The sequence below is a fragment of the Polaromonas sp. genome, from assembly GCF_030689685.1.
Taxonomy (GTDB): Bacteria; Pseudomonadota; Gammaproteobacteria; order Burkholderiales; family Burkholderiaceae_C; genus Polaromonas.
Genome location: NZ_JAUYEY010000027.1, coordinates 55,971 through 112,008 on the forward strand (window position 1 = coordinate 55,971; position 56,038 = coordinate 112,008).

55 protein-coding genes, 1 other RNA gene and 1 riboswitch (2 of these 57 only partly in view) are annotated in these 56,038 nt (G+C 60.5%); of the genes, 41 read left to right on the top strand and 15 right to left on the bottom strand.

The window, feature by feature from the left end; all coding sequences use genetic code 11:
• The 4 genes from frc (Q8O29_RS06855) to oxc all read right to left on the bottom strand — a co-directional run.
• Positions 1-814, bottom strand: partial view of a formyl-CoA transferase gene (frc, locus tag Q8O29_RS06855; RefSeq protein ID WP_305561315.1) — the 5' portion only. It extends 434 nt beyond the left edge of the window; only the first 814 of its 1,248 coding nucleotides appear in the window; it begins with the start codon at positions 812-814; its stop codon lies beyond the left edge, outside the window.
• A gap of 105 nt (positions 815-919) precedes the next feature.
• Positions 920-1,366, bottom strand: a complete 447-nt coding sequence (locus Q8O29_RS06860) for a PAS domain S-box protein (RefSeq protein ID WP_305561316.1) — start codon at positions 1,364-1,366, stop codon at positions 920-922.
• Between the two features lie 102 nt (positions 1,367-1,468).
• Positions 1,469-2,740: a formyl-CoA transferase gene (frc, locus tag Q8O29_RS06865; RefSeq protein ID WP_305561317.1), complete on the bottom strand. Its 1,272-nt coding sequence runs from the start codon at positions 2,738-2,740 to the stop codon at positions 1,469-1,471.
• A gap of 28 nt (positions 2,741-2,768) precedes the next feature.
• Positions 2,769-4,484, bottom strand: a complete 1,716-nt coding sequence (oxc, locus tag Q8O29_RS06870) for an oxalyl-CoA decarboxylase (RefSeq protein WP_305561318.1) — start codon at positions 4,482-4,484, stop codon at positions 2,769-2,771.
• 259 nt (positions 4,485-4,743) lie between these two features.
• Between oxc and Q8O29_RS06875 the strand changes: the two genes are divergently transcribed.
• Complete coding sequence (locus tag Q8O29_RS06875; protein WP_305561319.1) at positions 4,744-5,352, top strand: Crp/Fnr family transcriptional regulator; 609 nt, start codon at positions 4,744-4,746, stop codon at positions 5,350-5,352.
• Between the two features lie 71 nt (positions 5,353-5,423).
• Here Q8O29_RS06875 and Q8O29_RS06880 read toward each other — a convergent pair whose 3' ends face one another.
• From Q8O29_RS06880 to Q8O29_RS06890, 3 genes are all read right to left on the bottom strand, one after another.
• Positions 5,424-6,953, bottom strand: a complete 1,530-nt coding sequence (locus tag Q8O29_RS06880) for a tripartite tricarboxylate transporter permease (protein WP_305561320.1) — start codon at positions 6,951-6,953, stop codon at positions 5,424-5,426.
• Between the two features lie 47 nt (positions 6,954-7,000).
• Positions 7,001-7,522: a tripartite tricarboxylate transporter TctB family protein gene (locus tag Q8O29_RS06885; RefSeq protein WP_305561321.1), complete on the bottom strand. Its 522-nt coding sequence runs from the start codon at positions 7,520-7,522 to the stop codon at positions 7,001-7,003.
• Positions 7,523-7,625: 103 nt separating this feature from the next.
• Complete coding sequence (locus Q8O29_RS06890; protein ID WP_305561322.1) at positions 7,626-8,636, bottom strand: tripartite tricarboxylate transporter substrate binding protein; 1,011 nt, start codon at positions 8,634-8,636, stop codon at positions 7,626-7,628.
• 325 nt (positions 8,637-8,961) lie between these two features.
• On the opposite strand from Q8O29_RS06890, the gene Q8O29_RS06895 reads away from it, so the two are divergent.
• Complete coding sequence (locus Q8O29_RS06895) at positions 8,962-9,855, top strand: hypothetical protein (protein ID WP_305561323.1); 894 nt, start codon at positions 8,962-8,964, stop codon at positions 9,853-9,855.
• A gap of 30 nt (positions 9,856-9,885) precedes the next feature.
• Here Q8O29_RS06895 and Q8O29_RS06900 read toward each other — a convergent pair whose 3' ends face one another.
• Genes Q8O29_RS06900 through Q8O29_RS06910 form a run of 3 tightly spaced genes read right to left on the bottom strand, consistent with a single transcriptional unit; the run spans position 9,886 to position 12,075 of the window.
• A complete protein-coding gene (locus Q8O29_RS06900) occupies positions 9,886-10,896 on the bottom strand; it encodes a 2-dehydropantoate 2-reductase (RefSeq protein ID WP_305561324.1) in 1,011 nt (336 codons plus the stop codon).
• Between the two features lie 21 nt (positions 10,897-10,917).
• Positions 10,918-11,685, bottom strand: coding sequence for a fumarylacetoacetate hydrolase family protein (locus Q8O29_RS06905; protein WP_305561325.1), 768 nt, complete (start codon positions 11,683-11,685; stop codon positions 10,918-10,920).
• A gap of 9 nt (positions 11,686-11,694) precedes the next feature.
• Complete coding sequence (locus tag Q8O29_RS06910) at positions 11,695-12,075, bottom strand: hypothetical protein (RefSeq protein ID WP_305561326.1); 381 nt, start codon at positions 12,073-12,075, stop codon at positions 11,695-11,697.
• 148 nt (positions 12,076-12,223) lie between these two features.
• Between Q8O29_RS06910 and Q8O29_RS06915 the strand changes: the two genes are divergently transcribed.
• Positions 12,224-13,174, top strand: coding sequence for a LysR family transcriptional regulator (locus tag Q8O29_RS06915; protein ID WP_305561327.1), 951 nt, complete (start codon positions 12,224-12,226; stop codon positions 13,172-13,174).
• Between the two features lie 6 nt (positions 13,175-13,180).
• Here Q8O29_RS06915 and Q8O29_RS06920 read toward each other — a convergent pair whose 3' ends face one another.
• The 5 genes from Q8O29_RS06920 to Q8O29_RS06940 form a co-directional block, all read right to left on the bottom strand.
• Positions 13,181-14,104, bottom strand: coding sequence for a methionyl-tRNA formyltransferase (locus tag Q8O29_RS06920; protein WP_305561328.1), 924 nt, complete (start codon positions 14,102-14,104; stop codon positions 13,181-13,183).
• A gap of 204 nt (positions 14,105-14,308) precedes the next feature.
• Positions 14,309-15,109, bottom strand: a complete 801-nt coding sequence (locus Q8O29_RS06925) for a sulfite exporter TauE/SafE family protein (protein ID WP_305561329.1) — start codon at positions 15,107-15,109, stop codon at positions 14,309-14,311.
• A gap of 34 nt (positions 15,110-15,143) precedes the next feature.
• A non-coding RNA gene (gene ssrS, locus Q8O29_RS06930) (6S RNA) lies at positions 15,144-15,323 on the bottom strand.
• Between the two features lie 81 nt (positions 15,324-15,404).
• Complete coding sequence (locus tag Q8O29_RS06935; RefSeq protein ID WP_305561330.1) at positions 15,405-15,767, bottom strand: cell division protein ZapA; 363 nt, start codon at positions 15,765-15,767, stop codon at positions 15,405-15,407.
• Entirely contained in the window at positions 15,764-16,021 is a 258-nt protein-coding gene (locus Q8O29_RS06940; RefSeq protein ID WP_305561331.1) for a cell division protein ZapB, read from the bottom strand. The genes Q8O29_RS06935 and Q8O29_RS06940 overlap by 4 nt, the downstream gene beginning before the upstream one ends.
• A gap of 35 nt (positions 16,022-16,056) precedes the next feature.
• Positions 16,057-16,347: riboswitch (cobalamin riboswitch) on the top strand.
• An 80-nt stretch (positions 16,348-16,427) separates the two neighbouring features.
• Between Q8O29_RS06940 and Q8O29_RS06945 the strand changes: the two genes are divergently transcribed.
• The 38 genes from Q8O29_RS06945 to Q8O29_RS07130 all read left to right on the top strand — a co-directional run.
• Positions 16,428-18,311 (top strand): TonB-dependent receptor domain-containing protein, encoded by a 1,884-nt coding sequence (locus Q8O29_RS06945; RefSeq protein WP_305561332.1) that lies wholly within the window; start codon positions 16,428-16,430, stop codon positions 18,309-18,311.
• Positions 18,312-18,321: 10 nt separating this feature from the next.
• A complete protein-coding gene (locus Q8O29_RS06950) occupies positions 18,322-19,668 on the top strand; it encodes a cobyrinate a,c-diamide synthase (protein WP_305561333.1) in 1,347 nt (448 codons plus the stop codon).
• The gene (locus Q8O29_RS06955; protein WP_305561334.1) at positions 19,665-20,492 is read left to right on the top strand and encodes a hypothetical protein; all 828 of its coding nucleotides are present in this window, start codon (positions 19,665-19,667) and stop codon (positions 20,490-20,492) included. The genes Q8O29_RS06950 and Q8O29_RS06955 overlap by 4 nt, the downstream gene beginning before the upstream one ends.
• Positions 20,493-20,496: 4 nt before the next feature.
• Positions 20,497-21,348, top strand: coding sequence for an ABC transporter substrate-binding protein (locus tag Q8O29_RS06960; RefSeq protein WP_305561335.1), 852 nt, complete (start codon positions 20,497-20,499; stop codon positions 21,346-21,348).
• On the top strand, positions 21,341-21,922 hold the full coding sequence (cobU, locus tag Q8O29_RS06965) for a bifunctional adenosylcobinamide kinase/adenosylcobinamide-phosphate guanylyltransferase (RefSeq protein ID WP_305561336.1): 582 nt from the start codon (positions 21,341-21,343) through the stop codon (positions 21,920-21,922). The genes Q8O29_RS06960 and cobU overlap by 8 nt, the downstream gene beginning before the upstream one ends.
• A 41-nt stretch (positions 21,923-21,963) precedes the next feature.
• Positions 21,964-22,833 (top strand): ABC transporter substrate-binding protein, encoded by an 870-nt coding sequence (locus tag Q8O29_RS06970; protein WP_305561337.1) that lies wholly within the window; start codon positions 21,964-21,966, stop codon positions 22,831-22,833.
• Entirely contained in the window at positions 22,830-23,849 is a 1,020-nt protein-coding gene (locus Q8O29_RS06975) for an iron ABC transporter permease (protein ID WP_305561338.1), read from the top strand. Before Q8O29_RS06970 ends, Q8O29_RS06975 begins: the two co-directional genes overlap by 4 nt.
• Positions 23,846-24,613: an ABC transporter ATP-binding protein gene (locus Q8O29_RS06980; RefSeq protein ID WP_305561339.1), complete on the top strand. Its 768-nt coding sequence runs from the start codon at positions 23,846-23,848 to the stop codon at positions 24,611-24,613. The genes Q8O29_RS06975 and Q8O29_RS06980 overlap by 4 nt, the downstream gene beginning before the upstream one ends.
• A gap of 33 nt (positions 24,614-24,646) precedes the next feature.
• Complete coding sequence (cobM, locus tag Q8O29_RS06985; RefSeq protein WP_305561340.1) at positions 24,647-25,519, top strand: precorrin-4 C(11)-methyltransferase; 873 nt, start codon at positions 24,647-24,649, stop codon at positions 25,517-25,519.
• Positions 25,516-26,529 carry a sirohydrochlorin chelatase gene (locus Q8O29_RS06990; RefSeq protein ID WP_305561341.1) on the top strand — a complete coding sequence of 338 codons (1,014 nt, stop codon included), beginning with the start codon at positions 25,516-25,518 and terminating at the stop codon, positions 26,527-26,529. The genes cobM and Q8O29_RS06990 overlap by 4 nt, the downstream gene beginning before the upstream one ends.
• Positions 26,526-27,212, top strand: a complete 687-nt coding sequence (locus Q8O29_RS06995; protein ID WP_305561342.1) for a precorrin-8X methylmutase — start codon at positions 26,526-26,528, stop codon at positions 27,210-27,212. The genes Q8O29_RS06990 and Q8O29_RS06995 overlap by 4 nt, the downstream gene beginning before the upstream one ends.
• Complete coding sequence (locus Q8O29_RS07000) at positions 27,209-28,306, top strand: cobalt-precorrin-5B (C(1))-methyltransferase (RefSeq protein WP_305561343.1); 1,098 nt, start codon at positions 27,209-27,211, stop codon at positions 28,304-28,306. The genes Q8O29_RS06995 and Q8O29_RS07000 overlap by 4 nt, the downstream gene beginning before the upstream one ends.
• Positions 28,303-29,640, top strand: a complete 1,338-nt coding sequence (gene cbiE, locus Q8O29_RS07005; RefSeq protein ID WP_305561344.1) for a precorrin-6y C5,15-methyltransferase (decarboxylating) subunit CbiE — start codon at positions 28,303-28,305, stop codon at positions 29,638-29,640. Before Q8O29_RS07000 ends, cbiE begins: the two co-directional genes overlap by 4 nt.
• Positions 29,633-30,454 carry a precorrin-2 C(20)-methyltransferase gene (gene cobI, locus Q8O29_RS07010; protein WP_305561345.1) on the top strand — a complete coding sequence of 274 codons (822 nt, stop codon included), beginning with the start codon at positions 29,633-29,635 and terminating at the stop codon, positions 30,452-30,454. The genes cbiE and cobI overlap by 8 nt, the downstream gene beginning before the upstream one ends.
• Positions 30,451-31,230: a cobalamin biosynthesis central domain-containing protein gene (locus Q8O29_RS07015; protein ID WP_305561346.1), complete on the top strand. Its 780-nt coding sequence runs from the start codon at positions 30,451-30,453 to the stop codon at positions 31,228-31,230. The genes cobI and Q8O29_RS07015 overlap by 4 nt, the downstream gene beginning before the upstream one ends.
• On the top strand, positions 31,227-31,655 hold the full coding sequence (locus Q8O29_RS07020; RefSeq protein WP_305561347.1) for a cobalamin biosynthesis protein: 429 nt from the start codon (positions 31,227-31,229) through the stop codon (positions 31,653-31,655). The genes Q8O29_RS07015 and Q8O29_RS07020 overlap by 4 nt, the downstream gene beginning before the upstream one ends.
• A gap of 55 nt (positions 31,656-31,710) precedes the next feature.
• Positions 31,711-31,914 (top strand): CbtB domain-containing protein, encoded by a 204-nt coding sequence (locus Q8O29_RS07025; RefSeq protein WP_305561348.1) that lies wholly within the window; start codon positions 31,711-31,713, stop codon positions 31,912-31,914.
• Between the two features lie 13 nt (positions 31,915-31,927).
• The gene (locus tag Q8O29_RS07030) at positions 31,928-32,752 is read left to right on the top strand and encodes a CbtA family protein (protein ID WP_305561349.1); all 825 of its coding nucleotides are present in this window, start codon (positions 31,928-31,930) and stop codon (positions 32,750-32,752) included.
• A complete protein-coding gene (cobJ, locus tag Q8O29_RS07035; RefSeq protein WP_305561350.1) occupies positions 32,749-33,732 on the top strand; it encodes a precorrin-3B C(17)-methyltransferase in 984 nt (327 codons plus the stop codon). Before Q8O29_RS07030 ends, cobJ begins: the two co-directional genes overlap by 4 nt.
• Positions 33,729-34,082, top strand: a complete 354-nt coding sequence (locus Q8O29_RS07040; RefSeq protein ID WP_305561351.1) for a ferredoxin — start codon at positions 33,729-33,731, stop codon at positions 34,080-34,082. Before cobJ ends, Q8O29_RS07040 begins: the two co-directional genes overlap by 4 nt.
• Positions 34,069-34,878, top strand: a complete 810-nt coding sequence (cobA, locus tag Q8O29_RS07045; RefSeq protein ID WP_305561352.1) for a uroporphyrinogen-III C-methyltransferase — start codon at positions 34,069-34,071, stop codon at positions 34,876-34,878. The genes Q8O29_RS07040 and cobA overlap by 14 nt, the downstream gene beginning before the upstream one ends.
• Positions 34,879-34,884: 6 nt before the next feature.
• Positions 34,885-35,478: a cob(I)yrinic acid a,c-diamide adenosyltransferase gene (gene cobO / locus Q8O29_RS07050; RefSeq protein ID WP_305561353.1), complete on the top strand. Its 594-nt coding sequence runs from the start codon at positions 34,885-34,887 to the stop codon at positions 35,476-35,478.
• 9 nt (positions 35,479-35,487) lie between these two features.
• Positions 35,488-36,162, top strand: a complete 675-nt coding sequence (bluB, locus tag Q8O29_RS07055; protein ID WP_305561354.1) for a 5,6-dimethylbenzimidazole synthase — start codon at positions 35,488-35,490, stop codon at positions 36,160-36,162.
• Between the two features lie 505 nt (positions 36,163-36,667).
• Positions 36,668-39,574, top strand: coding sequence for a site-specific DNA-methyltransferase (locus Q8O29_RS07060; RefSeq protein ID WP_305561355.1), 2,907 nt, complete (start codon positions 36,668-36,670; stop codon positions 39,572-39,574).
• Positions 39,571-41,274: an ATP-dependent endonuclease gene (locus tag Q8O29_RS07065; RefSeq protein ID WP_305561356.1), complete on the top strand. Its 1,704-nt coding sequence runs from the start codon at positions 39,571-39,573 to the stop codon at positions 41,272-41,274. The genes Q8O29_RS07060 and Q8O29_RS07065 overlap by 4 nt, the downstream gene beginning before the upstream one ends.
• Positions 41,267-44,440, top strand: a complete 3,174-nt coding sequence (locus Q8O29_RS07070; protein WP_305561357.1) for a BPTD_3080 family restriction endonuclease — start codon at positions 41,267-41,269, stop codon at positions 44,438-44,440. The genes Q8O29_RS07065 and Q8O29_RS07070 overlap by 8 nt, the downstream gene beginning before the upstream one ends.
• A gap of 72 nt (positions 44,441-44,512) precedes the next feature.
• Positions 44,513-44,785, top strand: a complete 273-nt coding sequence (locus tag Q8O29_RS07075; RefSeq protein WP_305561358.1) for a DUF1778 domain-containing protein — start codon at positions 44,513-44,515, stop codon at positions 44,783-44,785.
• Positions 44,782-45,288, top strand: coding sequence for a GNAT family N-acetyltransferase (locus Q8O29_RS07080; protein ID WP_305561359.1), 507 nt, complete (start codon positions 44,782-44,784; stop codon positions 45,286-45,288). The genes Q8O29_RS07075 and Q8O29_RS07080 overlap by 4 nt, the downstream gene beginning before the upstream one ends.
• 6 nt (positions 45,289-45,294) lie before the next feature.
• Complete coding sequence (locus tag Q8O29_RS07085) at positions 45,295-46,773, top strand: DUF3375 domain-containing protein (RefSeq protein ID WP_305561360.1); 1,479 nt, start codon at positions 45,295-45,297, stop codon at positions 46,771-46,773.
• A 2-nt stretch (positions 46,774-46,775) separates the two neighbouring features.
• Positions 46,776-47,444, top strand: coding sequence for a DUF4194 domain-containing protein (locus Q8O29_RS07090; protein ID WP_305561361.1), 669 nt, complete (start codon positions 46,776-46,778; stop codon positions 47,442-47,444).
• Between the two features lie 100 nt (positions 47,445-47,544).
• Positions 47,545-50,892 carry an ATP-binding protein gene (locus tag Q8O29_RS07095; protein ID WP_371134167.1) on the top strand — a complete coding sequence of 1,116 codons (3,348 nt, stop codon included), beginning with the start codon at positions 47,545-47,547 and terminating at the stop codon, positions 50,890-50,892.
• 154 nt (positions 50,893-51,046) lie between these two features.
• On the top strand, positions 51,047-52,213 hold the full coding sequence (locus Q8O29_RS07100) for a DUF3322 domain-containing protein (protein WP_305561362.1): 1,167 nt from the start codon (positions 51,047-51,049) through the stop codon (positions 52,211-52,213).
• Positions 52,210-53,166, top strand: a complete 957-nt coding sequence (cbiB, locus tag Q8O29_RS07105; RefSeq protein ID WP_305561363.1) for an adenosylcobinamide-phosphate synthase CbiB — start codon at positions 52,210-52,212, stop codon at positions 53,164-53,166. Before Q8O29_RS07100 ends, cbiB begins: the two co-directional genes overlap by 4 nt.
• Positions 53,163-54,170: an aminotransferase class I/II-fold pyridoxal phosphate-dependent enzyme gene (locus Q8O29_RS07110; RefSeq protein ID WP_305561364.1), complete on the top strand. Its 1,008-nt coding sequence runs from the start codon at positions 53,163-53,165 to the stop codon at positions 54,168-54,170. Before cbiB ends, Q8O29_RS07110 begins: the two co-directional genes overlap by 4 nt.
• A gap of 49 nt (positions 54,171-54,219) precedes the next feature.
• Positions 54,220-54,552 (top strand): type II toxin-antitoxin system RelE/ParE family toxin, encoded by a 333-nt coding sequence (locus tag Q8O29_RS07115; protein ID WP_305561365.1) that lies wholly within the window; start codon positions 54,220-54,222, stop codon positions 54,550-54,552.
• Between the two features lie 19 nt (positions 54,553-54,571).
• A complete protein-coding gene (locus Q8O29_RS07120; protein WP_371134171.1) occupies positions 54,572-54,826 on the top strand; it encodes a helix-turn-helix domain-containing protein in 255 nt (84 codons plus the stop codon).
• On the top strand, positions 54,823-55,005 hold the full coding sequence (locus Q8O29_RS07125; protein WP_305561367.1) for a hypothetical protein: 183 nt from the start codon (positions 54,823-54,825) through the stop codon (positions 55,003-55,005). The genes Q8O29_RS07120 and Q8O29_RS07125 overlap by 4 nt, the downstream gene beginning before the upstream one ends.
• A 30-nt stretch (positions 55,006-55,035) precedes the next feature.
• Positions 55,036-56,038: the 5' portion of a cobyric acid synthase gene (locus tag Q8O29_RS07130; protein ID WP_371134168.1), read on the top strand. Its footprint extends 467 nt past the window's final position; only the first 1,003 of its 1,470 coding nucleotides appear in the window; its start codon is at positions 55,036-55,038; its stop codon lies off the right edge, out of view.

Genomic DNA, 56,038 nt, shown 5'->3' on the forward strand with positions numbered 1-56,038 from the left:
GCGTGATGAAGTAAATGTAGGCATTGGGGTCGGTTTCCCAGCCCTTGCACTTGAGGATGGAGCCGGGCTGGCCACCACCGGACGCATTGCCGGCGCGCGGAACGGCCGCGCCGAACTTGCCGTCCGGGTACTGCGGGTACTCATGCATGGTGCCGGTGCGCTCCAGCCGCTGCTGATCGCGCAGCTTGACGCGGCACAGGTTCAGCACGGCGTCCTGCATCGGGGCCAGCACTTTTTGGCCGCGACCGGTGGTGTTGCGCTGATACAGCGCGGCCATGATGCCCAGCGCCAGGTGCAGGCCAGTGCCGCTGTCGCCGATCTGGGCGCCGGTCACCATCGGTGGGCCGTCGTCGAAACCGGTGGTGGATGCCGAGCCGCCGGCGCACTGCGCGACGTTTTCATACACCTTGCAGTCTTCATATGGCCCCGGACCGAAACCCTTGACCGAGGCCACGATCATGCGCGGATTGAGGGTCTGGATGTGTTCCCAGGTGATGCCCATTCGGTCCAGCGCGCCCGGTGCGAAGTTCTCGACCAGCACATCGCAGGTCTTGATGAGCTCGTCGAGCACCTGTTTGCCCTTGGCGTTCTTGGTGTTCAGCGTGATCGAGCGCTTGTTGTGATTCAGCATCGTGAAGTACAGGCTGTCCACGCCGGGGATGTCCGCGAGCTGGCCACGCGTGGCATCGCCCTCGCCGGCGCGCTCCACCTTGATGACGTCCGCGCCAAACCAGGCCAGTAGCTGGGTGCAGGTCGGGCCCGACTGGACATGGGTGAAATCGAGGATGCGAACACCGTCTAATGCTTTGCTCATGAAAATACCTGCATGGAAGTTGAAATAGGTTGCTCAAACATGGCTCCGGCAGCGCTTGCGGCCGGTTCAACCCCTATGTTAATCACTGGGCACATACGCTCAGGTTCAGGGAGCTTTGACCGGAGCAGCAAGCTGGATTTCAAGTTCGGTCAGGCGTTTTTTCAGGGCTCTTTCTTCGGCAAAACGACTGGTCTCGTCGCGGATCACCGCAACAATCGCCGAAACCTTGCCGTCAGGCGTATGAAGCAGCGCCACGGTGAAGGCGATGGACAGCCCGTGTCCGTCCTTGTGCACGGCCGGTACGCGCAGCACATCGTTGCCATAGCGGGTTTTTCCGGTCGCCATGGTCTGGTGGTAGCCGTCCCAATGGCGCTGCTGCTGGCGCTGCGGAATGATGATGTCCAGTGACTGGCCAAGTGCTTCGCTTTCGGTGAAGCCGAACATGCGCTGGGCCGCCGGGTTCCACAAAACGATGGCGCCGCCAGCGTCGGAAGCGACGATGGCATCACCCACGGCCTCTACCAGTTGTTTCAGGTCGGTTGTTGTTTGCATAGGTCCAATCGTGGTGCTGTCAAATGTTCCTCAAACAAAGACGGCGCTCATCTGAACGCCGTCTTTTCAGGCCTTGACGACCAAGGCCTCACGCTTCCCGGATCAGACTGCTTTGGCCGTATGCATGGCCGCGATCTGGTCCTTGTTGTAGCCGAGCTCGGCCAGAACTTCGTCGGTGTGCTCGCCCAGCAGGGGCGATGCCGTTACTTCGGGCTTGGTGTCAGAGAACTTGATCGGGCTGCCCACGGTGAAGTAGCTACCGCGCACTTTGTGCGGTACTTCAACGATGGAGCCACTGGCGCGCAAGGATTCGTCATGCAACAACTCCTTCATCGACAAAACGGGCGCGCAGGGAATATCAAACTTGCGGAAGATGTCCACGGCTTCGAACTTGGTCTTGTCAGCGATGAATGCTTCAATCGTGGCGAAGATGTCCATGATGTGCGGCTGGCGTGCTTTGGCCGTGGTGTAGGCGGGGTCGGTTTTCCACTCGGGTTTGCCCAGCGCGTCGCAGATCGGCTCCCAGGCGTGACCCTGGACCGTGAAATAGATGTAGGCGTTGGGGTCGGTCTCCCAGCCCTTGCATTTCAAAATCCAGCCGGGTTGTCCGCCACCGCCGGCATTGGCCCCACGCGGCACCACGCCGTCTTTGAAGGCTTCCATTTCATGCGGGTATTGCGGGTACTCTTCCAGGTAGCCAAGGTTGTCCAGACGCAACTGGTCGCGCATTTTGACGCGGCACAGGTTGAGCACACTGTCCTGCATGGACACGGCGACTTTTTGGCCCTTGCCAGTCTGCTGGCGGCCAATATAGGCCGTCAAAATACCGATGGCCAGGTGCATGCCGGTATTGCTGTCGCCCAAAGCGGCAGACGAAATGGTGGGACCTGAGTTCTCGCCCTTCCAGTAGCCGGTGGTGGACGCTGCGCCGCCCGCGCACTGGGCCACGTTTTCGTAAACCTTCAGGTCTTCGTAGTGGTGGCCGTCGGAGAAACCCTTGACGGATGCCAGAATCATTTTTGGGTTGAGTGACTGGATGTGTTCCCAGGTGAACCCCATACGGTCCAGCGCACCGGGACCAAAGTTCTCGACCATCACGTCGGATTCCTTGATGAGCCTCTCCAGCACTTCCTTGCCTTCGGGCTTTTTTGTGTCCAGCGTCAGGCCGCGCTTGTTGCTGTTGAGCATGGTGAAGTACAGCGCGTCAGCGCCTTCGATGTCGCGCAACTGGCTTCGGGTGACGTCGCCAGAGCCAGGACGCTCGACCTTGATCACGTCAGCGCCGAACCAGGCCAGCATCTGAGTGCAGGCGGGACCGGCCTGAACGTGGGTGAAGTCGATGATTTTGATGCCCGAGAGTGGTTTGTTGCTCATTTTGCTTTCTCCTTAAATAGTGACTGGATTACTTCTTCTTCGCGCTTTGCGGATTCAGGCTGGTGATGCGGCCGCTTTCGGTGCCGGCCGTCTCGTCGATGATGGCATTGATCAGGGTCGGTTTGCCTGAGGCCACCGCCTCGTCAAGAGCCTTGGCCAGCTCTGCGGGGGTATTGGCCAGCACGCCGACGCCGCCGAAGGCCTGCATCATCATCTCGTAACGCGCATTCTTGACGAAAACAGTGGGCGCCACATCGCCGCCCAGCGGATTGACGTCAGTGCCCTTGTAGATGCCGTTGTTGTTGAAGACGATCACGCAGACAGGCAGGTTGTAGCGGCAGATGGTCTCGACCTCCATGCCGCTGAAGCCAAAGGCGCTGTCACCCTCAATGGCGATCACGGGTTTGCCCGTGACCACCGCTGCCGCAACGGCAAAACCCATGCCTATGCCCATGATGCCCCAGGTGCCGACGTCCAGACGCTTGCGCGGCTCGTACATGTCGACAATGCTGCGCGCGAAATCCAGCGTATTGGCGCCCTCGTTGACAACGATGGCATCCGGGCGCGCCTTGACCGCATTGCGGATCACGTTCAGCGCGCTGTGGAAGTTCATCGTCGCCGGGTTCAATGCCAGCGTGGCCGCCATCTTGGACAGGTTTTTGTCCTTGCGCTCCTTGATACCGTCGGTCCATTCGGCCGGCGGTTGGGCCCAGCCGGAGCCCATGCCGTCCAGCAATGCCGAAACGCAGGAACCGATGTCGCCCACCAGAGGCGCCGCGATAGGCACGTTGCTGTCCATCTCGGTCGGTGAGATGTCGATCTGGATGAACTGGCGGGTGTCTGCATTGGCACCGCCCCAGGTCTTGCCCTTGCCATGCGACAGCAGCCAGTTCAGGCGCGCACCGACCAGCATCACCACGTCAGCTTCGGCCAGCACGTGAGAGCGGGTGGCCGAGGCGGACTGTGCATGGGTGTCGGGCAACAGGCCCTTGGCCATGGACATCGGCAGGTAAGGGATGCCGGTTTTTTCAATCAGTGCACGAATGTCAGCGTCGCACTGTGCATAAGCGGCGCCCTTGCCGAGGACGATCAGGGGACGTTTTGCGCTTTTGAGCAGGTCAAGTGCGCGCTTGACGGAGTCAGGCGCGGGGAGCTGGCGCGGCGCGGGGTCGACAACCTTGATGAGTGAGCGTTTGCCAGCTTCGGCGTCCATGGTCTGGGCGAACAGCTTGGCCGGTAGGTCCAGGTACACGCCGCCGGGGCGGCCGGACAGCGCTGAGCGTATCGCTCGCGCGATACCAACGCCGATGTCCGCAGCATGCAGCACGCGAAAGGCGGCCTTGCACAGTGGCTTGGCAATCGCGAGCTGGTCCATTTCCTCGTAGTCGCCCTGCTGCAGGTCGACGATTTCGCGTTCGCTGGAGCCGCTGATCAGGATCATCGGGAAGCAGTTGGTGGTGGCGTTCGCCAGCGCCGTCAGACCGTTGAGGAAGCCGGGTGCAGAGACCGTCAGGCAAATGCCGGGCTTTTGCGTCAGGAAGCCGGCGGCAGCAGCGGCGTTACCGGCATGTTGTTCGTGGCGGAACGAGATCATGCGGATGCCTTCGGCCTGGGCTTTGCGCGTCAGATCGGTGATGGGGATGCCGGGCAGGGCGAAAATCGTGTCGATGCCGTTGAGTTTCAGGGCGTCGATGACAAGGTGAAATCCGTCAGTCTGTTCTGTTGATTGGGCGTCGTTTGTCATGATGAATGTCTCTTCGTTTGACTTCGATAAGGATGGAGCAAGGTAGCTGGCAGCATCAGGTGTGCCAAAAGACCCAATGGCCGATCAGGGTTTTCCATTGCGGATCTGCCTCCCTGGTTCTTGTGCCCGGACGGGTCTTTTACACCGTCGAGGTATCATAGGAATCGATTCGGTTTTCTCTATTGACCACGGTCAATTTTCGTTGCATTCGGCCCTCCCGAATACAGACGAAACCTGGATCGGTTCAACCTAAGTCGTCATGCTGTCCGTTCAAAACCATCCCGATCGAAATGTCATTCGCGTCCAGCTAGGGCAAAACCTGGTTCTCAAGGGAATGACATCAGAGCAGAGCGCTGAACTGGAGTCTCATCTGGTGATCGTCGACAGCCAGAAGGGCGACACATTGTTGCACCAGGGCGCGCACGAAATGGAGCAATACTTCATCTTGGAAGGCATCTTGAAACGGGTGGTGACCAACCAGGAAGCCAGGGAGATGATTCTGCGTTTTGCCGACGAGCGCGATATGGAAACGAGTTACGCGGCATGGCGTCTGGGAACACCCACGCCTTACAGCACCGTCTGCGTGACGAAAGTCCGGGTGGCCAAGCTGCCGCTGACGGACTGGGTGGCTTTCCTGGATCGCCATGACGAAATCAAGCAGTCCTTTGAGTATTACGTCATGCGCCTCATGAGCGAAATCATGGCGCACACCATCACACTGCACTTGCTGGACGCGCCGGGACGTGTCAAGCGCTTTTTGCGCAAACACCCGGAGCTGTTTGACCGAATCCCGAAGAAAGAGCTTGCGTCTTACATGAACCTCTCGGCGGAAACCCTGAGCCGGCTCAAGCAGCGCGGGAAAATCTGACAGAACAAGCGCAGCAGGAATAAAAAAAGCCGGGTGCATCACCCGGCTTTTTTGTTTGCTTGGTCAGACGCTCAGTCTACCGGCTGCTCGGCGGCAAACTCATCCTTCTTGGGCGGACGGACCTTGGCGATGAGCCGGGAGATCAGCGGCCAGAACAACAGGACCAGGGCCAGTGTCGAGATGCCGCCAACCAGCCCATTGGACCAGAGAATCGACATCTCACCCTGGGAAACCAGCATGGCCTGACGGAAGGAGTCCTCGGCCTTGTCACCCAGCACCAGGGCCAGCACCAGCGGCGCCAGCGGATAGTCCAGTTTCTTGAAGAGGTAGCCAATCATGCCGAACAGCATCATGAGCCAGATATCCAGCATCGCGTTGTGAACGGTGTAGGCGCCGATGGCGCAGATCACGACGATGACAGGTGCAATGATGGAAAACGGTATGCGCAGGATGGATGCAAACAGCGGAACCGTGGTCAGAACAACAATCAGTCCGACCAGGTTGCCCAGGTACATGCTGGCGATCAGTCCCCAGACGAAGTCCTTTTGTTCGGTAAAGAGCAGCGGACCGGGCTGCAGACCCCAGATCAGCAGGCCGCCCAGCAGAACGGCAGCTGTTGGCGAGCCCGGAATGCCCAGTGCCAGCATGGGCAGCAGGGCGCTGGTGCCCGCAGCGTGGGCTGCGGTTTCCGGGGCAATTACGCCCTCAATTTCACCGTTGCCAAAGTTCGAGCCGTTTTTGGACATTTTCTTGGCCACGCCATAACTCATGAAGGATGCCGGGGTTGCGCCACCGGGTGTGATGCCCATCCAGATGCCGATCAACGAGCTTCTGAGTGAGGTTGCCCAGTACTTCGGTAGCTTCTTCCAGGTCTGAAACACCACCTTGGCATTGATTTTGGCCGCCTTGCCGGAAAAGGCCAGGCCTTCTTCCATCGACAGCAGAATTTCACCGATTCCAAACAAGCCGATGACGGCAATCAGGAAGTCGAAGCCACGCATCAGATCGGGAATGCCAAAGGTCAGGCGTAACTGGCCGGTGACGGTATCCATGCCGACGGCGGCCAATGCAAAGCCGATACACATGGAAGCCAGAATCTTGAAGGGGGAACCCTTGCCCATGCCGACGAAGCTGCAGAAAGTCAGCAAGTACACCGCGAAGAACTCGGGCGGACCAAATTGAAGCGCAAAACCGGCCACCATGGGCGCCAGAAAGGTGATCATCACCACGGCGACAAAAGCGCCAATGAACGACGAGGTAAATGCCGTTGTCAGTGCCTCGCCAGCGCGCCCGTCCTGGGCCATGGGGTAGCCGTCAAAAGTGGTCGCAACCGACCAGGGTTCGCCCGGAATGTTGAACAGAATCGAGGTGATGGCGCCCCCGAACAAGGCGCCCCAGTAAATACACGACAGCATGATGATTGCCGAGGTCGGCGGCATGGTGAAGGTCAGGGGCAGCAAGATGGCCACGCCGTTGGCGCCGCCCAGACCCGGCAGTACCCCGATCAGGACGCCAAGAATGATGCCCACAAACATCAGGAGGATGTTCATCGGCGTCAGGATGACGTTGAATCCGTGAAAAAGCGCGTTTAGTTCGTCCATGGAAGTTGTCAGTCTTTAAAGTTTCGGTGGGCTGGCGCTGGCTCGGCTTAGTAGCCGAGGAAACTCAAGGGGTCCAGGTTGCCCTTGAACAAGGGAACCCTGAACCAGACCTCGAACATGAAGAAAAACAGCGTGTTCACGATCAGTGCTGCAATGACGCTCTTGATCGGGGAGAACTTGCCCAGAATAATCATGAACAAGGCAATGTAGATAGCTGAGGCCACGTAGAGCCCTACGAACTGAACGGCCAGTACATAAACCAAAGCCGGTAAGAATACGGAGAGCACACGTTTGAGCTGCTCGCTATCGACAAATATCTCGGTGTTCCGGTTCTTTCCAAGCAAGGCCTGATAAATGATGCCAGCACCTGAAATGCTCAGCACGATTCCGATGTAAAAAGGGAAGTAGCCGGCACCCGGCCCGTCGGTGGTCCAGCCAGCGCCCAGCGCCCAGCTATTGACAACGACCACAACACCCATGACGAGAACGCAAAGAGCGACGATCGCTTCGATGACATTGGTGGCGACGCCCGTGCGATGCTTCGCACCGGATTCTTGGTTTGGCTCCATGAGCAACTCCGTTGGATGTAAGTGCCCCGGAACAGGGCGAACTTGAATTGAGTGCCGGGTCGGCAAACTGCCGCCCGGCGAGAACTCCCGAAAGGAGATTCTTTTATTTAGCGAGGAAGCCGGCTTCTTTCATCAGCTCGCGATGGCGCTGCTCGGCAGATCCCAGCCATTTGGTATATTCATCGCCGGACATGGCGGTCTGATTGAAGGCACCGGTTTCCATATAGGCTTTCCAATCGGGGGTCTCGCGGACCTTCTTCAGCATGTTGCTGTAGAACTCAAGCTGGTCTTTGGAGACGCCGGGCGCCATGAAAATGCCGCGCAGCATGGTGTAACTGGTCGGCACGCCGGATTCCTTGCAGGTCGGAAGGTCGGCCCACGACTGCGTATCGGTGACCTTGGCCGTATAGGCCATCCGCTTGTCGTCGAACACACACAGCGCGCGCAGTTTGCCGGCACGCCACTGGGCCACGGCCTCAATCGGGTTGTTCACTGTGGAATCCACGTGCTTGCCCGCCAGTTGCACCGCCACTTCGCCGCCGCCCTTGTACGGCACGTAGATGAATTTGGTGCCAGTGGCCTGCTCGATGCCAACAGTGATGATCTGATCTTCCTGCTTGGAGCCAGTGCCGCCCATCTTGATCTTGCTTGGACCTGCGGCCTTGACAGCGGCCAGATACTCCTTGGCGGTCTTGGCTGGATTTTCTGCATTGACCCACAACACAAACTGGTCGAGCGCCATCATGGACACTGGCGTCATGTCGCGCCAGTTGAAGGGGACGCCTGTCGCCATCGGGGTGGTGAACAGATTGGACAAGGTGATGATGATCTTGTGTGGATCCCCCTTGGAGCCCTTGACTTCGAGAAAGCCCTCGGCACCAGCGCCGCCAGATTTGTTCACCACGATCAGCGGCTCTTTCATCAGTTTGTGTTTGATGACGATGCCCTGGATCAGTCGCGCCATCTGGTCGGCGCCGCCACCCGTGCCTGCTGGTACAACGAACTCAACCGGCTTGGTGGGCTCCCAGGCGGCATGGGCTGATCCGATGGCCATCACCGCGATGGCCGCAGCCATGGCGAGGCTGCTTTTGATGGTGGAAAATTTGGTTTTCATTGCGTTGTCTCCTGTGTTGGGTAACTCGGATTGAGGCTGGAACTTCTTGTTGACTTCCTAGCCAGAACGTATCACACCGGTATGGTCTTACCAAGTAGATTAAAAACTCTTGACGAGGGTCAAGTTTGCCCAATTTTCGATCCGCGCTAGGGTTTGTCCGGGGGCGTTGCGCGTGTGTTTTTCTGCGTAGCCCGTATGGATTCGTGGGAGCATCCTCCTCCTCTCGAATATTGACCAGGGTCAAGAGGCCGCTGTTGATCGATCAGTAGACTGGTTTCGTTTTGTGACGTTGACAAAATATCGGCATTAAATTTAGGCGGAAACCATGAAAAAGCTCTTGTCGGCTGGTCTGTTTTTATGCAACCTGGGTGCCCATGCGCAATCGTGTGAAGGAGGGCTTTATCTGAATCCCCAAGTCATTCGCGGTGAAGGCTCCTCCCAAACCGAAAGCGCGTTGCGCGAGCTCATCGATTTTGTTCGGCCCACTGGCTTGTCGGTCACGCCGGTTCTCAATATCAAGGAAACGCAAGACGTTCTTACCGCCGTGAAAAAATCCGTGCCGCCGTGCTGGGTGTACGGCAACCCGGTGGTCGGTCTGGCCTCGGGCTACCGCCCGGTGGCGATCAATGTGGACCCGATCCAGTCAGCCGTATTGATTTTGGCCGACATCGGCACCGTGAAGGACGGCAAGCCCGTGGAGTTGAAGTCGCTGCCGCCCGAGCAGCAAGCCAAGGTACTGGCCAAGCTCAAAACCACGAGCTGCTTTGGCATGAAAAGCGGCGTGACCACCTCGCTCGTGAAGGCTGAGAATTTCTGCGGGACGGTGGTGGAGGTCATTCCCCAACAAGGCCTGGGACAGAGCTACCTGCCGACCAAGGCCGCTTTTCACTGGCAGGCAGATCGTTGGGTGGGTCTGATCACCCGTCTTCAGTCTGCCCAGGCTACCACCATGAAGAACCATCATGGAACGGATGAGCGAATTCACATGGCTGAACTTGTTGTTGTGCCGGCGACCCATGCCAGCTGGGGGTATGGCATCTATGTGCACCCCAATGCGCCGGCGGATGCCGTGAAAAAAGCGGCCACGCAATTTAAGTCCCTGAAAACCACCAGCCCCCTGCTGCTCAAGGCCCTGGACCTGGGGGGCAAGTATGAGTTCGCAACGCCTTCTGATGCAGCAGTTCAGGCGATGAAAAAATCGCTGGCCACGGGACCCTGATTGCGCCGGGGATCGTTGGCTGCGTCCTGTTCAGGCGGCGAGTTGAAGTCGCACTTGCCCACTTTCTTCATGCATGGTTCGGGCCAGCAGCTTGACCAAGGCATACAGCGTGTCGATATGTGGTGTAGGTGTCTGTGTCAGTCGGCCGAGTTCCACCACGGAGCCGACCAGGGCATCAATCTCCGGCGCCCGCCCGGCCTCGATGTCCTGCAGCATGGAGGTCTTGTGTTTGCCCACCTTCTCGGCGCCTGCAATGCGTTTTTCAAGTGTCAGGCGAAATTCAATGCCCAGCTTATGGGCGACCTCTTGCGCTTCGCGCATCATACTGGCTGCGAGCTCGCGTGACAGTGGGAATTGGCAGATGTCCTGCAAGGTGGAGTGGGTCAGGCTGCTGATGGGATTGAAGGTGAGATTGCCCCAGAGCTTGAGCCAGATCTCTGAGCGGATGTTGTCAAGCACCGGTGCCTTGAAGCCTGCCTTGGCAAAACATTCGGAGATGCGCGTGACCCGCTCACTGGCCGTGCCGTCGAGTTCGCCGACCGGAAAGCGATCACCCTCGATGTGCCTGACGACGCCCGGCGCGACCAGCTCCGATGCCGGATAAACGACGCAGCCGATCACGCGCTGCGGCGGGATTTTTTCGACCAGGATGCCGGTAGGATCCACGCTGTGCACCTGGCTGCCCTCGAACGGCCCGCCATGCTTGTGGAAATACCAGTAAGGGATGCCGTTTTGCATGGTGACCACGGTGGTGTGTGGCCCGAACAGTTTGGGCAGGTCACCGGCCACAGCCTCGACCTGGTGCGCTTTCATCGCGAGGATCACCATGTCTTGCGGGCCGGCTTCCGCATAGTTGTTGGTGGCCTTGACACTGGCGGCGACTTGTTCGCTGCCGTCATACATGATGAGCTTCATGCCGTTTTTGCGTATAGCGTCCAGATTGGCCCCGCGCACAATGAAGGTCACGTCTTCGCCAGCCAGTGCCAGTTTCACGCCCACATAACCGCCGATGGCTCCGGCTCCAATGATTGCAATTTTCACACCTGTTCTCCTCAAAAATTGTTACTCAAAACGGTTGCTGAGCTTGCCAATCCCAGCAATCTCCACCGATATGGTGCTTCCCGGTTTCATGGATCCGACGCCCACCGATGTACCGCAGAGGATGATGTCGCCCGCGTACAAGGTGATGTCCTGAGAAATCAGGTTGACCAGTTGTTGCACCGAAAAACGCATGTCGCTGATCGGATAGTCCTGGCGCACTTCTCCGTTGAGCAGGGTCCTGACCACCAGTTTCAGCGGGTCCAGGCCGGTGGCCACCACCGGACCGAACGGGCAAAAGGTGTCAAAGCCCTTGGCCCGCACCCACTGGGCAAATGATGCGTCGCGGTTCAGGATGTCGGCGACCGTCACGTCGTTGGCGCAGGTGTAGCCAAACACATGCTCGAGCGCTTCAGGCTCCGACACCTGCTTGCAGGTCTTGCCGATGACGATGCCCAACTCACCTTCAAAAACTACTTTACCGTCGCAAGGAGGTTTGCGGATGGTGTCGCCGTGCGCCAGATAGGAGTTCGGGGATTTGATCAGGTACAGCGGCTCGGTAGGAACGGGCAGATTGAGTTTTTCGCCCAGCGCGTGGAAGTTGTTCCACAGGGCGATGACCTTGGTGGGTTGAACCGGTGTCAGCAATTCCACATCGGCCAGTGGTACCAGGCGCTTGGTCGGGACGGCGCGGACGAACATGTCGCCTTCGCAAACCCGGACCAGCTCGCCCTGCAGCATCCCGAAACGAACGGACTGGCCTTCCCTGAAACGCACCCAATGATTTGTCATCCCGTGCTTTCAGGTCAGTGCACTTGTCGCCACCCGGTGCGCGGGCGCGCCGGACGATGCGTGGTGCCGTGCAGCCGAAGGCATGTGCGAGGCGCCGGTCCGGCCGTAAGAGGCTGGAGACGTCCGGTGACCCATGCTCGCATAACAGCGGGCTTGGGTGGTTTCGATGGCGCCGACCAGAAACTCGGCTTCGTAAGCTCGCAACAAGTGTGATTGCTCGGTTTCCAGGTAGATACGCACGCCATCACGGCCATGGACTTGCAGGCGGGCATAGGTGGCGGCATTCCAGTACCAGGTCAGGCCCAGTTCCTCGAACGCGGCGTTGTAGGCGTGGCGGTGGGCTTCGGCGGCCTGGCCGACGGCGGTCTGGGAAAGCAGGGCATTGAGCATGGCAGTTCTCTTCGTGGTGTGGCGTTCTGGTCGACGTGACGGCTGCTTTTGCGCCGGGCTTGAACGCAAATGTAGGGAAAAAATATGATTAGCGATAGTTAAAGTATTTGATACTATTGATAACTTATGAGTTATATATAGGAGTAGCATGAAAAATGCGACACTGCGCCAGCTTAAGGTTTTTGAGTCAGTGGCCAGGCATCTGAGCTTTTCGAGAGCTGCTGAGGAGCTGCACCTGTCGCAACCCGCCGTCTCCATTCAGGTGAAGAAGCTGGAAGACCATGCCGGTCTTCCACTGTTCGAACAACTCGGAAAAAAAATCCACCTCACGCCTGCAGGCGTGGAAATGCTGCACTCCAGCCGGATCATCATCCAGCAGTTCAAGGAAGTCGAAGAGGCCATGGCGCAATTCAAGGGTGTCGCAGGCGGCAAGCTGAACGTGGCCGTGATCAGCGCGGGGGACTATTTTTTACCGCGTTTGCTGGTCGAATTCGCGCGTCGCCACTCCGGGGTCACGCTTGATTTCGGGGTTTGCAACCGCGAAGAGTTGCTGAGCCAACTGGGCGACAACCTGACGGATCTGGCCATCATGGTGCGCCCGCCGCTGGGCCTGGACACGGTCAGCGAAGCCTTTGCACCCCACCCCTATGTGGTGGTGGCGGCGCCCGACCATCCGCTGGCCAGCAAAAAGCGCATCACGCTGTCGCGCCTGGCGCGTGAGCCTTTTGTGGTGCGTGAAAAAGGCTCCGACACCTGGAATTCCATGCAAGAGGGATTCGGCGCGCATCTTGCCGACCTGAATATCGCGATGGAAATCAAAAGCACGGAAACCATCAAGCAGGCGGTGATGGCGGGCATGGGCGTGAGTTTTTTGTCGGCGCACACCATCAGCCGCGAGCTGCAGGTCGGCAGCCTCAGCGTGCTTGATGTGCAAGGCTTTCCACTGATGCTGCACTGGTATGTGGTGCACCGGCGCAACAAGCGTCTGACGCCGGTGGCCCAGGCCTTCAAGACTTTTCTGATGAGTGACGGCGGCGCGCTGATTGAGCAGACCATCGGCTACCGGCCCAAGCCGGTGCCGGGGCGTCTCAAGAGGTGAGCAGGCTCAAGGCGCCGGGCTGAAGAGCTTGCGCTCGCGCGCGAAGTCCAGCGCATTCATCTTTGCGCCGCCTTCGGGCTTCAGTTTGAGCACCTCGATCTGTCCACCATGCGAATTGATCAGCAGTCCGGTTTCTGTCAAACCGGCCATCTCTCCAGGCTTGCCGCGGACTTCCGAAAAACCGTGCACCGGATGCTTGCGGCAGTCATAAAGCCAGACACGCGTTTCATTGAGGACCGTCCACGCGCCGGGAGCCGGGTTACAGGCGCGAATCAGGTTGTAAACCTGGTCGACGTGGTTGGCCCAGTTGATGCGCGACTCTTCCTCGTGGTACCAACCTTCGTAGCTGGCTTTCGACTCGTCTTGCACCCGCTCCTGGTGTCGGCCCGATATGACCAGATCGGCGGCTTCAAGCAGGGCCGCCACACCCATGGGAAACAGCCTGTTGAAGTACAGCTCGCCGAGGGTTTCGTCGGGGCCGATGGCGCATGACTTCTGCAGCACCAGGGGGCCTTCGTCGAGACCATCTGTGGGCCGGAAGATGCTGATGCCGGTCCGGGTTTCGCCCAGTGCAATCGGCCAACTGATCGACGACGGTCCGCGGTGCCGGGGCAGCAGAGAGGGGTGGAACTGAATGGTGCCGCAACGGGGGATGTTGACAAAGGTTTGCGGCGCGAATTGCACCACGTAAGCCATCACACCAATGTCCGCCTGGAGGTCACGCATGGCTTGCTCGGCATAGCTGCTTTTGAGGCTGCTGAACTGGAACACCGGCAGGTGCAGGGCCTGCGCGGCCACACGCAGGGCATCGGGTTTGGCGCCGGCTTTTTCAGGCACGCAGAAAACGCCGACCACCTCGTCTCCGCGTGCCAGAAAGGCTTCCAGCGTGGCTTTGCCGAATTCTTGCTGGCCGATGAATGCAATTTTCATGAAGGAATACCTGGGGCGGTGTGGACTGTTTTGGCCTGCCGCCGGACCGCTCCAAGGCAAGGCCGCTCCCCCTCGGGGCTGATGCCTGCGGCTCCATACCTGCTTGGGCAGGTTTGGACAGGCATCAGAAGCGAAGCCTCTGGCGAGCGGCGGCCTGCAAGGTGCAGCGTCGTACACGAAGTGACAAGCGTGAGGGTCATATTTTTAGCGAAACAGGAAGTATGCCGCGAGAATATAGAGCACCACCGCGAACACTTTTTTCAGTGGCCGGATGTCCATGCGGTGCGCCGTGCGCGCGCCCAGCGGCGCGGTGCACATGCTGGCCAGCGAGACGACGATCAGGCCGGGCAGGTAGAGATAACCGATGGAGCCCGGCGGCATTTCGGGCATGCCCTGGCCGGCCCAGATATAACCCAGCGTGCCTGCCAGCGCGATCGGGAAACCCAGCGCAGCCGACGTGCCTACCGCGTCATGGATTTTCACGTTGCACCAGGTCATGAAAGGCACCGAGACAAAGGCACCGCCGGCGCCGACCAGCGAGGACAACATGCCGATCACCCCGCCCATGCTGAAGGTGCCCAGGCGGCCGGGCAGGGTGCGGCTTGGTTTGGGTTTGCGGTCCAGAAACATCTGCGTAGCGGAAAACGCCACGAACACCGCGAACAGGACGCTGAGGACCTTGCCCGGCAGGGCGACGGCGAGCTGTGCGCCAACCAGTGAACCCAGCAAAATACCGGGTGCCAGCAGGCGGACGATGGGCCACAACACGGCGCCGCGTCGGTGGTGCGCGCGCACCGATGACATCGAGGTAAAGCAGATCGTCGCCAGCGAAGTGGCCACAGCCATTTTCATGGTGTAGTCCGCCGGGTAGCCCTTGGCCGTGAGGATGAAGGTCATGAACGGCACCATCAGCATGCCGCCGCCTATGCCCAGCAGGCCGGCCAGAAAACCGGTGACGCTGCCCAGCAGCAGAAGTTCGGCAATGAGTTGCGGTTCAAGAAACATTCAGGCCCGGGCCGGGCCCGAAAATAGATCAAAAAAGGTGTCTGCAAGTGCCACCGGACCGTCATCCTGAACCGGGGTTCAGGTGGGCGAGGGCAGTCAGGCTTCGGGTTCGTCTAACGCGAGACGATCACGCCTGCCTGACAATTTACCAAGCCCGTGCTCGTGGAGCATTGGTTCAAGGAAATATAAAGCCCGATGCGCACCGCAGACGATCTCATTGTAGGCGCTTGCGGCTGACAGTGCAGCCTGTGCCGAGGTGTTGGAGCGTGCGCCTTGCAGCGGCGCAGGATCCGCCTTACAGCAGGCGGCCGTCCACACCGAGCGCACTGTCCAGGCGCTGCAGCAATGCCGTCAGTTGGGGCTGCGTTGCAGCATTCTGTGCCGTCGCCGGCGTATCCGGCCTGGCGCCGGCCGGTGCGGCTGCCGCCCTGTTGCGCGAGGCTTTCAGTGCATTAGCCTCGAGTTCGGACAATTCAAAAGCCAGGTTCAGCGCGGCCAGCACGGCGATGCGGTCGCGCGCCTTGATTTTTCCGGCGTCGCGGATCTTGCACATGGCAGCGTCGACTTTTTCCACCGCGTCCAGCAAGCGTGTTTCACCGCCTTCGGGGCAGCCGAGCAGGTAGCTCTGGCCCATGATCTGTACATCAAGCTGCTTCATGAGTCCGATCCGGCAGTGGTTCGGGCGCCAGCCGCGCCCAGGGTCAGGGACGAAGAAGAGTCGGGCAGCCGCTCCAGCAGCGCATCAACGCGCGAGCGGGCGGCGCTGAGGCGGGAGCGCAGAGAGTCGCGCTCTTGCGTGAGCACATGAACCTGCTCATTGAGCAAGGCATTGGTGCGCTGCAATTCCTCGTACCGCAGCAGCAGCCGCTCGACACGTTCGGCGATCTGGTCGATGTGGGTTTGGTTCGACATGGCCCTGTGATTGTAGGGTTTGCCGCGTTTTGGGGCGTAGAATCTCGCCTGTTGGTGCTCGCGGTGTGGTTCACACGCCGCAGTTCAACGGGAAGCAGGAGGAAGTCAACGCCATTCGGACCCGGTCAGCCCGGTCCGCAAGCGACTAGACCTCTAACCTGCGCTGCCCCCGCAACGGTAAACGGACGAATGTTTCTCCCCGGATTCAAACTTGGGGACGCATTCAGCTTTCATCATCAGCCACTGAGCGTTCTGAACACGCGCTTGGGAAGGCGATGAAGGCAGTTCCGTCAGCCCGGATACCGGCCAACAAGGTGGTTGCACGTCTGTCTCGACAGGCCGCAGCCGTAACGCTCATGCACTGGCGGGGAAGCCGGTAAGAGCTTTTTGTTGATTGTTTCCATCCATGAAAACCTGTGTTTTTTGCGCACGCCTTGCCGTGCTTCCGCTGGCCTTGACGGCGGTGTTTCCTGCATTTTCGCAATCTGCTGTTGCGCCGCAGCTCAAGGAGACGGTGGTCACCGCCTCGCGCGTGGCAACCCCGGTCACCGACGTGATTGCCGACGTTTCCATCATCGACCGGGAGACCCTGGATCGGGCCGGTCAGTCGTCGCTGCGCGACATTCTGGCCCAGCAGCCGGGTGTGCAGATGGGCAGCAATGGCAGCTACCGCTCAAACTCAAGCATTTTCCTGCGTGGCGCCAGCAACTCGCAAACCATTGTGCTGATCGATGGCGTGCGGGTGGGCTCGGCCACCTCGGGCGGCGCATCGTTTGAGAACCTTCCGCTGGCGCGTATTGAACGCATTGAAATTTTGCGCGGCGCGGCCTCTGCCCTGTATGGGCCGGATGCCGTGGGTGGCGTGATCCAGATTTTTACCCGAGAGCCAAGCGATGGCCTGGCGCTCAGTGCCAGTGCCGGGTTTGGCTCGGTCGGGCAACGGCAGGCGGATGCGTCGGTGCGCGGCAGCACCGGCGCCATTGGGTACAGCCTGGGCGTGTCGCGCGAAAAAGCGCGCGGTATCAGTTCGGTTTCCGACCCCGCATCAAGCAACTTCAACCCGGATGCGGACGGCTTCACCTCTGCCAGTGTGGATGCCAAGTTGACTGCCAAAATCAACCGCGAGCATGCGCTGACATTGAGTCTGCTGCGCAGTGAAACCGAATACCAGTTTGACGGTTTGCCAACGCCTAATCCGCTGGCCTTGACCCGCCTCACATCCGACGCGCGGGCCAAACCGAAACTCAACAACGCCACCTTCAAGTGGGACGCGCAGTGGCTGCCGAATTGGAAATCCACACTCATAGCGGGGACCAGCGACGAAGAATCGGTCAACGAGTATTACCGGCTCGCAGATGGAAGATTCGGCGGCAGCAGCCAGTTCAACACCAACCGCAAACAGCTGACCTGGCAAAACGACTTCACGCTGGACAAGGACGTGTTGTCGGTACTGTTTGAAGACCGTTCTGAAGCGGTGGACAGCTCCACCAATTACACGGTCAAGCAGCGCGATGTACGCAGCGCTTTGGCGTCTTATGCGCTGAACCGCGAGCGCTGGAATGCGCTGGCCGTGATCCGCAACGACAAAAACTCCCAGTTCGGCAGCTTCAACAACTGGGCGCTTTCCGCCGGTTATCGTTTGATGGACGGTTTGCGTGCTGTGGCCAGTGTTGGCACGAGTTTTCAGGCGCCCACCTTCAACCAGCTGTACTTCCCGGGGTTTGGCAATCCTGCTCTCGTGCCGCAACGGAACCGGGCCACCGAAGTGGGCCTGAAATACCAGCAGGGCAACCTGGCGCTGGGTGCGGTGGCCTACCACAACGATATCCAGGGTTTCATCATTCCGTCCACCAATGTCCAGAGCTCGCAGGCGGTGTTGCGCGGTATCACCCTGAGCGCCGATGTGCAGTCTGGCGCAACCAGTTATTCGCTGTCTTACGACTACGCAGACCCGCGCTCTTACTCGACGGTGCCGGCTTCCAATGACCTGCGCCTGGTGCGTATTGCGCAAAACGTGCTTAATGCCCGCATCACGCACCGCATGGGTGATGTCAGCGTGTTTGGTGAAGTCAAGCTCTCCAGCAACCGCGAAGACGCCAAGGTGGTGGGTGTGGGCCGCGATACCTTGCCCGGCTACGGCGTGCTCAACACCGGCGTGACCTGGAAGGTGCAGAAAAACGTGTCCTTGCTGGCGCGTATCAACAACCTGACCGATACCCGGTACATGCTCGCCAACGGCTTCTCGGTGCCCGGCCGCAATGTATTTGCGTCGGTGTCATGGGCGATGTAAAGCAGCGACCATGCCTTCAGCCCGTTGCCCCGCCATCCTGATTGCTGCGCCCGCCTCCGGCCAGGGCAAGACCACGGTCGCCTGCGCTCTGGCGCGGCTGCACACGCGCCAGGGCAGGCGGGTGCGGGTGTTCAAGTGCGGGCCAGATTTTCTCGATCCCTACTGGCTCAGCCTGGCCAGCGGCGCACCGGTGCATCAGCTGGACTTATGGATGACCGGCGACGCCGACTGCGCGCAGCGTTTGCACGCTGCCGCGCAAGAGGCCGACCTGATCATTGTTGAAGGCGTGATGGGCCTGTTTGACGGCGAGCCCAGCGCGGCCGACCTGGCCCGGCGTTTTGACCTGCCGGTGCTCACGGTGATTGACGCCGGCGCCATGGCCGGCACCTTTGGGGCGCTGGCCTGGGGGCTGCAGCATTACCGCGAAGGCCTGCGTTTTGCCGGTGTGCTGGCGAATCGGGTTGCGTCTGAAGGCCATGCCGCGATGCTCAAGGATGGCCTGCGCGACCCAGCGTTATGGCTGGGGGCGCTGATGCGCAGCGAGGCCGTGACCTTGCCTGAGCGGCATCTGGGTCTGGTCATGGCGCACGAGCTGGACGATGCGCTGGCACGGCTGGATGCAGCCGCTGATGCCTTGGCTGACTCAGCACTGGGGCAGATGGGTGTGGCCGATCTGCAGGTCTGGGCGGTAGATTTTGAAGCGCCGGATTCAGCGGGAACGGGTTTTCCGGCCGATGCGCTGCAAGGGCAAACCATTGCAGTGGCGCGTGATGCGGCCTTCTGTTTTTTATACGCGGCCAATCTCGACTGTCTGCAAGCGATGGGCGCACAGCTGGTTTATTTTTCGCCGCTCGCAGACAGTGGCCTGCCAGTGTGTGATGCGCTCTGGCTGCCCGGCGGTTATCCCGAATTACATGCCGAGACACTGGCTGCCAACAGCGCCATGAAAACCGCCATCGTGGAGCATGCGCGGGCAGGCAAGCCGGTCTGGGCCGAGTGCGGCGGCATGATGGCGCTGTTTGACCAGCTCACCACGGTGGACGGCAGCAGCCACCCGATGTGGGGCGTGTTGCCCGGCTGCGTGACCATGCAAAAGCGGTTGGCTGCGCTGGGTCCGCAGCAGCTGGACGTGGCGAATGGCTCCCTGCGTGGTCATGCCTTTCATTACTCGACCTGCGCCACGCCCTTGCAAGCCGCGGCACGCACCCAGGCGGCTCCCGGCCGCAAGCTGCGCGGTGAGGGCGAGGCGCTTTATGTGGCCGGCCCGACGGGTTCGGTGAGGGCGAGTTATTTCCACGCCTGGTTTGCGTCTGATCCGGCTGCGGCAGCGCGTTTGTTCTTGAAGGAAGCGTCATGACCGATGAATACAGAATTGAAACTACACCCAATTCCATCGACTTTTGGTCCAAGCACCGTCTGCCACTTGAACCAAACGGTGTTCTATTCATCGCCCGGATCGAGCTCCGGGAAAAACTTAAGAGTCTGAAACCGCGTCTTGGGGACGGACTATGGGCATCCCTCACAACGGAATGTCATGATCATTTTGATGCGGAGAACATCTTGTTCTACAACGTAGGAGCAGCAAGGTTTGGTGCGCTTTCTTCGGAGGGCTATTCGTTTAGCTTTTTCCGGGGGGCGCCAGTAGAGGCTGCTCAATTCAAATTTCACCATCATTACGAATTGCGCCGCTTGCCCGCTAAGGCCGCATCACAACCGCATCTCCAGTTTGTTCTGGAGAAACTCAACACGAACATCAAACCACAACATGTTTGGTGGCCAGCGCGAAACGCGGGTGGCATGGATATACCAGTTGTGGAGGGTGATTTTCGGTTGGATGTTGTCCTGACCGGACCAGCAATCAAGAGTGGAATTGCGACAGTGGCAAAACCTCTTCTCGATGGGGTTATAGCAGCGCTTCATTTCGACTCGTGCGTGGATCAAGCTGCCGTATCGTTTCTTGCATCTAAATTTCAGTTGCCGGCTGATCGTCTGCTTAAAGCATTTGCGCGTACCGATCATTCGCCACTGGGTGATCAAAGAGTGCTCTCTACATACCGTGGGCCAACTTCTATCAAATGGAACCCTGCCGATGAGCGATGCGTTGAATGCGCGATTCGGTGGTTGCCTGGCAGCGGACCGGGAACTAGGGTTGACGTGTGTATTCAGCCAACCAATGGTTAAAACTATGACCAACAGGGAATTCGACTGGCGCACGCTGGCCACCAGCCAGGGCACCTCAGCCTATGGTCCGCAGCGCATCGTCTGCCTGACGGAAGAACCCACCGAGTGGCTGTACCTGCTGGGGGAGGAGCGGCGCATTGTCGGCATCTCGGGCTACACCGTGCGGCCACCGCGTGCACGGGAGGAAAAGCCCAAGGTCAGTGCCTTCCTCAACGCGAAGATCGACAAAATTGTGGATCTGAAGCCCGACTGCGTGATTGGTTTTTCTGACCTGCAGGCCGACATTGCCTCGCAACTCGTCAAAAAAGGCATTCAGGTCACCATCTTCAACCAGCGCAGCGTGGCGGAAATTTTTTCGATGATGTACCAGCTTGCAGCCATGGTCGGCCAGGAGGCGCGTGGCCGCGCGCTGATGCGCGGCATGCAGCAGCGTCTGCTGGCGATTGAGCAGGCGGCTGCAAACCTAAAGCGCCGCCCGCGCGTGTTTTTTGAAGAATGGTACGACCCGCACATCAGCGCGATTGCCTGGGTGTCGGAACTCATGGGTATTGCCGGGGGCGACGATTGCTTTCCGGAGCTGGCGTCGCAGCCCATGGGCAAGGACCGCATCATTGCCGACGGCAGCGAGATCGTGCGGCGCAACCCCGACATCATTTTTGGCTCCTGGTGTGGACGCAAATTTCGGCCCGAACATGTGTCGGCACGGACTGGTTGGGAGGATGTCAACGCCGTCAAAAACAGGCAACTGTTCGAGATCAAGTCGGCAGAGATTCTGCAACCGGGACCGGCGGCCTTGACCGAGGGCGTGGAGCAAATCCACCGTCTGGTGATGCAGTGGAGCCAAGCCCATGCTTGAAGTCGCGCGCAGCGAATTCATCCTTGGCGGCCAGCGCAGCGGCAAGTCGCGCCGTGCAGAAATGCTGGCGCAGCACTGGCTGCTGCAATCCCCGCAACACAAGGCTGTGCTGATTGCCACGGCACAGCCCTGGGACGACGAAATGCGCGAACGCATCGCGCGGCATCAGCAAGACAGGGCCGGGCGTGTGCCGGGCATGGCTGCGGTGGAAGAGCCGCTGCAACTGGCGCAGGCCATCACACAGCACAGCGCAGCGCAGACGCTGCTGGTCGTTGATTGCCTGACCTTGTGGCTGACCAATTTACTCATGCCGGCTGAAAACTTTAAGCCAAATCAGCCTGTAGCCCTTGCTGCATCTGCGCAAGCAGCTATGCTTTTGGTAGCAATTGAAGCTGCGCCGGGGCCGCTGGTGCTGGTCGGCAACGAGATCGGGCTGGGCGTGATTCCCATGGGCCGCGAGACCCGCGACTTTGTGGATGCGCTGGGGCGACTGAACCAGCAGGTTGCCCGGGTCTGCGAGCGTGTGACCTTCATGGCCGCTGGTTTGCCGCTCACCCTGAAAGGCCAGCCATGAGCTTTTTTTCTTGCTCCCTCTCCCTTTGGGAGAGGGCTGGGGTGAGGGCGGCGTTACTGCTGCCCCTGCTGATTTTTCTTGCCGCAAGCGCCGCTCACGCGCTGCAAATTACCGATGATCGCGGCGTCACGGTCACGCTGCCGCAAACGCCGCTGCGCATTGTCAGTCTGTTGCCCTCGCTGACCGAAACCGTGTGCGAGCTGGGCGAGTGCAAGCGCCTGGTGGGCGTGGACCGTTACTCCAACTACCCTGCCTTTGTGCGGACCTTGCCACAGGTGGGCGGTGGCATCGACCCGAACATCGAAGCCGTGGTGGCGCTGCGGCCCGACGTGGTGCTCATGGCTACCTCTTCGCGCGGCGTGCAAAGGCTGGAGGCGCTGGGCCTGAAGGTGGTGGCGCTGGAGCCCAAGAGTTCAGCCGACGTGCAGCGCGTGATGGGCAAGATCGGTCAGGTGCTGGCGGTGGCCGACGCTCAGCGCGTCTGGCGCGTCATCGACGCCGGGGTGTCGGCAGCGGCGCAGTCGCTGCCGCCTGCCGCAAAGAACACCCGCGTGTATTTCGAAGTCAACCGCGGGCCGTATGCTGCGGGCACCACCTCTTTCATCGGCGAGACACTGCAGCGACTGGGGGTGAAGAACATCGTGACGCCCGAGCTCGGGCCTTTCCCAAAGCTCAACCCCGAATACGTGGTGCGGGCCAATCCCGACCTGATCATGATAGGCGCACGCAATGCCCAGGGCATGGCGCAGCGCCCCGGCTGGGCGGGCCTGCGCGCCCTGCGTGAAGGGCGGCTGTGTGTGTTCACGCCGGAAGAATCAGACGTGCTGGTGCGCCCCGGCCCGCGCATGGCCGAAGCCGCGCGCATCATGGCCAAATGCATCGCCGACAAGGCGGGGGCTGCGGTTCGATGAGCACGGCTGAACCGTCCAGCGCAGCCCATCGGCTTAGCCTGGTTATCGGGCTGTTCCTGCTGCTTGGCGCGGCCGGCTTGCTGCTGCTGGGCGCTGGCGTGGGCAGCACCGGCTTCGACAGTGTGCTGCGGGCGCGCCATGACCCGGTGGCCTGGCAAATCATCTGGGACATCCGGCTGCCGCGCACGCTGGGTGCCTGGGTGGCGGGAGGCCTGCTCGGTCTGGCCGGCGCCGTGGCCCAAGGGCTGTTTCGCAACCCGCTGGCCGACCCCTACCTGCTCGGCAGTGCTTCCGGCGCGGCCCTCGGCGTTGCCATAGCACTGGCCTTGTTTGGAGCCTCGCCGTTTGCTGCTTCGCTGCTTGTGCGGCTGGGCCTGACCGGCGCGGCTTTCGCCGGCGCGGTGGCCGGTGTGATGCTGACGCTGGCGCTGGCCAATGGCGTGCTGCACACCCTGCGCTTGCTGCTGGCCGGTGTCATCGTGGGTGTGGTGCTGGGCGCTGCGCGCGACCTTGTTACGCTGGCCGCTCCCGACATCCTGCAGGCCATGCAGGCTTTCATGCTGGGCAGCACCGGCTTTGTCGGCTGGACCTCGTTCGCCGTCATGGCGGCTGTGCTGCTGCCGACGCTGGCCGTCGCCTGGGCCCTGAGCCGCGTGCTCGATGGCCTGGCGCTGGGCGAGGCGACGGCCGCCAGCCTGGGTTTGCCGCTGGCCGCCGTGCGCGCCGCGCTGGTGGCTGTGCTGGCGCTGGCGACCGGCGCGGCGGTAGCGCAGACCGGGTTGATCGCTTTTGTCGGGCTGGCCGCGCCGCATCTGGTGCGCTCCATCGTCAAGACCACGCACGGACGGCTGCTGGTTCTCAGTGCGCTGATGGGTGGTCTGTTGCTGATGGCCGCCGACGTGCTGGCGCGCTGGGTGATCGCTCCGCAAGAACTGCCGGTGGGCGTGTTGACGGCAGTGCTGGGCGGAAGCTACCTGTTGTGGTTGATGCACAAACGCAGCGGCGGGTCGCTATGAATTCGATAGCTATCGACGCCCGGTCTATCAGGGCCAAGCTCGGAAATGTTGAGGTATTGCATGACATCTCCCTGGCCCTGCCCGCCGCGCGCTGGACCAGCATCGTCGGTCCCAACGGCGCCGGCAAGTCCACCTTGCTCAAAGTGCTGGCGGGTTTGCTGCCGCACAGCGGCGAGGTGGTTCTGCTGGGCCAGCCGCTGGCCACGCTGCGCGCCCGGGAGCGCGCGCAGCAACTGTCCTGGCTCGGCCAGAACGAAAGCTCTGCCGACGACCTGACCACCTACGACGTGGCCATGCTGGGCCGCCTGCCACACCAGCCCTGGCTGGCGCCGCCCAGCGATGCCGACCATGCGGCGGTAGCGCGGGCTTTGCGCGCCACCCACGCCTGGGACTGGCGTGATCGGCCGCTGGGCCAGCTCTCGGGCGGCGAACGCCAGCGCGTGCTGCTGGCGCGGGCCCTGGCCGTCGAAGCGCAGGTGCTGCTGATGGATGAACCGCTGGCCAACCTGGACCCGCCGCACCAGACCGACTGGCTGCTGATGGTGCGTCAGCTGGTGGCCGAGGGTAAAACCGTGCTCAGCGTGTTGCATGAAATTTCGTTTGCGCTGCATGCCGACGAGCTGGTGGTGATGGATCAGGGCAGAGTGACGCACCAGGGCGCTTGCGTTGACGCGGCCACGCACCGTGCGCTGGAACAGGTTTTCGATGACCGCATTGCGGTGCACCAGCTTGCAGGCCAGTGGGTGGCTTTGCCCAAAGTCTAGCTTGCGGCTAACAAACTCAAACCGGAATACATCATGCAGACTGACACTTCGCCCATTGATGCAGGCCGCGCTGCTACCGCTCCGGGCACCGTCTGGTTCGTCGGCGCGGGCCCGGGGGACCCGGAGCTGATCACCGTGAAAGGCCGACGGCTGATTGAGCGCGCTGGCGCCATTTTGTTTGCGGGCTCTCTGGTCAGCGAATCCGCCACGCGCTGGGCACCTGCGGGCTGCGTGATTGCTGACAGCAAGGACCTGACACTGGAGCAGATGTCTGCCTGGCTGATTGAGCAGGCCGGACGATGTGACACCGTGGTGCGCCTGCAAACCGGTGATCCCTGTTTGTACGGTGCGCTGATAGAACTGGTGCAACCCCTCGATGCGGCTGGAGTTGCCATCGAAGTGGTGCCGGGGGTGTCGTCCGCCATGGCATCAGCGGCGGCGGCTGTGGAAAGCCTCACCTTGCCAGAGGTGACCCAAACTGTGATCCTGACGCGTGTTGAAGGGCGTACGCCCATGCCGGAGGGTGAGTCGCTCGAAGCGCTGGCCAGGCACCACACGACCTTGTGTATCTTTCTCAGCATCACATTGATGGGCCGTGTCACGGCCGCATTGACGGCTGCGGGGTGGTCACCCGATGCGCCAGTAGTGGTGGTGCACAAGGCGAGCTGGCCGGGCGAAGAAAAAATTGTCCGTGGCACCGTGGCCACCATTCAAGCCTTGTGCCGCGAGGCCAAAATCGTCAGCCAAGCCATGATCATTGCCAGTCCCACGCTGGGGGCCCGCCAATGGACGACGCTGGCCAAGTCCAAGCTTTACGATGCCAGTTTCACCCACCGCTTTCGACGCGGCATCACGGCTGCTCCGGACGGCACTGCGCCGACAATTGCTTCACAGGAGACTCCATGAATTCAACAGCCATTTTGCTGGTGGGCCACGGCTCACGCGAGAAATCGGGTAACGACGAGATTGAAGCTTTTGCGCAGCAATGGCGTGCGCGCCAGCCCGGCTGGCGCATCGAAATCTGCTTTATCGAATTTTCGGAAATTACCATGAGTGAGGGCCTGCGCTGCGCCGCGATGGGTGCCAGCCGGGTCATGGTCATTCCGCTGATTTTGAATGCGGCCGGGCACGTCAAGATGGATATTCCGCAGGCGATTGATGGGGCTCGGCTACGCTTTCCGAACGTGCAGTTTTTGTATGCGCCGCACCTGACAGCTTGTGACCATATTCTCTCCATCGTCAAGCGCCGTTTGAAGGGGGCAATGGAAAAACTGGATATGCCTGACCCGACCACGACGGGTGTGGTGATCCTGGGGCGCGGCTCGTCGGACCGCCAGGCCAACGGCGAGATGGCCAAGATGGCGCGCTGGGTCACGGAGGAAACCGATCACGAACTGGTTGATCTGGCCTTCACCGGCATCACCTGGCCGCGCCTTGAAAAAGCGGTGCAACGGCAAAGCCTGCTAGGCATGACGCAGGTGGTGGTGCTGCCTTATTACCTGTTCAACGGCACGCTGGTCGAGCGCATCACGCGGCAGGTCGAGAACCTTAAAACCCAGTATCCAGCGATCCGTTTTACCTCGACAGCCTACTTCGGCTTTGAGCGCGAAATTTTTGAATTGCTGGAGGAACGGGTCAAGGACCTGGAGCGCAATGCCCCCGCATCACGCATGCCCTGCGATGGCTGCAAATACCGGGAATTTGCGGTGGAGCACGGCATGGGTGGGCATCACCATGACGACGCGGTGCCGCATCACCATGACCATGGAAACGATCACGCGCCTCACACGGAGCACGCCCATGCGCTTGCCCAGGCGAATGATCATGCACATCCCCATGCGCCTGAGTCGGGGCATGCCCACCCGGATCACAATGACCACGCGCGCTCCCATGATCATGAGCACGCCCATCCATGAGCACCCCTAACGTCATTACCGAGCAGCTAACGGCTGCAGGAAGAGCCATCGAGTATGACTCGTTTGCGGTGATCGACCGCGAAGTGGGGCCGCATACCTACACCCCCGGTCAGTGGCCCATCGTTCGCCGCATGATTCACGCCAATGCCGATTTTGATTTCAACGGTCTGACGGATTTTCATCCTCAAGCGGTGAATGCGGGTGTGGCCGCCATCCTGTCGCGCGCGGCCCGCGTGGTGGCCGATGTGGAGATGATTTGTGTGGGCTTGTCTGCGCCTCGCCTGGCGCACTTTGGCATGACGACGCACCAGTTCATCTCAGACGCTGACGTCATCGATACCGCCAAGGCAGAAGGCACGACCCGCGCCGTGCAGGCCATGCGCAAGGCGCACCGATTGGGTTTGCTCGACGGCGCCATTGTGGGCATCGGCAATGCGCCTACCGCGCTGATCGAGCTGGTGCGGCTGATTCAGGAAGAGGGCGCACGGCCTGCGCTGGTGGTGGGCATGCCTGTGGGTTTTGTGTCCGCTGCCGAATCAAAAGATCTGATGGCACAAAGCACCGCCACTCCCTGGGTGGTGATCCGGGGGCGCAAGGGCGGCTCGACGCTGGTGGTGGCCGCGATTCACGCGATGCTGGGCTTGGCGGAAGCGCGTGAGCTGAGGGAGCCCGGCGCAGCATGATGAAAAAAGACGCGCCCCGCGGTACCCGCACCGGTTTCACGACCGGTGCGTGCTCTGCTGCTGCTGCGCGTGCCGCGACCATCGGGTTGGTGACCGGCCAGGTGCCCGAAGCCGTGGAATGCCTGCTGCCCAACGGCGACTTGGTGATGTTTGCGGTGCAAAATGGCCGCTGCGGCCAGGACAGCGCCCACGCCATGGTCATCAAGGACGCAGGCGACGACCCGGACTGCACTGACAAGGCGCATCTCACGGTCGATGTGCGCTTGCTTCACGAACTGCCGGGCCAAGTGCTGCTGATGGGGGGCTTTGGTGTGGGCACAGTCACCATGCCGGGCCTGGGGCTGGCCGTGGGCGGCCCGGCCATCAACCCGGTGCCACGCCGCAACATCGAGGCCAATGTACGTGCTGCAGGCTCCTCTCTGCTCGACGAAGCAGGTTTTGAGGTCACGATTTCCGTGCCGCAAGGTGAGGAGATGACCAAGAAGACGCTGAATGCGCGCCTGGGCATCCTGGGCGGCATTTCCATCTTGGGCACGACCGGCATCGTCAAGCCTTATTCCACGGCCGCCTTCCGTGCCAGCGTGGTGCAGGGCGTGCAGGTCGCCGGTACGCTGGGCCACGGCTTGGTGGTCTTGACCACGGGCGGGCGAACCGAGAAGTTTGTCATGCAGGAAATGCCGCACCTGCCCGAGGCGGCGTTTGTGCAGATGGGCGACTTTTTGCGCTACGCCATGGGCGCTGCGGTGAAAGCGGGTTTGAAGCAGGTGGTGATTGGCGGCATGGTCGGCAAGCTCACCAAAATTGCGCAGGGCGAAACCATCACCCACGCCGGCCGTGCCGAGGTCGATACCGGCTTGCTGGCTGACATTGCGGCCAGCCTGGGCGCAGCGCCCGAAGTGTGCGACGCGATTCGCCAGAACGAAACCGCGCGTTATGCCGGCGAGCGCATGGATGCGCTGGGTCTGGGCACGGCATTCCATACGGCACTGGCACAGCGGGTGATCCAGACCCTGCGCACGCGCTACCCCGATCAGTTCGATTTGAAAGTGCTGGTTTGTGACTTTGACGGTCGCAAGATAGCGGAGGCCCCTTGAATTCTGAAAACTTTCCTGCGATAGAAAAATGTCGGATCATCGGCGTGCTGGACGATGGCGTGGACAGTCTGAGCCGCACCGCGCTGGCACACCTGCAACGGGCGCAATTGGTCATTGGCGGCAGTCGCACCCTGCAGCTGTTTGCGCCGCAGATGGACCCGACCGCTATCCGCCGCGACCTGACGGGGGCGCTGGCGCAAGTGCCTGAATGGATACGGGCGGCCCAGGCAGAAGGGCAGCGCGTGGTGCTACTGGCCACGGGGGATCCCTTGTGCCATGGCATTGCCGCCTACCTGGCCTCGCGTCTGTGCATTGAAGCCATCGACGTGTTGCCCAACGTCTCCACCTTGCAACTGGCTTGCGCCCGGCTGGGGCTGCCGTGGCAGGACATGAAGTTTTCATCGGTCCACAGCAAGGATGCAGGCGACTGGATGGAAGGCTCAGAGCCCAGCCATGGCCTGTATGCCCTGCTGCGTGATATTCGCCAAAACGACCGTCTGGCCATTCTGACCAGCCCCGACAACACGCCTGATCGCATCGCCCGCATGCTGGTGACCGAAGGCATGGCGGACGACTTTCAGATGGCCGTGGCCGAGCGCCTGTGCCAGCCCGAAGAGCGCGTGCTGAGCGGCATCACCATCCAGGCGGCCACGCAGGTGCCCTTTGCCGACCCCAATGTGGTGCTGCTGTGGCGCACCACATTGCGCCCGTCGCCGGTGCTGCTGGGCTTGCCCGACGCGAGCTATCAGCAGCGTTACCCAGAAAAAGGCCTGATCACCAAAAATGAAGTGCGGGTGGTGTCGCTGGCCCGCATGCAGCTACGCGCCAACAGCGTGGTCTGGGACATTGGCGCGGGCTCAGGATCGGTGGGGCTGGAGGCGGCGCGCCTGTGCAGCCAGGGCCATGTGTACGCGATTGAAAAGAACGTGGACGACAGCGCGATTGTGCGCAGCAACCGCAAAGCGCTGGGCATCAGCAACCACACCCTGGTGCATGGCAAAGCCCCCGAATGCCTGCAACACTGGCCGGACCCCGATGCCGTGTTTATAGGCGGCTCGGGCGGCGAGCTTGCCGAGTTGATTCGCCTGATCTTGCTCCGCCTGAAGCCTGAAGGCTGGCTGGTGATGAACTTTGTGACGCTGGAGAACCTGAGCGTCGCCGTTGACACTCTGAAGGCGCTGGGCGTGGCTTGGGACGTGCTGCAGTTGCAGGCTTCGCGCAGCAAGCCGATCTTGCACATGAACCGTATGGCCGCCGAGAACCCGGTGTGGCTGGTGTGCGCGCAAAAAGTGACCGTGCAAAAAACAGCCAAACTGGAGAAAAGCGATGACTGAACTTCACGCCGCGCAGCTCGAACGGGGAAGGGGCCGCCTTTTTGGCGTGTCTTTGGGTCCCGGTGACCCGGGGCTGATCACCCGCCGCGCCTGGGCTTTGCTGGAACGTACCGACGCTGTGTGGACCTACCCGGTACGCAGCCTGCGCAAGGAAAGCTATGCGCTCGACATCGTTCTGCGCTCGGGCATGACGCTGCCGGCGCAACACCAGCCGCTCCTGTTCCCCATGACCCATGATGTCGAAAAACTCGCGCGCCACTGGCTCAAAGCCGCCGAGACCGTGAAGGCGCTGCTGGCCACCGGGCAAGACGTGTTGTTTCTGGTTGAAGGCGATGCTTCCACCTACGCCAGTTTCTGCTACCTGGCGCGGGTGCTGCGCGAACTGGAGCCCGATGCGCAAATCGACATCGTGCCCGGCGTCACGTCCTTCAACGCGGCCTGCGCCCAGCTGCAGATGCCACTGTCCGAGCAGGACGACACCATCGCCATCGTGCCTGCTGCTTACGGCATTGCAGCCGTCGAAAAAATGCTGGATGACTTCGACACCCTGGTGTTGATGAAGGTCAAGCCGCTGCTCGACGATTTGATTGCGCTGCTGGAGCGCCGGGGCCTGCTGGCACACAGCCGCTTCATCGAAAAAGCCGGCTCCCCGGTGGAACGCATCGTGCACAACGTGGCCGAACTCAAGGGCACCAAAGTTAATTATTTGTCGCTGCTTCTGGTTAAAAATCCCAACCGCGAGCGCGGCGAGATGCTGCGCGGTTGTCGCAAAAAAACCAGCACTGAAATTGAAGAAGAGGAATTGCAGGAATGACTATGAATACTTTGCCGGAAACCAGCTCCGCTACACCTTTGGATGTACGCATCGTTCTGGTCGCGATCACCAAACACGGCGCGCAGCAAACCGCCGATCTGGCACGTCGGCTGCCGCAAGCTAGCGTGTGCGTGGCCGACAAATTCGCGCCGCTGATGGCCGGCCTACCCAACCCGGTGCGTGCCTACAGCGGCGCTTTCCGCGACGAGATCGCCACGCTGTTCGCCGACTTCGACCAGGTCGTGTTCTTTGTTTCGCTGGGGGCTGTCGTGCGCCTGATCGCTCCGCATCTCAAAAGCAAGGACGAAGACCCCGGGGTGGTGGTGGTCGATGATGCGGCGCAGTTCGTGATTCCCGTGCTGTCGGGTCATGTGGGCGGCGCCAACGCCATGGCCGAACAACTTGCGGCGATGCTGAGTGCTACCGCCGTGCTGACCACCGCCTCCGACGTGGGCAAGACCATTCCGGTGGACATTCTGGGCCGTGAGCTGGGCTGGAAGGTCGAGGCGCCCAAGATCAACATCACCCGCGTGTCGGCGCATGTGGTTAACGGCGAGCCGATTGCGGTGGTGCAGGAAACGGGCAGCCCGAACTGGTGGACGCGGTCCACGCCGCTGCCGGGCAGCATTCACAAGTTCGAACGCTTCGAAGACGTGGATTTGAACCGCTTCAAGGCCGTGCTCTGGATCACGCATGCAGAAATTACCCCCGAGCGCTGGCAGCAGCTCAGTGAGCGTCTGGTGGTTTATCGCCCTCCGCAAGAGGTCGAGGCATGACGGGTCGCTTGACGCAGGTGGCCGTGGGCCTGGGCTGCGACCGCGGCACGCCGCTGGCCACCGTGGCGCAGACACTGGACGCCGCGCTGGCTCAGGCCGGTCTGGTGCGGTCGCAGGTGGCGGTGCTGGCCAGCATCGAGGCCAAGCGTGATGAGCCTGCGTTTGCCGAGCTGGCGGCGCAGGGCGGCTGGCCGCTGCGTTTTTTCAGTGCCGCCGAGCTGGCCGCCGTGCCGGTGCCCAACCCCTCGGCCACCGTGCTGCGCCACATGGGCACGCCGTCGGTGTCGGAGGCCGCTGCCGTGCTCGCGGGGCAGACCACTGCGGCGGGCCTGGTGGTCGAAAAATTCAAGCATCAGGGGCCCGATGGGCGTAACGCCACCGTGTCCATTGCCACTTGCGCCCGCGTTGCACTTGGACTGTGTTGACGATTTCGTTTCGCTGGCTTTATTTTTTTCTTCAGTTTTAACCCAAGGAGTTTTCATGAACGCTTCCACTTCAACTGCTTCCGTAACTACCGCCGTAGTCAGCCAGCACGTCACATCCAGAGTGTCCCTGCTGGCGCAGCTGGGCGGCGCACTGCTGCTTGGCCTGGTCATGCTGTATGCCGTCGGTTTCAGCGAAGCGTCGGTCGCGCACAACGCGGCTCATGATGTGCGCCATGCCAATGGCCGTCCCTGCCATTGAGCCGGAGTACCCTATGCTTTTTCGACGATTGTTTTTATGCGCGCTGTTCGTCGGCCTGCTGACAGGCCTTATCGACAGCCTGGTGCAGCGCTGGCAGGTGGTGCCGCTGATTCTGGCTGCTGAAGTGTTTGAAGCAGCGGCAAAGTCAGCCCCGCCGGTTACCGCAAGCAGCACAGGTTCGGACCACGCACACGCCGACGGCGCAGCGCACAGCCACGATGGCGCGTGGGAGCCGCAAACCGGCCTGGAGCGTACCGCCTACACCGTGCTCGCCAACGTGCTCAATGCCGTCGGCACTGCGCTGGTGCTGATGCCATTGATGGCGTTTGTCAATCGCCAGCGCGGCGGCCAGCCTTTGTCGCTGCAGCGCGGTAACGGTGCCGTGTTGCGCCATGGGTTGCTGTGGGGTGGTGCTGCCTGGGTGAGTCTGTTTGCCATGCCGGCACTCGGGCTGCCTCCCGAGCTGCCGGGCATGCAGTCAGCGGCGCTGCATGCGCGCCAGCTCTGGTGGGTCGGTACGGCGCTGTGCGGCGCGGGCGGGCTGGCGATGCTGTTTCTGATCAAGGCGAAATGGCGTGTGCTGGGTCTTGCCCTGCTGGTCTTGCCCTTTGCGATTGGCGCGCCAGAACACGCGGGCAGCCCGTATGCGGGTCTTAGCCCCGAAGTTGCGGTGCAACTGCAGGCCTTGGCCAGCCGCTTTGCGGTAGCGACGGCTGTAGCCAGTGCCCTGCAATACCTGCTGCTGGGGGCTTTGTGCGCCGTGGCGGTGGCGCGTTGGCTGAGCCCCTTGCTTGACACGGCGGCACCTGCCCCTGTGACTGCTGAGGTGTCATCATGAGCGGCGGCAAGATCATGCTGGTGGGCATTGGCCCCGGCAGCCATGACCACATGACGCACCGCGCACGCGCGGCCATAGCCGAGTCGGATGTGGTCGTTGGCTACGTTACTTACATCAAGCTGGTGGCTGATTTGCTGGAAGGCAAAGAAGTCATCCGCAAAGGCATGACCGAGGAACTGGACCGCGCCGTCAACGCGCTGGAAAGGGCGCGCGAAGGCAAAAAAGTGGCCCTCATTTCATCGGGTGATGCGGGGGTGTACGGCATGGCCGGGCCGACCTATGAAGTGCTGTTTCAGGCCGGCTGGACGCCGGATTCGGGTGTCGAGGTCGAGGTGGTGCCGGGCGCGTCGGCCATCAATGCGTGCGCGGCGCTGGTGGGCGCGCCCCTGACGCACGATTTCTGCTCTATTTCCCTGTCGGACCTGCTCACGCCCTGGCCGGTGATTGCCCGCCGGCTCGATGCCGTGGCCGCCGCCGATTTCGTGGTGGCGCTGTACAACCCCAAGAGCGGGCGTCGCACGCAGCAGATTGTCCAGGCACAGCACTTGTTTTTGCGTCACCGCAAGCCCGACACGCCAGTGGCGGTGGTCAAGTCCGCTTACCGCCGGCGCGAGCGCATCGAGTTCACCACGTTGGCGCACATGAGTGAGTGCGACATCGGCATGCTGACCACGGTGCTGATTGGCAACAGCAACACCTTTGTGCGGCATGGCCTGATGGTCACGCCGCGCGGTTATGCCAACAAGTACGAATTGCACGGCGACGGCAGCACCCGCGAGGGTGAAAGGCCTGGTCGTTCACTGTCTACCGGCCTGCTCGGCTGGATGGAAAACCTGCGCGCCGACCATGCTGAGGGGCAGAGCATCAGCGCATTGGCCTTGCGCCACAAATTACCCGCTGACTACATTGAGGCTGTTTTGACGGCGCCGATTGTAGAAGTCACCCCGGAAGCTGCCAGCACCGAGGAATCGGAAGCATGAGCGAGGTGGTCGTCAAACCCAGGATTGGCGCTTACAAACGCCATGTGTTGATCTGTACCGGCCCACGTTGCACGCAGGATGGTGCATCGCAGGAACTGTTCGACAGCCTGGGCGACAAGTTCAAGGCGGCCGGCATCAACGATGGCGAGCTTCGCGTCAAGCGCAGCCGCGTCAGTTGCTTTGCCGCCTGCAAGGGAGGGCCAGTCATGTGTGTGCAGCCCGATGGCACCTGGTACTACAACGTCACGCCCGCCAACATGGACCGCATCATCGAGCAACACCTGGTGGGCGGGCAGCCGGTTGCCGACCTGATTTTTCACCAGGGACCGCAAGGGCATGATGCAGACTGACATCATCAAGCCTTTGCGCGCTGTGGCGGGCATGGTTTATATCGTCGGGGCCGGTCCGGGCGCGGTTGATTTGCTGACCTTGCGGGCGCTGGACAGGATTCAGCGGGCTGAGGTGGTGGTGCACGACCGGTTGATCACACCCGAGGTGCTGGCCCTGATCCCGCAGGCGGCCGTGCGGACCTATGTCGGAAAGGCTCTGGGCAACCATTCGGTGCCGCAAGAGGGCATTCATGCCTTGCTGGTGCAGCATGCGCGCGCCGGCCGCTGCGTGGTACGGCTCAAGGGCGGTGACCCCTACGTCTTTGGCCGTGGCGGCGAAGAAGTGCAGGCTTTGCAGGCCGCCGGTATTGCCTTCGAAGTGGTGCCCGGCGTGACGGCGGCGGGTGGCTGCGCGGCGGCGGCGGGTATTCCGCTGACCCACCGCGACTTTTCAAACAGCTGCGTTTTCCTGACCGGTCACGAGGCCGACGGCAATGCACCGCCGGACTGGGCCGCGTTGGCCAGGCCGGGGCAGACGCGGGTGTTCTACATGGGCGTGCAGCGCCTGGCGCAGATTGCCCGCCAGCTCATCGCGCACGGCCTGTCGCCTGACACGCCTGCCGCCATCGTGAGCGACGGAACCCGACCCTCCCAGCAGGTGGTGGCGACCGAACTGCATGCGCTGGTGGCGCAGGCGCCTTTGTATGGGCCGCGACCGGGCTTGTTGATCATTGGCGAAACGGTCCGGCTCAGTCCGGATTTTCGACCTGTAGCGCGCTGCCATCATGCCCTTGAACCGGTCCACCATGAATCGTAAATCCTGATGCAAATTGAATCCCCTCTGTCTGAAAAACCCTATGACAAACCCGAAGGCGAACGCCGAGGCCTGCTCATCGTCAACACCGGCGATGGCAAGGGCAAGAGCACTGCGGCGTTTGGCCTGGCCCTGCGCGCCCATGGCCGCCACCATGTGCATGGCAAAGCCGTGAAGATTTTCCAGTTCATGAAAGTGCCCAGCGCGCGTTTCGGCGAGCACCGCATGTTTGAGCAGCTCGGCATACCGATTGAAGGCCTGGGCGACGGCTTTAGCTGGAAGAGCCAGGACCTGGAGCGCTCCGGCCAGCTCGCCCGCGATGGCTGGCTGAAAGCCAAAGCGGCGATTCAAAGCGGCGAGTACTTCATGGTGGTGCTCGACGAGTTCACCTACCCGCTGATTTACGGCTGGATGGAACCCCTCGGCGGCGTTGAAGAAGTGGTGCAGACGCTGTTCGACCGCCCTACGCATGTGCATGTGGTGATCACCGGCCGGCGCTGCCCGCCCGAGATCATTGAGCTGGCTGACACCGTGACCGAGATGACCAAGATCAAGCATGCGTTCAACGCTGGCATTCCCGCGCAGCGTGGAATAGAAGATTAGGAACGCATAGTGAGCATATCCACAGAACCCCACGCCTTCAGCGCCGCCGAGCAACAGGCGGTGTACCGCGCTATTTACGAGCGGCGCGACATGCGCCACTTCAGCGGAGGCACGGTGGCTGACGACGTGCTGCAGCGGCTGCTGTCTGCCGCGCACCACGCGCCCAGTGTGGGCCTGATGCAGCCCTGGCGTTTTATCCGCGTGTCCAGCCAGCCGCTGCGCGAGGAACTGCATGCACTGATAGAGCAGGAACGGGTGCTGACGGCGCGTGCTTTGGGCGAGCGCGAAGGCGAGTTCATGAAGCTCAAGGTGCAGGGCGTGCTCGACGCGGCCGAGGTACTGGTGGTTGCCCTGCCGCCGGGGCGCGAGAAACATGTGTTCGGCCGCCGTACGCTGCCGCAGATGGATCTGGCCTCCGCCGCCTGTGCCATCCAGAACCTATGGCTGGCGGCCCGCGCCGAAGGGCTGGGGATGGGCTGGGTATCGCTGTTTGATCCGGCTGCCGTCGGTGCGCTGTTGCAGATGCCAGCCGGCGCCGAACCGATTGCCGTTTTGTGCCTGGGCCCGGTCCCGGCGTTTTACGGGCAGCCCATGCTGCAAGCTGAAAAATGGGCGAGCCGCTCTGCGCTGGCCGACATGGTGTTTGAAGACCGTTGGGGCCAGTTGGCAGCTTCTGCCAACTGATTTTTCGCCGTGCGGCCAGCTACGTATAGCCGCGAAGGGTGCTTGACGGATGGGTAGTTGCTGCTTGCTTGTCAGTCAAGCGCTATTAATTTGGTAGCTGCCTACGCATGTATCTAAAGGGCTGGAGGCCGATTTGATGTGTATTTTTGGTCTTTCTCAGGTTTTTGGCCGGTTCGAAGACCGGAATTCAGGCCTTGATCCAATACTGTTCGCTTAAGGCATTGTCCCCGACTTGTCATCCCGGACTCGATCCGGGATCCATGGATTGCGGGTGCCCGGATCAAGTCCGGGCCAGGCTCTGCCCGCAATGACAAATTCTCGCAAGCGAACAGTATTGGGCCTTGGTCCATGACCTCGGCTGCACGACTCTCGATCAGATGCCCCGCACTATCCTGCGCGCAATCGGTTTGAATGTATTGGTTTTGGCTGGGTAGAACAGGCGCTGGCGGCCCTGGACACGGTATAAACGCAGGTACTCGCAAAAAAAGACCAAACAAGGCATTCCATGGCAACCCGCAAACCCGCTAGCAGCCCCAACTCAAAGGCCAAATCAAGCCTAGCGACCACTGCCTCGTACCAGCACAGCGAGGCCAAGGCCATCATTCGCCCCGAGGCAGGCGCGCAAACCCGTTTTAAAAAGAAAAAGCCTGCCGCCACCTGGCGCTACGACTCGTCGCTGGCCCCCGAGCTGCAATGGGATGCACAAAACCCGGCCCGCGAGCAGGGCGAGGCGCGCATTGCGGCATTGCAGGCCGCCATGGCTGCCATGCAGGCCACCCTGGTTGATGTCCAGTCGCAGCTGGCTGCGGCGCAGCCCAGCCAAAGCGCCGCAGAGCTGAGCGCACTGCTGCTGCAAACCAGGGCCAAACTGACCACGCTGCAAAACGAGCCGCTGCGGGCGGGGCGAGAGGCCGCCGCAGCATTGAAATCCATGTCCCGGCCTTTTTTGAACTGGGCCGGCAAGGCCGAGCGTTTGAGCTTTGACGTGCCCACGCTGCCCATGTTTATTCATGAGCGGCTGTCCACCCAGGCGATTCTGGACTCGGTGTCGCGCCACAAGCTCTCAAGCCAGGGCGACTGGGTGAACGAGTTTTTTGGCCACCCCGAGCGCAGCCTGCCCGAGCAGCTGATGAAGGCTTACGAGCACCCCAACGGCTGGCAAAACCGCATGGTGCTGGGCGATTCGCTGGTGGTGATGAACTCGATGCTGCATTATGAAAACATGGGCGGTCAGGTGCAGATGGCCTACATTGACCCGCCGTATGGGGTGAAGTTTGGCAGCAACTTTCAGCCCTTTGTGCGCAAGCGCGACGTAACCCACAACGACGATGAGGGCCTGACCCGCGAGCCCGAAATGGTCAAAGCCTACCGCGACACCTGGGAGCTGGGCCTGCATTCTTACCTGACTTACCTGCGCGACCGGCTGCTGCTGACGCGCGAGCTGCTGGCGGAAAGCGGCTCGGTGTTTGTGCAGATCTCGGATGAGAATTTGCACCATGTGCGGGAGGTGATGGATGAGGTGTTTGGGGCGGAGAATTTTGTCGCCGTGATTGCAGTACAGAAGACTGGAAGCCAGGCAGGGCAATTACTGGGTATAACGCTCGACTACCTCATTTGGTACGCAAAAAATAAGGCGGGCGTGAAATATCGCCAACTCTATGAGCATCGAAAGGCAGGCGATACCTCTCTTGATCGCTACGACCAAATTGAGATTCCTTCTGGTTCGATTCGCCGCCTGACTGCAAACGAAATTCGCGGAGAGGAGCCGTTGCCTGAAGGTCGTCGGTTTCGCTTGACTAGTTTGTTTAGCGATGGCGCTTCCGAGCGTGGGAGCTTCGACTACAACTTTCTCGGGAAAAAGTACGCCTGTGCCAAAAACAGCCATTGGAAGACGAACGAGGCGGGACTCAATGTACTTGAATTGCATGGACGTTTGTCAATTGAAGGTACTCGGCTTCGATACAAACGTTACGCTGAAGATTTTCCTGTTATCCCTGTAAATGATCGATGGGATTCAATGCAAATTGGTACGGGTTTGCTTTATGCGGTTCAAACCAGCCCGGCTGTGATTCAGCGCTGCATGCTGATGACCACCGACCCCGGCGACCTCGTACTAGACCCTACTTGCGGCAGCGGCACCACCGCCGTAGTCGCCGAAAGCTGGGGCCGGCGCTGGATCACCATAGACACCTCGCGTGTGCCGCTGGCCCTGGCCCGGCAACGCCTGCTGACCGCCACCTTCAAATACTGGGACTTGAAAGAACCGCACCGCGGCCCGGCGGGCGGCTTTGTCTATAAAGAAAAGAAGAACAAAAAAGGCGAGCATGTGGGCGGCATCGTGCCGCACATCACGCTGGGCTCAATAGCCAACAATGAGCCACCCAAATACGAAGTGCTGGTAGACCGGCCCGAGGTCAACAGCGGTGTCACTCGTGTTTGTGGCCCGTTTGTGTTTGAGGCGACGATTCCGACGGCCAGTAATTTTGATGGGGAAGATTCGGGTGCGGGGGAGAGGGAGTCAAGACGGGCAGGGGGGCAAGACGCGCAAGACTTTGTGGACCGCATGATTGAGGTGCTGCGGTCTTCGCCGGTGCTGCATCTGGCTGGCGGCAAAACAGTGCAGCTCTCAGGCATTCGTCGCCCGGCAAAAACGCTGTTTCTGGCGGCTGAGGCCATGGTCAGCTCATCTGAAGGCATGGCGGGTGCGCTGGAAGATGCGGATGCAGCCAATGGCGGCCTGGCATTGCAACAAGGTGAGCCCGTGGCGCTGATGTTTGGCCCTGAATACGGCCCGGTGGCCGAGGTGGCGGTGCTGCAGGCCTGGCAAGAGGCCACGGCCAAGGCGTTTACGCATCTGTACGTGATTGGCTTTGCCATTGAGCCCAAGGCGCGCCAGTCGATTGGCGAATATTCGGCCATGGGCATGCCCACCACCTATGTGCAAGCCACGCCTGACATCCTGATGGGCGACCTGCTGAAAAACATGCGCTCGTCGCAAATCTTTTCGGTCTGCGGCCAGCCCGACGTGGCGGTGCGTACCATCGCCACGCCCGAGGGCGGCATCGCGGGGCAAAGCTATTACGAGGTGCAGCTGCGCGGGCTGGATGTGTTTGACCCGGTGACGATGGACCTGGACACCCGCAGCGGCCTGGACGTGCCGGCCTGGTTTTTGGACACCGACTACAACGGCCTGGTGTTTCGCGTTTGTCAGGCGTTTTTTCCGCGCACGCAGGCCTGGGACAACCTCAAGCGTGCGCTGAAGGCCGACTTTGACGAGTCAGTATGGGCGCATCTGGCGGGCGATACGTCCACACCGTTTAACGTGGGCCAGCACCGGCAGATTGCGGTGAAGGTGATTGACGACCGGGGCAATGAGCTGATGGTGGTGAAGAAGCTGGAGGGTGCGCAATGATTCGGCTAGTCACACTCAAAGACTTCAAGCTGTTTGGCAACGTTGAGTTCCCCATTCCTGGCCATGTGGTTCTGGCTGGGCCGAACAATACCGGTAAAACAACGCTGTTGCAGGCAATTGCGGCCTGGGAACTGGGCTTTAGGAAGTGGCTGGAGTTGAATGATTTTAATCCCCGCGTTAATGGCTACCCGTGGCAGGAACTGGAGCGTCTTAACTTCTCACCCGTAGCCGTGCGTTCGTTTGACTTGTTATGGAAAAATAGAAAGAGGAAGCAGTCGTTTGAGATTGGTGTGCAGGTCGATGGATTGCCTCTTGTTACGCTGGAATTTTTTTATCAAAGCGCCGGGTCTATCAGCGTTCGGCCTAAAAATGATGCCGCGCTCAACGCGACCATCTTGAGAAAATCCGCACTTCGGTTTCAGACCACATTTATCCCGGCCATGTCGGGCTTGTCGAGATCCGAGCAACGCCTGGCCGACCAAGAAGCCATTGATTCCGCTCTGGCTCAAGGTCGCCCTGGCGAGGTGCTGCGCAATTTGCTCTACATCGCGCACCAGGACGAGGCAGCCTGGCGCACCTTGAATGCGACGATGCAAAGGCTGTTCTCATGTCGGCTGGAAACACCTAAAAGTGGCGCCGAGCTGTTATGCGAATACCGGCAGGGCAATGCGGCAGACGCGCCTTTTTTTGATGTGGCAAGCGCAGGCAGTGGTTTTTTGCAGGTCTTGCTGTTGTTGACGCTGCTGCTCACGCAGTCAAAGCGGGCCGATGGAACTCATGCGGTGTTGCTGATAGACGAGCCTGATGCTCACTTGCACATGATGCTTCAGCGCAGTATTTACGGCGAACTGCGCTCAATCGCGGCAAGTAGGCAAGCGCAACTGTTCGTAGCTACGCACTCCGAAATGATCGTCAATAACATCGACTCGCGTGAGCTGTATCTCATGTACGGTGTCCCCCGGTTAATTCAAAGCGACCTGGAGCGTGCGCAATTAACGACCTCATTCGGCGCCCTGACTCACAGCGACATTTTGGAAGCTGAGGGTGCCAAAGGTGTTCTATATACCGAGGACTTTACCGATATTGATATTCTCGAAGCCTTTGCCCGCGTGCTAAATGACGCCGCAGCGTTGAAGCTTTTGACAAGGGAGTTGGTAACCAAGTCATCCAAGGCGCCTTTACCCGACGGTTTGGGAGAATTCAGTCCACAAAAACATTGGGACATGCTCAAACTTGTTCGCAGTGACTTGCCAGCGCTGGAGTTGTTGGACGGCGATAACCAAAAAAACAAAGCACCGGATTCCATCACGGGTACGGCCGACAGCCTACAGCGCCTGCGCTGGCGCCGCTATGAAATTGAAAGCTATTTGCTGCTTGAGGGGCCGCTGCAACGCTTTTTTGAAAAACGGCTGGGCGGGGTTGATGCCGCAGCCATTGCGGTGGCTGAACTGCAGAAGAGACTTGCTTTCATTGCGGGAAAAGATGAATCAGATCCTTTGGTGAAAAGTTATTTTCAAAGCGAACCATTGAGTAAAACCTTGCTGCCAGAACTGATGGTGGCAGCGGGGCTGGATGCGCCAAAACGCGACTACTTTGAGATCGCCGCTCAGTTCAAACCAGAAGAAATTCACCCCGAAATCATCGAGCGCTTGAACCAGATCAAACAGGCTTTTGGGGTGCTTGGAGTCGCGAATGTTTGACTTCCAGGTCGAAAGCCCCATCGCCAATTCGCCCTTTTTGGCGCCACTCCGGCATTGGCAGATTGAAGAAGGCACGCCGCCAGTGCTGGCTCAAGAACGCCGCAAGCCGGTTTACTTTTACCGGCCTCCCAGCTACGAGGTGTCTAAAGAGGGCATGGAAGAGGATGTGGGCTACCAGATTGAGCTGTTGCTGGTCTCACGCATACGCAGCCGCCTGGCGGAGTGGCGCGCGGCAGGCTACCCTGGTGCGTCCAAAATCACACTGGAGCTGTTGGCCTACTGGGAACGTGAGGGGCGTGAAAAGCGCCTTTTCTTTGCGCAAAGGGAAGCGGCGCAAACAGTGATTTTTTTAACCGAGGCGCGGGCTGATTTTCTGCAGGGCATTCATGTCCCGACGGACGAGCCCTCCGACAAACAAAAGGCCGAAGGCATTCAAGCCTTTCAGCGCTATGCCTGCAAGATGGCCACTGGCAGCGGCAAAACCACGGTCATGGGTATGTTGGTGGCCTGGAGCATTTTGAATCGGCAAGCCGGTGGACATGACCGCAGCCGGGCGCGCCTGTTCTCCAATACGGTGGTTGTGGTCTGCCCCAATGTGACGATTCGCAGCCGCCTGGCAGAGCTGGACCCAGCCCGTGGCGAAGCCAGTTTGTACCGCAGCCGCGACCTGGTGCCTGCGCATCTGATGGGGCCGTTGTCGCAGGGCCGGGTGCTGGTGATGAACTGGCATGTGTTTGCCCTGCACGATGCCAACAAGGTAGGCGGAACAGCTGCCAAAGTAGTGCGCACCGGGCGCGAAGTCAATGTGATGGAGAGCATTCGCATTGGCGATAAAACCACCACCGCCAGGGGCACGCGCTATCTGTCGCTTCCTGATTATCAGCGTCAGGTGGCAGCAGGCCTGCTGGAAGTGCTGAAGGAAGAACTTGATGCAAGCGGCTCACTGGTGCGGGCCCAGGTGGCCAGCACGCGTTATGTGGAGTCTGATGCTGCCTGGCTGGAGCGTGTGCTGGGCATAAAGTCGGGGCGACGCGCCAATGTGCTGGTGCTCAACGATGAGGCACATCATGCCTACCGTATTCGTTCGGAAGAGCCTGACGAGTTTGAGGAAGCCGACGACGAAGGCTTTGAGGACTATTACAAAGAGGCCACGGTTTGGGTCGAGGGACTGGACCGTATGCACAAACAGGTGGGTATCAATACCTGCATAGACTTTTCGGCTACGCCCTATTTTTTAGGGCGTGTGGGTGAGCAGGCAAACCGGCCATTTCCATGGGTGGTGTCTAGTTTTGATCTGATGGAAGCCATTGAGTCGGGCTTGACCAAGATTCCGCAGTTTGCGGTGCGCGATATGTCGGGGCAGTCTATTCCGGGCTACTTCAATATCTGGCGCTGGATATTGCCGCAGTTAAAGGCGTCTGAGCGTGGTGGCAAAAAAAGTGCTGCCAAGCCGGAAGCCATTTTGCGTTACGCATACACACCCATCGTTATGCTGGGAGGCTTGTGGCAGCAGGTGGCACGCGACTGGAAGGAGGCCGGTACTGACCCTAGGCCGCCGGTTTTCATTTTGGTGTGTAAAAACACGAAGCTGGCCAAGGTGGTGTTCGACTGGCTGGCCGACGACAATCCGCCACCGGGCATTCCCTCTGCAGGACTGCCGGATTTTCGCAACCAAAATGGAGTCATCAACACAATTCGGGTTGATTCCAACGTGGTGTCAGAAACCGATTCGGGTGATGCCAAGTCTGATTTGAACGCATGGATGCGCCACACGCTGGACACGGTGGGTCGCCTGGACTGGCCTTCTGATGCACAGGGCAGCCCGCTTTACCCGGAAGGTTTTGTGGCGTTGGCCGAAAAGCTGGGCAAGGCCTTGCACCCGCCGGGCCGTGATGTGCGCGCCATTGTCAGTGTTGGCATGCTCACTGAGGGCTGGGACTGCAACACGGTGACCCACATTGTGGGGTTGCGTCCTTTCATGTCGCAACTGCTTTGCGAGCAGGTAGTGGGACGCGGTCTGCGGCGTGCCAGCTACGAAACAGACGGCGAGGGAGAAAACGAGCGGTTGGGCGAAGAAATAGCCCAGGTGTTTGGCGTACCGTTTCAGGTCGTTCCCTTCAAGGCGACTCAAGGCGGCGCGCCCAAGCCGCCGGTTAAAACCTGGCGTGTCAGGGCGCTGCCCGAGCGGGCTGATCTGGAGATTCGGTTCCCGCGGGTAGAGGGTTTTGTGTTTGAGCCGAGTAGTGATGTTCAAGTGGACTGGAGCCGTGTAGAAGCACTGGTGATTGATCCCACACAGATTCCGCCCGAGGTGCAAATGAAGGCGGGTTTTGCCACCAATGATGGTCGGCCTACCTTGTATGGACCCGGTCGGCTGGATATGGCAAGTCTTGCGCAATATCGCGCTGGGCGGCGTATGCAGTCGCGGGTGGCCGAGGCTGCCAGGGAATTGGTCAAGGTGTACATGGGTCAAGCCGATGAGGCCACATCGTTAATTCATCCGGGTCGGCTTTATCCGCAGTTTGTGAAACTGATAGGCCAATTCGTAGCAACCAAAGTCGAGGCGCATCAGCCCGCAGCGCTTGAGGACGTGTTTTCGGCTCCCTACTACGGGCTGATGTTTGAACGCTTATTGGCAAGCATCTCCCCAGCCCAAGGCGGGCACGAGGGCATTCGGGTGGAGCGCCATCGTGGCCCGGGCACCACCGCGGAGGTGGAGTACGTCACCCGCAAAGAGCCCTATGCGGTGGCCAAAAGCCATGTCAACTATGTGGTGCCTGATTCCCAATGGGAGCGCGTTGCAGCCTATGCGCTGGACACGCATCCGGCAGTTCGCAGTTTTGTGAAAAACAGTGGCCTGGGGTTTGCCATACCCTATCTTCATGCTGGGCAAGGCCATGACTATTTGCCTGATTTTGTGGTGCAACTCAGCGCCCCGGCTGATCGGCACGTGATTGTGGAAACAAAAGGGTATGACGACCGACTGGCTGAAAAACACGCGGCTGCGCTGCGTTGGGTTTCTGCCGTGAATCAGGACGGGCGCTATGGGCGCTGGGATTATTTGATGCTGCGCGACAAGGCAAAAATCGCAGAGGAAATTGGCGAAAAATTCGCGGCACTCTTGGATTCATCGGGCTTTCCGGCGCAGCGCGGCATTGAAGACTGAAGAATCCGATGCGAATGATGTATCCGATTTTGTGTGTCAAATTGACGTACAATTTTCGAAAAAGAGCAAGTTATGCCTTCCACCACCCCTGCAGCCGAATCCGCCAGAATCAACCTTCGAACCAGCCCGGAAGCCAAAGCGCTGATCGAGCGGGCTGCCGCCATCATGGGTTCCACGGTTTCCAGTTTCATGTTGCAAAACGCTTATGAAGCGGCGAGCCGTGTTGTCACCCAACAGGAAGTAATCACCTTGTCAGACCGGGATCGCGACGCTTTCCTGGACGCACTGGACAACCCGCCTGAACCCACGCCAGCTCTCATTGCATTAATGCGCGCAAGGACATGACGCTTGTCATCTCCGCGCTGGAGCGTCACCATGACCGCAACGACTTTGACTGCGGCGAGGCGGCACTCAACCATTTTTTGCAGCGTCTGGCCCGCCAGCATGCTGATAAAGACTTCAACCGCACTTATGTGGCCGTCGAGCAAGGCGAAGCGCAAATACGGGGCTTTTACGCCATCAGCTCGGCTTCCATCGACTTTGAAAATTGGCCCGCTGCGTTGCGTTTGCCGCGCTATCCCGTGCCGGTTGTTCGTATTGGCCGCTTGGGCGTTGATTTGCGCGCACAGGGCAAGGGCATAGGCGTCGCCTTGTTGCGCCATGCCATGCATCTGGCCGCATCAACCGCTGAAAAAATCGGTTTGTTTGCTGTTGTGGTGGATGCCCAAAACAAAGCAGCTGCCAGCTTCTATGCGCGTTACGGTTTTCAGAGTTTTCCTGACAGAAGCTTGAGTTTGTTTTTGATGACAGATGTCTTCAAGCGCGCACTGGCGGCTTCCAGGCCCTGACTTTTTATGCCGCTCGATTACCACACGCTGGACCTGCTGCGCCGCCAACATCCCGCCTGGCGCTTGCTGGCAGCTGAACATGCGCCTTTGGTGGCCAGCTTTTTGCACCGGGCCTTTGTTGCGCCCAACGTGCGCGTGATGGCGCAGGCTGCCCTGGTCGAGGCGCTGAACGACACGCTGTATGCCATTCATGAGCTGGCCTTCGAGAAGGCCACTCCGAAATTTCCCAAGTCGGCGCTGGAGTACCTGAACGATTGGGCCGCCAATGAAAAAGCCTGGCTGCGCAAGTTTTACCCGCCGGGCTCTGATGAGCCGCATTTTGACCTCACCCCGGCCACCGAGCGCGCACTGGCCTGGCTCGTCAATCTGTCTGACCGTGCTTTTGTCGGAACCGAGTCACGGCTTTTGATGCTGTTTGAGCTGCTCAAACAAATCAGCGAAGGCAGCGACACCAACCCGGAGACGCGCCTGGCCGAGCTGCACAAACGCAAGGATGACATTGACGCCGAGATCGCGCTTGTGCTGAGCGGCAACATGCCGCTGCTGGATGACACCGCAGTCAAGGACCGCTTTCAGCAATTCGACCGGCTGGCCAAAGAGCTGCTTGGCGACTTCAGGGAAGTGGAGCAAAACTTTCGCACGCTGGATCGCCGGGTGCGTGAGCGCATTGCGCTCTGGGATGGCCGTCATCAGGCGGATGCTGCGCAGGGCCGTGGCGCCTTGCTCGAAAGCATCCTCGGAGAGCGCGATGCCATCAGCGATTCTGATCAAGGCAAAAGCTTTCAGGCTTTCTGGGATTTTTTAATGTCGCAGTCGCGCCAGGAAGAGCTGACCGCGCTGCTTGAGCGTGTGCTGGCTTTGCCGCCCGTCGCTGCCATGTCGCCCGACAAGCGCCTGCGGCGGGTGCACTACGACTGGCTGCAGGCCGGCGAACACGCGCAGCGCACGGTGGCCCTGCTGTCGCAGCAATTGCGGCGCTTTTTAGACGACCAGGCCTGGCTTGAAAACCGGCGCATCATGGACTTGCTGCGCGGCATTGAAGCCAAAGCTTTGAGCCTGCGCGATGCGCCACCGCAGGGTCTCGTCCACAGCGTCAACGCGCTCGGCCCCCGCGTCGAGTTGCCCATGGAGCGGCCCCTGTACAGCGTGCCGGTCAAAACAATCCTGAGCAATGTGAAGCTTGAAACGGGGGACGCCGATGTCGATGCAGACGCCTTGTTTTCTCAGGTCAGGGTGGACAAGGCGGCACTGGCCAGCCACATCCGCCAGTCGCTGCAAACCCGCGCGCAGATCAGCCTGGGCGAGCTGCTGCAGGCCCGGCCCTTGCAGCAGGGCCTGGGTGAACTGGTGGCCTACCTTCAACTGGCCAGTGCGCCCGCACAATCCGTCATCGATGAGGACACGCTTGAAACCGTGCGCTGGACGGCTGCCGATGGTGTCCTTCGCAGCGCGAAGCTACAGCGCGTTATTTTTGTGAGGACTTGACGATGGACCTGCAACCCGAGGCAGACCCGAATGCCGTGCCGTCAGATGCGCCGCCAGCCGCTCCCCAGTACGACTTGACAGCGCTGGTCGTGCCCTTGCTTAAAGGCGTGCTCTACCGTGAAGACGATGCAACGCTCTGGCAAGCGCTGCTCAAGCTGCAAAGCCGGGTGCGAGATTACACGTCGGTGTTGGCGCTGGAACTGGTGCTTGACGAAGCCGAGGGTTATGCCTTTTTGCGGTCCCGCCCAGAACCCGAAGACGACGAAAGCCCCAAGCTTCCGCGCCTGGTGCGCCGCCAGCCTTTGACCTTTCATGTCAGCGTGCTTTTGGCCTTGCTGCGTAAAAAGCTTGCCGAGTTTGATGCCAGCGGGGGTGATACGCGGCTGATTTTGTCCCGCGATGCCGTGGTCGAGCTGATTCGCGTCTTTTTACCTGCTGGCTCCAATGAATCACGCCTGATTGACAACGTCGATGCGCACCTGAACAAGGTTGTGGAGTTGGGTTTTGTGCGTCGTCTCAAGCCATCGGCTGGCGGGCAAGAGGCCATGTATGAAGTGCGGCGCATTTTGAAAGCTTTTGTCGATGCGCAATGGCTGGCCGATTTTGACCAGCGCCTGGCGCTGTATCAGGCGCAGTTGTTAATGCCGCAAACGGAAGATGCTGATGAATAGTCCTGATTGGTTTGCGGCGGAATCCGCTTCTGAACTACTCCATCTCCCGCTTGCGGGAGAGGGCGGGGGTGAGGGGGAACCCCTGGCCGGCTTTCGTCTCATGCACCTTGAAGTTCTCAACTGGGGCACCTTTGACAAGCGCGTCTGGGCACTCAACCTGGATGGCCGCAACGGGCTGCTCACAGGTGACATCGGCTCAGGCAAGTCCACGCTGGTTGATGCCGTCACCACGCTGCTGGTGCCGACCCAGCGCATCGCCTACAACAAGGCCGCCGGGGCCGATGCCAGGGAACGCACTTTGCGCTCTTACGTGCTGGGGCACTTCAAGTCTGAGCGCAACGAGGCCAGTGGCCATGCCAAGCCCGTGGCCCTGCGCGATGCCAGCTCCTACTCGGTGATTTTGGGTGTCTTTCACAACGCGAGTTTGAAGCAAACGGTTTCGCTGGTGCAGGTGTTTTGGCTAAAGGACGGTCTGGGCCAGCCCGAGCGGTTTTATGCGGTGGCAGACAAACGCCTGGGTATTGCCACTGACTTTTCAAACATTGGAACGACGGTGACGGCCTTGCGCGCGCGCCTGCGCAAGGGCGGCGCGGAGTTGTTTGACACCTTTCCAGGCTATGGGGCCGAGTTTCGCCGCCGCTTTGGCATTGACGGCGAGCAGGCGCTGGAGCTGTTTCACCAGACCGTCTCGATGAAGTCAGTCGGCAATTTGACTGACTTTGTGCGCCACCACATGCTGGAGCCTTTTGATGTGCAGCCCCGCATCAATGGCCTGATTGCCCATTTTGACGACTTGAACCGCGCCCACGCCGCTGTACTCAAGGCCAAACGCCAGCTTGAGCTGTTGACGCCGCTGGTGGCGGATTGCGACAAACACGCACAATTGCTGGCCAGTATTGAAGCCCTGCGCGATGCGCGCGAAGCCTTGCGGCCTTACTTTGCCGGATTGAAGCTGGGCTTGCTCGACGTTCGCCTGCAGACCCTGGCCGATACCCTGGAAACTGAAAGCGGAAAGGAAGAAAAACTGGAGCGGCTCAGATCGGAGCAACAACTCCAGATGCGCGAGCAGCGTGATGCCATTGCCCGCAACGGCGGCGACCGGATCGCCCAGATTGAAGCGGATATGGACCGCCAGCAGCGCGAGGCCGACATCCGCAAAGGCAAGGCAGCGCGCTACGATGAGCTGCGCAAACAGCTGGGCTTGCTACAGGTCAGCAGCATGGAAGACTTGCTGGTGCAGCAGCAAACCTGCACACAAAAACGCATTGAAGAGCAAGACCGCAGCGCCGCCGTGCAAAACGACTGGATTGAGAAAAGCGCGGACTTTCGCCAGGGCAATGACGAGCACAAGCTGCTCGCCGGGGAAATTGCCAGCCTCAAAAGCCGCCGCAGCAACATCGACACGCAGCAAATTGCCATCCGCGCCGCGCTGTGCCAGGCCACGGGTTACACCGAGGCGTCCATGCCTTTTGCGGGCGAACTCATTGAGGTGCGCGAGGCCGAGCGTGACTGGGAGGGCGCGATAGAGCGCCTGATGCACAACTTTGGCTTGTCGCTGCTGGTGCCTGAAGCGCAATACGCGAAGGTGGCCGAGTGGGTGAACAACACCCATTTGAAAGGGCGCCTGGTGTACTTCAAGGTGCCGCAGGCTGTGCGCGGCGGTTTGCCTGGCCTTCACCCGGATTCGCTGGTGCGCAAGATCACCGTCAAACCCGATTCGGCTTTTTACAATTGGCTTGACCGTGCGGTTCATGAGCGGTTCGATCTGGCCTGCTGCAGCACGCAAGAGCAGTTCCGGCGCGAGGACAAGGCAATCACGCGCAGCGGACAAATCAAAAGCACACTGCGCCATGAAAAAGACGACCGTCATCACATTGAGGACCGCAGCCGCTATGTGCTGGGCTGGAGCAATGCCAATAAGCTTGGCGCATTACAAGTCAAGGCCAGGCTGCTGGAGGACAAGTTGGGGCGAATTGGCGGGCTGATCTCAGCTTGTGAAGCGGAAAAGCGCGCCATCGACAGCCAGCTTTCTGCCCTCGACAAGATCGTCGAATTTCAGGACTATCGCGAGCTGGACTGGCCCAGCCTGGCCCTGGAAATAGCCCGCCTTCGTCAAGAGCTGGAGCAAATCAAGGCCGCATCGGACGTTTTGAAAACGTTGACCGAGCGTCTGGAATCGCTTGAGAAAATCTTGGCGGCGACTGAGAAAAAATTACAGGAACAAATAGAGCGCCGAGCCAGGACCGAGCAAAAAATTGACGAGGCACAAACGCTGCGTGAGCACACGGTGCAAACCGTTACGCAGCTGGATGCCCAAGCTGTTTCACCAGCGGTGCTTGAGCGCCTTGCGCAGTTGCAAACCGAATCAGCCACGGGTCAAACGCTGACGGTAGAGCTTTGCGGTCCGGTGGAGAGCGACCTGCGCGACAGCCTGCAACGCTCGATGGATGCCGAGACGCTGCGGGCCAACCGCTTGCTGGGCAAGATCAGCGCCGCCATGAGCAATTTCTCCAGTGAGTTTCCGCTGGAGACGCGCGAGATGGACGTGGCCATTGAGGCGGCTGGCGAATACCGCAAGCTCTTGAACCAGCTGGCGCTGGACGACTTGCCGCGTTTTGAAGCGAAATTTCAGGAGCTGCTCAAAGTCAACACCATCCGCGAGCTGGCCAATTTCAGCACGCAGTTGCGCATGGAAAGCGACCTCATCAAAGAGCGCATTGACCGCATCAACCAGTCACTGGCGCAGATCGACTACAACCCTGGCCGCTTTATCGTGCTGCAAGCGCAAAAAGCCCTGGATGTTGAAGTGCGTGACTTTCAAACCGAGTTGCGGGCCTGCCTGGATGGCTCTTTATCGGGCGATGTAACAGGCGCTCCATCAGCAGAAGACGGCCAATACTCCGAGGCCAAGTTTTTGCAGGTCAAGGCCATCATCGAGCGCCTGCGCGGGCGCACCGGGCAAACAGACCAGGACCGCCGCTGGACCGCCAAAGTCACCGATGTGCGCAACTGGTTTGTGTTTGCCGCAAGCGAGTGTTGGCACGAGGATGGCCGCGAACACGAGCATTATTCTGACTCCGGCGGCAAATCCGGCGGGCAAAAAGAAAAACTCGCCTACACCATTTTGGCGGCCAGCCTGGCCTACCAGTTTGGCTTGGACTGGACGGCGGGTGGTGCCGACGCCGATGGCCAGCGCGCCCGCAGCTTTCGCTTTGTGGTGATTGATGAAGCCTTTGGCCGAGGCTCAGACGAGTCAGCGCAATACGGGCTGGAGCTGTTTGAAAAGCTCAACCTGCAGTTGCTGATCGTCACGCCTCTGCAAAAAATACACATCATTGAGCCCTTTGTTTCCACCGTGGGTTTTGTGCAAAACGACGAAGGCAGGGATTCGAAGTTGCGCAACTTGACGATTGAGGAATACCGGGCGGAGAAGGCGCTGAGGGCATGATGCTGGAGCCTGCACTTTCTGGCTCCTTCCCCCGCTGGGGGAAGGCAGGGATGGGGGCCAGCAGCCTCAACCATCAGCACCTGTTTGCCCACGCCGAAAGCCCCCATCCCAACCTTCCCCCAAAGGCGGGAAGGAGAAATTTGCAGATTCGCTTATGAACTGGACCACCCCCGCCGACTTGCGCGCCCAGGTGCAAAAGCTCTGGGACAAGGGCTTGCTGCTGAAGCCCACGGACAGCGCAAACGAGTTGTTCCCGCTGCGCCTGCGCTTTACCGCGCCATCCACCACCGAGTTGACTGCGCGCTTCGACGAGGTACGGGCCTGGATAGCGGGCCTGGCAGCCGGCGCGCAGCGCCTGCGGATCGTGCAGCGTGAGTGGCGTCACGCGATTCTGGGCAACAACAGTGTGCCCAGCGAAGCCTGGGTCGATACGCCAGCCGATGCGCTGGCGCTTATCGGCAAACAAAAAGAAGCCCAGCGCTTTGCCGCGCTGGCCTTGCTCACGCAAAACCAACAGCCCGAACTGTTGCCCTGGCTGGCCAGACGGCCGCTCCAGGCGCTGGCGCTGGCCGACGCCTGGCCGCGCCTCTTGAGCGTGGTGGCCTGGCTGCAAGCGCATCCGCGCCCCGGTATTTACCTGCGGCAGGTCGATGTTGCCGGTGTGGACAGCAAATTCATTGAGTTGCACCGCAGCGTGCTGGCAGAACTGTTCGACCTGGCCTTGCCGCCCGAGGCTATACACCACACTGCCACCGGCGCGTCCGGGTTTTGTCAGCGTTATGGCTTTTTGGACAAGCCCCTGCGGATTCGGTTTCGTTGGCTGGATACGCTTGATGCCCGTTACGGGCAGGACGTCGCCATCACGCAAATCACTTTTGAACAACTCGCGCCCCCAATTGCCCACGTTTTCATCACCGAAAACGAAGTAAATTTTTTGGCGTTCCCGCCTGTGGCCGATGCCATGGTCGTCTTTGGTGGCGGTTTTGGCGGCCTGGACCGGTTGCGTGCCGCTGACTGGTTGAACCAGCGTCAGTTGCATTACTGGGGCGACATAGATACCCACGGCTTCGCCATGCTCGATCAACTGCGCGCCTACTTTCCACAAGCCCAGTCCCTGCTGATGGACGAGCGCACACTGCTGGCCCATGCCGAGCACTGGGGCCACGAAGGGCTAGCCCAGCAGCGCGATTTGCCGCGCCTGACGGCGCACGAACGGGCCGTGTACGACAGCCTGCGCGACAACCGCATCCGAGCCGGCCTGCGGCTGGAGCAAGAGCGCATCGGCTTTGGCTGGGTTTGCCAGGCGCTGGCGGCTTTGTGACGCTTGACTTCGACGCAGTGGCATGCGCCCTGGCTTTGCTGGTGGCTTTGGCCATTGACTGCGTGTTCGGTGAGCCAGCAGCGCGCTGGCATCCGGTGGTCTGGATGGGCAGTTTTCTCAAGCGCATGGAGCCGCTCTTGCTGCGCCAGCCGCCGTGGCCGCCGCAAACCCGGGATTTGAAGGCGTTTGGCCTTGCAGCCCTTGTATGGATTGCTGGTGCAGCTATTGTTTTTATAGCGGCTATGGCGTTGCAGTGGGCGATTTTTCAGCTGCATGGATGGCTGGCGGCTTTGCTGCTGGGCGTGGCGCTCAAGCCGATGTTCGCTTGGCGCATGTTGCGCAGCGAGGTGCAGGCTGTCGAAGACGCGCTACAGACCTCGCTGACAGCGGGGCGCGATCGGCTGGCCATGCTGGTCAGCCGCGACACGGCGCACTTAAGCGAAAGCGAGGTGCGCGAAAGCGCCATTGAATCGCTGGCCGAAAACTTGAGCGATTCAGTAGTGGCCCCCATCTTCTGGTTTGTCTTGTTTGGCCTGCCCGGCGCCGCCATCTACCGCTTTGCCAACACCGCCGATGCGATGTGGGGCTACCGGGGGCGTTGGGAGTGGGCGGGAAAATGGGCCGCGCGTGCGGACGATGTGCTGTCCTGGGTGCCCGCGCGGCTGACCGCTGTGCTGATCTGGGCGGTGACGCGTACCTTCCGGCTGCGCACCCTGCGACCAGAGGCGCTGCGCACGCCGTCGCCAAACAGCGGTTGGCCCATGGCGGCCATGGCACTCACCCTCGGCGTGGGCCTGCGCAAACCCGGTGTCTATGCGCTCAACGCTGCGGGCAGGGCGCCGCAAGCCCTAGACACCCTTCTGGCTTTGGATGTTGCATCAAAAGTGGTTGTAGCCCTTGCTGTACTTGCGCCAACAGCTATGTTATTGATAGCGACTGGAGTTGCCCGATGATGCCCCGCAGCCACGGCGGGCCTGACGAAGAGGGGGTGCCGCTGCACGATTTTTCCAGCAATAGCAACGCCTGCGGACCGTGCCCGGTGGCGCTGGCAGCCGTGCAGCAGGCCGATGCGGCGTGTTACCCGGACGCCACTTATGCGGTGTTGCGTGCGCAGCTTGCAGATTTTCATGGTGTCAACCTGCAGCGCATGGTGCTGGCCGGCAGCGCCAGTGAATTCATCTTTCGTATCACGGCGCTGGCGGGGCAGCGCGGCGCCCGCGCCGTGTGGCTGCCGCCACACGCTTATGGCGACTATGCGCATGCAGCACAGGCCTGGCGTCTGGCCGTGGTGCCTGACCCCGCACAGGCGCCACTGCGCTGGGCCTGTGAGCCGTCCAGCCCGCTGGGCGTCGCACAGGCAGGGCTGGATCAACTGGCGGGCGGCGGCGCACTGTGTGTGCTGGACCGCGCGTACGAGCCTTTGCGGCTCAGCGGTGCATCGGCGCTTGCGGATACAGCGTTGCAAAAATTCTGGCAGCTCTGGACACCGAACAAGGCCCTCGGCCTGACCGGCGTGCGTGCGGCCTATGTGATTGCGCCGCCCGACGCCGAAGAGCTGGTAGCGCAACTTGAAAGCCTGGCAGCGTCATGGCCTGTGGGTGCGCACGGCGTCGCCATGTTGCAGGCCTGGACCACGCCCGAGGTGCAAAGCTGGCTGACGGGCAGCCTGGACACCCTGCGCGACTGGAAAACGCGGCAAGTCGCGCTGTGCGAATCAGGGGGCTGGCGTTGCCTGCCGAGCGAGGCCAATTTTTTCTGCGCACGGCCTGCGTTGCCTGAGAGCGTCGGGCTGCAGCAGGCGCTGGCGCAACTGCGGGCGCAGGGCATCAAGCTGCGCGATGCGACTTCCTTCGGCCTGCCTGGCCATGTGCGCATGAGTGTGATGCCGCCCGCTGCGCAGGACGCGCTGCGACTGTCCTGGCGCGGTTTGCGCCGTAACAGTGGCATGTCGTCCTGAAAGTTCAACCAAGCAATCTAGATAAGTAACATATTTGTTATAATTTTGTGTGGATTACTCGATCACCTACTACAGCGGCGCGGTGCAGGAGCAGATCGTTGAACTGCCTGATACCCTTGCCGCCCGCTACATCGTTCTGACACGTCGAATGCTTGCACTGGGTCCGAACCTTGGCGAACCCCACTCCAAGGCGTTCGGTGACGGCCTATTCGAACTTCGACTCAAAGGTGCGGAAGGCATAGCCCGAGTATTTTTTTGTACGCTGGTGGGAAAACGTATCGTGATGCTTCACAGTTTCGTCAAGAAAACCGACCGTACCCCAGCTCGCCACCGCGAGATTGCCAAAACCCGAATGAAGGAGATCAAACGTGAAAACGCATGAACAAGTTGTCAACAAACTGATGCGCCGACCCGGCGTGCGCATTGAGGTGGAGCGTATCGAGCGGGAAGAGGGTGTCCTGCTTGATGCCCTGCTGAAAGCGCGTCAGGATGCCGGTTTGACGCAGGCCGACGTGGCAGAGCTGATGGGAACGCAGGCACCTGCTGTCGCACGACTGGAGCGGTCGCTGGCCACCGGCAAACATTCACCTTCCATTGCAACCCTGCGCAAATACGTTAAAGCCTGCGGCAAAAATTTGCTCTGGCGCGTGGCGTGACCATTCTCCGAAGCGGGACAGAAGCAAGACCCGCCATCAGACGCAGTGAAGCTGTCTTCGGCAAGCGCGAGGACTTTGAGCAGTTTCTGAAGCTGGTGCCCGATGCGCCTGCGTTGGCAGGCGATGAGCTGCCTTCAGATGCGGATGCCTTGGTAAAAACAAGAAATAAAAAAGCCTGAGAGTTCTTTGAAGTGACCGCAAAAAGTGTGATGGTTCTGGGTACCACCAGTGGTGCCGGCAAAAGCTGGCTGACCACTGCCTTGTGCCGCTACTACGCGCGGCAGGGGCTCAAGGTGGCGCCTTTCAAGGCGCAGAACATGAGCAACAACGCAAGGGTGGTGGCAGGAGGGGAGATCGGCAGCGCCCAATACTTTCAGGCACTGGCGGCGCGCGCCGAGCCTGAGGTGCGTATGAATCCGCTGCTGCTCAAGCCCGAGAAAGACACCCACAGCCAGGTGATTTTGATGGGCCAGGTCAACGCCGAACTCTCGCGCATGGAATGGCGGGGCCGCAGCGCCTCGGTCTGGCCGGTGGTGGCGCAGGCGCTGGACGAGTTGCTGCAGGAAAACGATGTGGTGGTGATTGAAGGCGCGGGCTCGCCGGCCGAGATCAACCTGAAAGGCAGCGACATCGTCAACATGCGTGTTGCCCAGCACGCCAACGCGGCCTGCCTGCTGGTCACCGATATCGATCGTGGCGGCGCCTTTGCGCATCTGTACGGTACCTGGGCCATGCTCGATGAAGCAGAACGCAAACTGATCAGAGGTTTTGTGCTGAACAAGTTTCGCGGCGACGCAACGCTTCTGGCGCCCGGGCCGCAGATGTTGCAGGACCTGACCGGCGTGCCCACGGTTGCAACGCTGCCGATGTGGTGGCAACACGGCCTGCCCGAGGAAGACGGCCTGTTTCACGCTTCCGGCTTGCTCCCTCTCCCGCTGGGAGAGGGCAGGGGTGAGGGCTCCCCTGCCCGTGCACCCCTCAACATCTCAATCGTCGCCTACCCGCGCATCAGCAACCTCGATGAATTCCAGCCGCTTAAAAACGTGCCGGGCATTCACCTCGAATGGGTCCGCACCCCAGCTGAATTGACAGACGCCGACTGGATCATCCTGCCCGGCTCCAAACACACCAGCGGCGACCTGGCCTGGTTGCGCGCCCAGGGGCTGGACAGCGCGATTGCAGCGCATGCCGGGCGGGGCGGGGCGGTGCTGG

What these genes read in the sequence shown, in the direction of transcription:
- cobA (WP_305561352.1), top strand. Translation starts at nt 34,069, where the DNA reads ATGATGCAGACTGACATCATCAAGCCTTTGCGCGCTGTGGCGGGCATG.
- Q8O29_RS07000 (WP_305561343.1), top strand. Translation starts at nt 27,209, where the DNA reads ATGATGAAAAAAGACGCGCCCCGCGGTACCCGCACCGGTTTCACGACC.
- Q8O29_RS06890 (WP_305561322.1), bottom strand. Translation starts at nt 8,636, where the DNA reads ATGAAAACCAAATTTTCCACCATCAAAAGCAGCCTCGCCATGGCTGCG.
- Q8O29_RS07020 (WP_305561347.1), top strand. Translation starts at nt 31,227, where the DNA reads ATGACGGGTCGCTTGACGCAGGTGGCCGTGGGCCTGGGCTGCGACCGC.
- Q8O29_RS06880 (WP_305561320.1), bottom strand. Translation starts at nt 6,953, where the DNA reads ATGGACGAACTAAACGCGCTTTTTCACGGATTCAACGTCATCCTGACG.
- Q8O29_RS07110 (WP_305561364.1), top strand. Translation starts at nt 53,163, where the DNA reads ATGATGCCCCGCAGCCACGGCGGGCCTGACGAAGAGGGGGTGCCGCTG.
- Q8O29_RS06875 (WP_305561319.1), top strand. Translation starts at nt 4,744, where the DNA reads ATGCTGTCCGTTCAAAACCATCCCGATCGAAATGTCATTCGCGTCCAG.
- Q8O29_RS06910 (WP_305561326.1), bottom strand. Translation starts at nt 12,075, where the DNA reads ATGCTCAATGCCCTGCTTTCCCAGACCGCCGTCGGCCAGGCCGCCGAA.
- Q8O29_RS07080 (WP_305561359.1), top strand. Translation starts at nt 44,782, where the DNA reads ATGACGCTTGTCATCTCCGCGCTGGAGCGTCACCATGACCGCAACGAC.
- Q8O29_RS07095 (WP_371134167.1), top strand. Translation starts at nt 47,545, where the DNA reads ATGCACCTTGAAGTTCTCAACTGGGGCACCTTTGACAAGCGCGTCTGG.
- oxc (WP_305561318.1), bottom strand. Translation starts at nt 4,484, where the DNA reads ATGACAAACGACGCCCAATCAACAGAACAGACTGACGGATTTCACCTT.
- Q8O29_RS06995 (WP_305561342.1), top strand. Translation starts at nt 26,526, where the DNA reads ATGAGCACCCCTAACGTCATTACCGAGCAGCTAACGGCTGCAGGAAGA.
- Q8O29_RS07085 (WP_305561360.1), top strand. Translation starts at nt 45,295, where the DNA reads ATGCCGCTCGATTACCACACGCTGGACCTGCTGCGCCGCCAACATCCC.
- Q8O29_RS07060 (WP_305561355.1), top strand. Translation starts at nt 36,668, where the DNA reads ATGGCAACCCGCAAACCCGCTAGCAGCCCCAACTCAAAGGCCAAATCA.
- Q8O29_RS06990 (WP_305561341.1), top strand. Translation starts at nt 25,516, where the DNA reads ATGAATTCAACAGCCATTTTGCTGGTGGGCCACGGCTCACGCGAGAAA.
- Q8O29_RS06860 (WP_305561316.1), bottom strand. Translation starts at nt 1,366, where the DNA reads ATGCAAACAACAACCGACCTGAAACAACTGGTAGAGGCCGTGGGTGAT.
- Q8O29_RS07025 (WP_305561348.1), top strand. Translation starts at nt 31,711, where the DNA reads ATGAACGCTTCCACTTCAACTGCTTCCGTAACTACCGCCGTAGTCAGC.
- cobU (WP_305561336.1), top strand. Translation starts at nt 21,341, where the DNA reads ATGCTTGAAGTCGCGCGCAGCGAATTCATCCTTGGCGGCCAGCGCAGC.
- Q8O29_RS07070 (WP_305561357.1), top strand. Translation starts at nt 41,267, where the DNA reads ATGTTTGACTTCCAGGTCGAAAGCCCCATCGCCAATTCGCCCTTTTTG.
- Q8O29_RS06885 (WP_305561321.1), bottom strand. Translation starts at nt 7,522, where the DNA reads ATGGAGCCAAACCAAGAATCCGGTGCGAAGCATCGCACGGGCGTCGCC.
- Q8O29_RS06915 (WP_305561327.1), top strand. Translation starts at nt 12,224, where the DNA reads ATGAAAAATGCGACACTGCGCCAGCTTAAGGTTTTTGAGTCAGTGGCC.
- cobO (WP_305561353.1), top strand. Translation starts at nt 34,885, where the DNA reads ATGCAAATTGAATCCCCTCTGTCTGAAAAACCCTATGACAAACCCGAA.
- Q8O29_RS06950 (WP_305561333.1), top strand. Translation starts at nt 18,322, where the DNA reads ATGCCTTCAGCCCGTTGCCCCGCCATCCTGATTGCTGCGCCCGCCTCC.
- Q8O29_RS06955 (WP_305561334.1), top strand. Translation starts at nt 19,665, where the DNA reads ATGACCGATGAATACAGAATTGAAACTACACCCAATTCCATCGACTTT.
- cobJ (WP_305561350.1), top strand. Translation starts at nt 32,749, where the DNA reads ATGAGCGGCGGCAAGATCATGCTGGTGGGCATTGGCCCCGGCAGCCAT.
- cobI (WP_305561345.1), top strand. Translation starts at nt 29,633, where the DNA reads ATGACTGAACTTCACGCCGCGCAGCTCGAACGGGGAAGGGGCCGCCTT.
- Q8O29_RS07075 (WP_305561358.1), top strand. Translation starts at nt 44,513, where the DNA reads ATGCCTTCCACCACCCCTGCAGCCGAATCCGCCAGAATCAACCTTCGA.
- Q8O29_RS06925 (WP_305561329.1), bottom strand. Translation starts at nt 15,109, where the DNA reads ATGTTTCTTGAACCGCAACTCATTGCCGAACTTCTGCTGCTGGGCAGC.
- Q8O29_RS06940 (WP_305561331.1), bottom strand. Translation starts at nt 16,021, where the DNA reads ATGTCGAACCAAACCCACATCGACCAGATCGCCGAACGTGTCGAGCGG.
- Q8O29_RS07030 (WP_305561349.1), top strand. Translation starts at nt 31,928, where the DNA reads ATGCTTTTTCGACGATTGTTTTTATGCGCGCTGTTCGTCGGCCTGCTG.
- Q8O29_RS07040 (WP_305561351.1), top strand. Translation starts at nt 33,729, where the DNA reads ATGAGCGAGGTGGTCGTCAAACCCAGGATTGGCGCTTACAAACGCCAT.
- cobM (WP_305561340.1), top strand. Translation starts at nt 24,647, where the DNA reads ATGCAGACTGACACTTCGCCCATTGATGCAGGCCGCGCTGCTACCGCT.
- Q8O29_RS07065 (WP_305561356.1), top strand. Translation starts at nt 39,571, where the DNA reads ATGATTCGGCTAGTCACACTCAAAGACTTCAAGCTGTTTGGCAACGTT.
- Q8O29_RS06920 (WP_305561328.1), bottom strand. Translation starts at nt 14,104, where the DNA reads ATGAAAATTGCATTCATCGGCCAGCAAGAATTCGGCAAAGCCACGCTG.
- Q8O29_RS07100 (WP_305561362.1), top strand. Translation starts at nt 51,047, where the DNA reads ATGAACTGGACCACCCCCGCCGACTTGCGCGCCCAGGTGCAAAAGCTC.
- Q8O29_RS07090 (WP_305561361.1), top strand. Translation starts at nt 46,776, where the DNA reads ATGGACCTGCAACCCGAGGCAGACCCGAATGCCGTGCCGTCAGATGCG.
- Q8O29_RS06935 (WP_305561330.1), bottom strand. Translation starts at nt 15,767, where the DNA reads ATGAAGCAGCTTGATGTACAGATCATGGGCCAGAGCTACCTGCTCGGC.
- Q8O29_RS06895 (WP_305561323.1), top strand. Translation starts at nt 8,962, where the DNA reads ATGAAAAAGCTCTTGTCGGCTGGTCTGTTTTTATGCAACCTGGGTGCC.
- Q8O29_RS06945 (WP_305561332.1), top strand. Translation starts at nt 16,428, where the DNA reads ATGAAAACCTGTGTTTTTTGCGCACGCCTTGCCGTGCTTCCGCTGGCC.
- Q8O29_RS06960 (WP_305561335.1), top strand. Translation starts at nt 20,497, where the DNA reads ATGACCAACAGGGAATTCGACTGGCGCACGCTGGCCACCAGCCAGGGC.
- Q8O29_RS06975 (WP_305561338.1), top strand. Translation starts at nt 22,830, where the DNA reads ATGAGCACGGCTGAACCGTCCAGCGCAGCCCATCGGCTTAGCCTGGTT.
- Q8O29_RS07120 (WP_371134171.1), top strand. Translation starts at nt 54,572, where the DNA reads ATGCGCCGACCCGGCGTGCGCATTGAGGTGGAGCGTATCGAGCGGGAA.
- Q8O29_RS06980 (WP_305561339.1), top strand. Translation starts at nt 23,846, where the DNA reads ATGAATTCGATAGCTATCGACGCCCGGTCTATCAGGGCCAAGCTCGGA.
- frc (WP_305561317.1), bottom strand. Translation starts at nt 2,740, where the DNA reads ATGAGCAACAAACCACTCTCGGGCATCAAAATCATCGACTTCACCCAC.
- Q8O29_RS06905 (WP_305561325.1), bottom strand. Translation starts at nt 11,685, where the DNA reads ATGACAAATCATTGGGTGCGTTTCAGGGAAGGCCAGTCCGTTCGTTTC.
- Q8O29_RS07015 (WP_305561346.1), top strand. Translation starts at nt 30,451, where the DNA reads ATGACTATGAATACTTTGCCGGAAACCAGCTCCGCTACACCTTTGGAT.